This is a genomic window from Novosphingobium sp. BF6, assembly GCF_058273105.1.
Map to the genome: position 1 here is coordinate 3,022,159 of NZ_CM177775.1, position 53,578 is coordinate 3,075,736.

At 66.7% G+C, this 53,578-nt stretch carries 60 protein-coding genes, 1 tRNA gene and 1 riboswitch (1 of these 62 cut by a window edge); of the genes, 19 read left to right on the forward strand and 42 right to left on the reverse strand.

Going from position 1 to position 53,578, the window contains the following annotated elements; translation table 11 throughout:
- The 4 genes in view from AC4D6D_RS14675 to AC4D6D_RS14690 are tightly spaced (at most 16 nt apart) and all read right to left on the reverse strand, a layout consistent with a single transcriptional unit that may run on beyond the window.
- Positions 1-693, reverse strand: the 5' portion of a protein-coding gene (locus AC4D6D_RS14675; RefSeq protein WP_491325868.1) for a peptidoglycan-binding protein. Its footprint begins 363 nt before the window's first position; the window shows 693 of its 1,056 coding nt (coding positions 1-693); it begins with the start codon at positions 691-693; its stop codon lies beyond the left edge, outside the window.
- Positions 693-1,127, reverse strand: coding sequence for a hypothetical protein (locus AC4D6D_RS14680; RefSeq protein WP_491325869.1), 435 nt, complete (start codon positions 1,125-1,127; stop codon positions 693-695). Before AC4D6D_RS14680 ends, AC4D6D_RS14675 begins: the two co-directional genes overlap by 1 nt.
- Positions 1,111-2,448 carry a flagellar protein export ATPase FliI gene (fliI, locus tag AC4D6D_RS14685; protein ID WP_491325870.1) on the reverse strand — a complete coding sequence of 446 codons (1,338 nt, stop codon included), beginning with the start codon at positions 2,446-2,448 and terminating at the stop codon, positions 1,111-1,113. The genes AC4D6D_RS14680 and fliI overlap by 17 nt, the downstream gene beginning before the upstream one ends.
- A gap of 16 nt (positions 2,449-2,464) precedes the next feature.
- Positions 2,465-2,929, reverse strand: a complete 465-nt coding sequence (locus tag AC4D6D_RS14690) for a flagellar biosynthesis repressor FlbT (RefSeq protein WP_147219582.1) — start codon at positions 2,927-2,929, stop codon at positions 2,465-2,467.
- Between the two features lie 174 nt (positions 2,930-3,103).
- Here AC4D6D_RS14690 and flgE point away from each other — a divergent pair, with 174 nt between their 5' ends.
- The 3 genes from flgE (at position 3,104) to AC4D6D_RS14705 (ending at position 7,520) form a co-directional block, all read left to right on the forward strand.
- Positions 3,104-4,420, forward strand: coding sequence for a flagellar hook protein FlgE (gene flgE, locus AC4D6D_RS14695; protein ID WP_491325871.1), 1,317 nt, complete (start codon positions 3,104-3,106; stop codon positions 4,418-4,420).
- 132 nt (positions 4,421-4,552) lie between these two features.
- On the forward strand, positions 4,553-6,589 hold the full coding sequence (locus AC4D6D_RS14700; RefSeq protein ID WP_491325872.1) for a flagellar hook-associated protein FlgK: 2,037 nt from the start codon (positions 4,553-4,555) through the stop codon (positions 6,587-6,589).
- 22 nt (positions 6,590-6,611) lie between these two features.
- Positions 6,612-7,520 (forward strand): flagellin, encoded by a 909-nt coding sequence (locus AC4D6D_RS14705; protein WP_491325873.1) that lies wholly within the window; start codon positions 6,612-6,614, stop codon positions 7,518-7,520.
- Between the two features lie 87 nt (positions 7,521-7,607).
- On the opposite strand, the gene AC4D6D_RS14710 is transcribed toward AC4D6D_RS14705, so the two are convergent.
- Together AC4D6D_RS14710 and AC4D6D_RS14715 are read right to left on the reverse strand one after the other, a co-directional pair.
- A complete protein-coding gene (locus AC4D6D_RS14710; RefSeq protein WP_491325874.1) occupies positions 7,608-9,419 on the reverse strand; it encodes a hypothetical protein in 1,812 nt (603 codons plus the stop codon).
- Complete coding sequence (locus AC4D6D_RS14715; RefSeq protein WP_491325875.1) at positions 9,416-9,682, reverse strand: hypothetical protein; 267 nt, start codon at positions 9,680-9,682, stop codon at positions 9,416-9,418. Before AC4D6D_RS14715 ends, AC4D6D_RS14710 begins: the two co-directional genes overlap by 4 nt.
- An 87-nt stretch (positions 9,683-9,769) precedes the next feature.
- Between AC4D6D_RS14715 and AC4D6D_RS14720 the strand changes: the two genes are divergently transcribed.
- Complete coding sequence (locus tag AC4D6D_RS14720; RefSeq protein ID WP_147219578.1) at positions 9,770-10,225, forward strand: flagellar basal body-associated FliL family protein; 456 nt, start codon at positions 9,770-9,772, stop codon at positions 10,223-10,225.
- A gap of 80 nt (positions 10,226-10,305) precedes the next feature.
- Here AC4D6D_RS14720 and AC4D6D_RS14725 read toward each other — a convergent pair whose 3' ends face one another.
- The 4 genes from AC4D6D_RS14725 to AC4D6D_RS14740 are packed head-to-tail and all read right to left on the reverse strand — an operon-like array spanning position 10,306 to position 13,095.
- Positions 10,306-11,004, reverse strand: a complete 699-nt coding sequence (locus AC4D6D_RS14725) for a MotE family protein (RefSeq protein ID WP_491325876.1) — start codon at positions 11,002-11,004, stop codon at positions 10,306-10,308.
- Positions 11,001-11,573, reverse strand: coding sequence for a DUF6468 domain-containing protein (locus tag AC4D6D_RS14730; protein ID WP_147219576.1), 573 nt, complete (start codon positions 11,571-11,573; stop codon positions 11,001-11,003). The genes AC4D6D_RS14725 and AC4D6D_RS14730 overlap by 4 nt, the downstream gene beginning before the upstream one ends.
- On the reverse strand, positions 11,570-12,589 hold the full coding sequence (fliM, locus tag AC4D6D_RS14735; RefSeq protein ID WP_147219575.1) for a flagellar motor switch protein FliM: 1,020 nt from the start codon (positions 12,587-12,589) through the stop codon (positions 11,570-11,572). Before fliM ends, AC4D6D_RS14730 begins: the two co-directional genes overlap by 4 nt.
- A complete protein-coding gene (locus tag AC4D6D_RS14740; RefSeq protein ID WP_491325877.1) occupies positions 12,586-13,095 on the reverse strand; it encodes a flagellar basal body-associated FliL family protein in 510 nt (169 codons plus the stop codon). The genes fliM and AC4D6D_RS14740 overlap by 4 nt, the downstream gene beginning before the upstream one ends.
- Before the next feature lie 142 nt (positions 13,096-13,237).
- Between AC4D6D_RS14740 and AC4D6D_RS14745 the strand changes: the two genes are divergently transcribed.
- From AC4D6D_RS14745 to AC4D6D_RS14770, 6 genes are all read left to right on the forward strand, one after another.
- Positions 13,238-13,981, forward strand: coding sequence for a flagellar hook-basal body complex protein (locus AC4D6D_RS14745; protein WP_147219573.1), 744 nt, complete (start codon positions 13,238-13,240; stop codon positions 13,979-13,981).
- A 40-nt stretch (positions 13,982-14,021) separates the two neighbouring features.
- Complete coding sequence (gene flgG, locus AC4D6D_RS14750) at positions 14,022-14,807, forward strand: flagellar basal-body rod protein FlgG (RefSeq protein ID WP_491325878.1); 786 nt, start codon at positions 14,022-14,024, stop codon at positions 14,805-14,807.
- A 4-nt stretch (positions 14,808-14,811) separates the two neighbouring features.
- Complete coding sequence (gene flgA / locus AC4D6D_RS14755) at positions 14,812-15,249, forward strand: flagellar basal body P-ring formation chaperone FlgA (protein WP_147219571.1); 438 nt, start codon at positions 14,812-14,814, stop codon at positions 15,247-15,249.
- Positions 15,250-15,261: 12 nt separating this feature from the next.
- Positions 15,262-16,035, forward strand: a complete 774-nt coding sequence (gene flgH, locus AC4D6D_RS14760; protein ID WP_491325879.1) for a flagellar basal body L-ring protein FlgH — start codon at positions 15,262-15,264, stop codon at positions 16,033-16,035.
- Between the two features lie 347 nt (positions 16,036-16,382).
- Positions 16,383-17,270: a flagellin gene (locus tag AC4D6D_RS14765; protein ID WP_491325880.1), complete on the forward strand. Its 888-nt coding sequence runs from the start codon at positions 16,383-16,385 to the stop codon at positions 17,268-17,270.
- A gap of 300 nt (positions 17,271-17,570) precedes the next feature.
- Positions 17,571-19,439 (forward strand): methyl-accepting chemotaxis protein, encoded by a 1,869-nt coding sequence (locus tag AC4D6D_RS14770; protein WP_491325881.1) that lies wholly within the window; start codon positions 17,571-17,573, stop codon positions 19,437-19,439.
- 61 nt (positions 19,440-19,500) lie between these two features.
- On the opposite strand, the gene cobU is transcribed toward AC4D6D_RS14770, so the two are convergent.
- The 8 genes from cobU to AC4D6D_RS14810 are packed head-to-tail and all read right to left on the reverse strand — an operon-like array spanning position 19,501 to position 26,069.
- On the reverse strand, positions 19,501-20,007 hold the full coding sequence (gene cobU, locus AC4D6D_RS14775; protein ID WP_491325882.1) for a bifunctional adenosylcobinamide kinase/adenosylcobinamide-phosphate guanylyltransferase: 507 nt from the start codon (positions 20,005-20,007) through the stop codon (positions 19,501-19,503).
- Positions 20,004-21,458 (reverse strand): cobyric acid synthase, encoded by a 1,455-nt coding sequence (locus AC4D6D_RS14780; protein ID WP_491325883.1) that lies wholly within the window; start codon positions 21,456-21,458, stop codon positions 20,004-20,006. Before AC4D6D_RS14780 ends, cobU begins: the two co-directional genes overlap by 4 nt.
- A complete protein-coding gene (gene cbiB / locus AC4D6D_RS14785; protein ID WP_491325884.1) occupies positions 21,446-22,384 on the reverse strand; it encodes an adenosylcobinamide-phosphate synthase CbiB in 939 nt (312 codons plus the stop codon). The genes AC4D6D_RS14780 and cbiB overlap by 13 nt, the downstream gene beginning before the upstream one ends.
- A complete protein-coding gene (locus tag AC4D6D_RS14790; RefSeq protein WP_491325885.1) occupies positions 22,381-23,364 on the reverse strand; it encodes a threonine-phosphate decarboxylase in 984 nt (327 codons plus the stop codon). Before AC4D6D_RS14790 ends, cbiB begins: the two co-directional genes overlap by 4 nt.
- Positions 23,361-24,074, reverse strand: coding sequence for an adenosylcobinamide-GDP ribazoletransferase (gene cobS / locus AC4D6D_RS14795; protein WP_491325886.1), 714 nt, complete (start codon positions 24,072-24,074; stop codon positions 23,361-23,363). The genes AC4D6D_RS14790 and cobS overlap by 4 nt, the downstream gene beginning before the upstream one ends.
- Positions 24,071-24,652, reverse strand: a complete 582-nt coding sequence (locus tag AC4D6D_RS14800; RefSeq protein ID WP_491325887.1) for a histidine phosphatase family protein — start codon at positions 24,650-24,652, stop codon at positions 24,071-24,073. The genes cobS and AC4D6D_RS14800 overlap by 4 nt, the downstream gene beginning before the upstream one ends.
- Entirely contained in the window at positions 24,649-25,665 is a 1,017-nt protein-coding gene (gene cobT / locus AC4D6D_RS14805) for a nicotinate-nucleotide--dimethylbenzimidazole phosphoribosyltransferase (protein ID WP_491325888.1), read from the reverse strand. The genes AC4D6D_RS14800 and cobT overlap by 4 nt, the downstream gene beginning before the upstream one ends.
- Positions 25,662-26,069, reverse strand: coding sequence for a DUF1636 domain-containing protein (locus AC4D6D_RS14810; RefSeq protein WP_491325889.1), 408 nt, complete (start codon positions 26,067-26,069; stop codon positions 25,662-25,664). The genes cobT and AC4D6D_RS14810 overlap by 4 nt, the downstream gene beginning before the upstream one ends.
- Before the next feature lie 224 nt (positions 26,070-26,293).
- Positions 26,294-26,485: riboswitch (cobalamin riboswitch) on the reverse strand.
- 73 nt (positions 26,486-26,558) lie between these two features.
- On the opposite strand from AC4D6D_RS14810, the gene AC4D6D_RS14815 reads away from it, so the two are divergent.
- Positions 26,559-27,839 carry a cobyrinic acid a,c-diamide synthase CobB gene (locus AC4D6D_RS14815; RefSeq protein WP_491325890.1) on the forward strand — a complete coding sequence of 427 codons (1,281 nt, stop codon included), beginning with the start codon at positions 26,559-26,561 and terminating at the stop codon, positions 27,837-27,839.
- Here AC4D6D_RS14815 and paoC read toward each other — a convergent pair.
- The 5 genes from paoC to AC4D6D_RS14840 form a co-directional block, all read right to left on the reverse strand.
- Positions 27,836-30,034: an aldehyde oxidoreductase molybdenum-binding subunit PaoC gene (paoC, locus tag AC4D6D_RS14820; protein WP_491325891.1), complete on the reverse strand. Its 2,199-nt coding sequence runs from the start codon at positions 30,032-30,034 to the stop codon at positions 27,836-27,838. The genes AC4D6D_RS14815 and paoC overlap by 4 nt on opposite strands.
- Positions 30,031-30,981: an FAD binding domain-containing protein gene (locus AC4D6D_RS14825; protein WP_491325892.1), complete on the reverse strand. Its 951-nt coding sequence runs from the start codon at positions 30,979-30,981 to the stop codon at positions 30,031-30,033. Before AC4D6D_RS14825 ends, paoC begins: the two co-directional genes overlap by 4 nt.
- Entirely contained in the window at positions 30,978-31,667 is a 690-nt protein-coding gene (paoA, locus tag AC4D6D_RS14830) for an aldehyde dehydrogenase iron-sulfur subunit PaoA (RefSeq protein ID WP_491325893.1), read from the reverse strand. Before paoA ends, AC4D6D_RS14825 begins: the two co-directional genes overlap by 4 nt.
- 130 nt (positions 31,668-31,797) lie before the next feature.
- Positions 31,798-33,507: a sensor domain-containing diguanylate cyclase gene (locus tag AC4D6D_RS14835; protein ID WP_491325894.1), complete on the reverse strand. Its 1,710-nt coding sequence runs from the start codon at positions 33,505-33,507 to the stop codon at positions 31,798-31,800.
- A gap of 197 nt (positions 33,508-33,704) precedes the next feature.
- Positions 33,705-33,795, reverse strand: a tRNA-Ser gene (locus AC4D6D_RS14840).
- A gap of 78 nt (positions 33,796-33,873) precedes the next feature.
- Between AC4D6D_RS14840 and AC4D6D_RS14845 the strand changes: the two genes are divergently transcribed.
- Complete coding sequence (locus tag AC4D6D_RS14845; protein WP_491325895.1) at positions 33,874-34,941, forward strand: peptidylprolyl isomerase; 1,068 nt, start codon at positions 33,874-33,876, stop codon at positions 34,939-34,941.
- Positions 34,938-35,285, forward strand: coding sequence for a DUF1905 domain-containing protein (locus AC4D6D_RS14850; protein WP_147219553.1), 348 nt, complete (start codon positions 34,938-34,940; stop codon positions 35,283-35,285). The genes AC4D6D_RS14845 and AC4D6D_RS14850 overlap by 4 nt, the downstream gene beginning before the upstream one ends.
- Before the next feature lie 11 nt (positions 35,286-35,296).
- On the opposite strand, the gene AC4D6D_RS14855 is transcribed toward AC4D6D_RS14850, so the two are convergent.
- A complete protein-coding gene (locus AC4D6D_RS14855; RefSeq protein WP_491325896.1) occupies positions 35,297-37,393 on the reverse strand; it encodes a RelA/SpoT family protein in 2,097 nt (698 codons plus the stop codon).
- Positions 37,394-37,592: 199 nt separating this feature from the next.
- On the opposite strand from AC4D6D_RS14855, the gene AC4D6D_RS14860 reads away from it, so the two are divergent.
- Positions 37,593-38,087: a hypothetical protein gene (locus AC4D6D_RS14860; RefSeq protein WP_491325897.1), complete on the forward strand. Its 495-nt coding sequence runs from the start codon at positions 37,593-37,595 to the stop codon at positions 38,085-38,087.
- A 16-nt stretch (positions 38,088-38,103) separates the two neighbouring features.
- Here the strand turns inward: AC4D6D_RS14860 and AC4D6D_RS14865 are convergent, their stop codons facing one another.
- Entirely contained in the window at positions 38,104-38,889 is a 786-nt protein-coding gene (locus AC4D6D_RS14865; protein WP_491325898.1) for an SDR family NAD(P)-dependent oxidoreductase, read from the reverse strand.
- Positions 38,890-39,025: 136 nt separating this feature from the next.
- On the reverse strand, positions 39,026-39,892 hold the full coding sequence (gene hemF, locus AC4D6D_RS14870) for an oxygen-dependent coproporphyrinogen oxidase (RefSeq protein ID WP_491325899.1): 867 nt from the start codon (positions 39,890-39,892) through the stop codon (positions 39,026-39,028).
- A gap of 59 nt (positions 39,893-39,951) precedes the next feature.
- Between hemF and pdeM the strand changes: the two genes are divergently transcribed.
- Both pdeM and infC read left to right on the forward strand, forming a co-directional pair.
- Entirely contained in the window at positions 39,952-40,656 is a 705-nt protein-coding gene (gene pdeM, locus AC4D6D_RS14875; RefSeq protein WP_491325900.1) for a ligase-associated DNA damage response endonuclease PdeM, read from the forward strand.
- A gap of 163 nt (positions 40,657-40,819) precedes the next feature.
- Positions 40,820-41,341 (forward strand): translation initiation factor IF-3, encoded by a 522-nt coding sequence (gene infC, locus AC4D6D_RS14880; RefSeq protein ID WP_147219547.1) that lies wholly within the window; start codon positions 40,820-40,822, stop codon positions 41,339-41,341.
- 95 nt (positions 41,342-41,436) lie between these two features.
- On the opposite strand, the gene AC4D6D_RS14885 is transcribed toward infC, so the two are convergent.
- The 16 genes from AC4D6D_RS14885 to hisB form a co-directional block, all read right to left on the reverse strand.
- Positions 41,437-41,970 (reverse strand): J domain-containing protein, encoded by a 534-nt coding sequence (locus tag AC4D6D_RS14885; protein ID WP_491325901.1) that lies wholly within the window; start codon positions 41,968-41,970, stop codon positions 41,437-41,439.
- 108 nt (positions 41,971-42,078) lie between these two features.
- Positions 42,079-42,567, reverse strand: coding sequence for a peptidoglycan-associated lipoprotein Pal (pal, locus tag AC4D6D_RS14890; RefSeq protein WP_491327257.1), 489 nt, complete (start codon positions 42,565-42,567; stop codon positions 42,079-42,081).
- A gap of 173 nt (positions 42,568-42,740) precedes the next feature.
- Positions 42,741-44,147: a Tol-Pal system beta propeller repeat protein TolB gene (gene tolB, locus AC4D6D_RS14895; protein WP_147219545.1), complete on the reverse strand. Its 1,407-nt coding sequence runs from the start codon at positions 44,145-44,147 to the stop codon at positions 42,741-42,743.
- Entirely contained in the window at positions 44,144-45,097 is a 954-nt protein-coding gene (locus AC4D6D_RS14900) for a UCP034077 family protein (RefSeq protein WP_491325902.1), read from the reverse strand. Before AC4D6D_RS14900 ends, tolB begins: the two co-directional genes overlap by 4 nt.
- 14 nt (positions 45,098-45,111) lie before the next feature.
- Positions 45,112-45,570 (reverse strand): ExbD/TolR family protein, encoded by a 459-nt coding sequence (locus AC4D6D_RS14905; RefSeq protein ID WP_491325903.1) that lies wholly within the window; start codon positions 45,568-45,570, stop codon positions 45,112-45,114.
- A complete protein-coding gene (gene tolQ / locus AC4D6D_RS14910; protein WP_147219542.1) occupies positions 45,570-46,280 on the reverse strand; it encodes a protein TolQ in 711 nt (236 codons plus the stop codon). Before tolQ ends, AC4D6D_RS14905 begins: the two co-directional genes overlap by 1 nt.
- On the reverse strand, positions 46,277-46,741 hold the full coding sequence (locus AC4D6D_RS14915; RefSeq protein WP_334184391.1) for a YbgC/FadM family acyl-CoA thioesterase: 465 nt from the start codon (positions 46,739-46,741) through the stop codon (positions 46,277-46,279). The genes tolQ and AC4D6D_RS14915 overlap by 4 nt, the downstream gene beginning before the upstream one ends.
- Positions 46,742-47,060: 319 nt before the next feature.
- Positions 47,061-47,438, reverse strand: coding sequence for a histidine triad nucleotide-binding protein (locus AC4D6D_RS14920; RefSeq protein WP_147219540.1), 378 nt, complete (start codon positions 47,436-47,438; stop codon positions 47,061-47,063).
- Positions 47,439-47,461: 23 nt separating this feature from the next.
- The gene (locus AC4D6D_RS14925) at positions 47,462-47,788 is read right to left on the reverse strand and encodes a phosphoribosyl-ATP diphosphatase (protein WP_491325904.1); all 327 of its coding nucleotides are present in this window, start codon (positions 47,786-47,788) and stop codon (positions 47,462-47,464) included.
- A gap of 47 nt (positions 47,789-47,835) precedes the next feature.
- Positions 47,836-48,006: a PEP-CTERM sorting domain-containing protein gene (locus AC4D6D_RS14930; RefSeq protein ID WP_147219538.1), complete on the reverse strand. Its 171-nt coding sequence runs from the start codon at positions 48,004-48,006 to the stop codon at positions 47,836-47,838.
- 129 nt (positions 48,007-48,135) lie between these two features.
- Positions 48,136-48,897, reverse strand: coding sequence for an imidazole glycerol phosphate synthase subunit HisF (gene hisF / locus AC4D6D_RS14935; RefSeq protein ID WP_491325905.1), 762 nt, complete (start codon positions 48,895-48,897; stop codon positions 48,136-48,138).
- Positions 48,898-48,901: 4 nt separating this feature from the next.
- A complete protein-coding gene (locus AC4D6D_RS14940; RefSeq protein WP_147219536.1) occupies positions 48,902-49,147 on the reverse strand; it encodes a hypothetical protein in 246 nt (81 codons plus the stop codon).
- On the reverse strand, positions 49,144-49,872 hold the full coding sequence (gene hisA, locus AC4D6D_RS14945; protein ID WP_491325906.1) for a 1-(5-phosphoribosyl)-5-[(5-phosphoribosylamino)methylideneamino]imidazole-4-carboxamide isomerase: 729 nt from the start codon (positions 49,870-49,872) through the stop codon (positions 49,144-49,146). Before hisA ends, AC4D6D_RS14940 begins: the two co-directional genes overlap by 4 nt.
- A 153-nt stretch (positions 49,873-50,025) precedes the next feature.
- Entirely contained in the window at positions 50,026-50,649 is a 624-nt protein-coding gene (gene hisH, locus AC4D6D_RS14950; protein WP_491325907.1) for an imidazole glycerol phosphate synthase subunit HisH, read from the reverse strand.
- A complete protein-coding gene (locus AC4D6D_RS14955; protein WP_147219533.1) occupies positions 50,646-50,939 on the reverse strand; it encodes a YciI family protein in 294 nt (97 codons plus the stop codon). The genes hisH and AC4D6D_RS14955 overlap by 4 nt, the downstream gene beginning before the upstream one ends.
- Entirely contained in the window at positions 50,939-51,541 is a 603-nt protein-coding gene (hisB, locus tag AC4D6D_RS14960; protein ID WP_147219532.1) for an imidazoleglycerol-phosphate dehydratase HisB, read from the reverse strand. The genes AC4D6D_RS14955 and hisB overlap by 1 nt, the downstream gene beginning before the upstream one ends.
- A gap of 187 nt (positions 51,542-51,728) precedes the next feature.
- Between hisB and AC4D6D_RS14965 the strand changes: the two genes are divergently transcribed.
- The 3 genes from AC4D6D_RS14965 (at position 51,729) to gmk (ending at position 53,469) form a co-directional block, all read left to right on the forward strand.
- Complete coding sequence (locus AC4D6D_RS14965) at positions 51,729-52,229, forward strand: SspB family protein (protein WP_491325908.1); 501 nt, start codon at positions 51,729-51,731, stop codon at positions 52,227-52,229.
- Between the two features lie 33 nt (positions 52,230-52,262).
- Positions 52,263-52,754: a hypothetical protein gene (locus AC4D6D_RS14970; RefSeq protein WP_491325909.1), complete on the forward strand. Its 492-nt coding sequence runs from the start codon at positions 52,263-52,265 to the stop codon at positions 52,752-52,754.
- A 61-nt stretch (positions 52,755-52,815) separates the two neighbouring features.
- The gene (gmk, locus tag AC4D6D_RS14975; RefSeq protein ID WP_147219529.1) at positions 52,816-53,469 is read left to right on the forward strand and encodes a guanylate kinase; all 654 of its coding nucleotides are present in this window, start codon (positions 52,816-52,818) and stop codon (positions 53,467-53,469) included.
- Positions 53,470-53,578 lie beyond the last annotated feature (109 nt).

The window sequence follows — 53,578 nt, forward strand, 5'->3', positions numbered from 1 at the left end:
ACGCACCTGACCGCGCGCGTTGAGCCAGCCGTTCTGTTGCGCGAAAGCGTGGAGCCAGGTGCCCTCGCGCTCCGCCTGCCCTTCCCAGGTCTTGTTGAGAAACTGACCGATACCGGCGGCACTGGAACGCGGATTGCGCGAATAGGGCAGCCAGCGCCCGTCGGAGCCCTTGGCCGCTTCGGCATTGACGATCGTGGCGAGCGCCGCCGCCGGAATACCCGTACGCGACGCCGCCGCGCCGAGAACGCCTGCGTAGCGTGCATTGGGGCCGTCCTGCATCGACAGTGCGCCTGCCGAGCCGCCGCCCGAATTTCCGCCGCTGCCCTCGCCTTCCTGCTGCCGGGCAAAGCGCTCCCAGACACCTTCGCGGGATGTGCAGGACGGGTCGGCCTGCGGCTTCGGGACGGCCTGTTCGGCGACGGCAGGCTGCGCGGTGGCAGCTTTCGTCCGTTCGTCCAACAGCGCCAGCAGACCGTCGAGACCCAGGGGATCGGAACGCTTGTCGACCAGTCCCCCGGCCTGCTTCTCGTCCTCGCCGCCCAGCGCCGCGCGCCAGAGACGGCCCGAAAGTTCGCTGCGCGCCTGGGTATAGATCAGCTGCGCCTTCTGCGCCGGGGTCAGCCCCTGAAGGCCCCCCGCCTGAGCGCCAAGGCCCTGAGTACCTAGACTCTGCGCACTCGCACCCTCGATCATCACGAATCCTCACGGCGCATCGCGCGCCGGGCCTTGATGAAGGACATGGCCGCGAAATCGTCGATCCCCGCCTGCTCGGCATTGGCGATCACCCGCTCGGCGTCCTGCCGATAGCCGTCCGCCGCCGTCTCGATGGCGCGGAACGTGCCGTAGGCATCGACCGCCATGTCGCGCAATTCGTCGAGCCGCGCCTTCAACAGGACCTGACGGTTGGTTAGCTGGTGCCGCTCATGCCGCATGCGCTGAAGATAGGCGTGAGAGCAGACAGCAAGGTCACCCGCTGCAAGGTCCGCCTCGCGGGTGATCGACTTCGACACCCGGTCGCGCGCCTTCTCGACTTCGCCCAGGACGCCGGAATGCGTGCTGATCGCAGCGCTCATCTCGTCGATCTCGCGCTGCTGCACGCGCAGCGCGGCGTCATACGGCGTCTTCATCCGGAACCTCCATCAAGGCCGCCAGCGCCGCGAAGCTTTCCTCGGCGTAGCCGCGATCCTGCTTGCCCTGCTTGAGCAGCTCCTCGATGCGCGGCGCAAGCGCCACCGCGCGGTCGACTTCGGCGCTCGATCCGGCGCGATAGGCACCGAGCCGGACCATTTCCTCCATGTCCTTGTAGGTTGCCATCTCGCGCCGCGCCGCGAGGCGGACGTGGTTTTCCGCCTCGCCCAGACAGTGCGGCAGGGTGCGCGAGACGGACTTGAGCACGTCGATCGCCGGATAGCGACCGCGCTCGGCGATCTGGCGGGTGATGACGATATGGCCGTCGAGAATGCCGCGCACGGCGTCCGCCACCGGCTCGTTGTGATCGTCGCCGTCGACCAGCACAGTGAACAGGCCGGTGATCGCGCCCTGACCGGGAAGCCCCGGACCGGCGCGTTCCAGCAGGCGCGGCAGTTCCGCGAAGACGGTCGGCGTATAGCCCTTGGTCGCGGGCGGTTCGCCGCTGGCCAGGCCGATCTCGCGCTGCGCCATGGCGAAGCGGGTCACCGAATCCATCAGGCAGAGCACATTGAGACCCTGGTCGCGGAAATGCTCCGCAACAGTCAGTGTAGTCCAGGCGGCCTGGCGGCGCATCAGCGCAGGCTCGTCAGACGTGGCGACGACGACAACGCTGCGGGCGAGGCCCTCCACGCCGAGATCGTCCTGCACGAATTCCTGCACCTCGCGGCCACGCTCGCCGATCAGGCCGATCACGGCGACGTCGCACTCGGTCCAGCGCGCCAGCATCGACAGGAGCACCGACTTGCCGACGCCCGACCCCGCGAAGAGACCGAGGCGCTGGCCGCGGCACAGCGGCGCGAACAGGTCCAGCGCGCGAACGCCGGTGGAAAGCCGTCCGCCCACCCGCGCCCGCGCCGAGGCGGGCGGCGGCGAGGCCTTGATCTTGCGCAGCATCGCACCCTGTTCGAGCGGCCCCTTGCCATCAACCGGACGACCGAGTCCATCGACCATGCGGCCGAGCCAGCCGCTCGAAGGCCGGAGGGCGAACTGGCTGGCGGAAAGGTCCGCGCGCGATCCCGAGGCGATGCCCTGCGGCTCGCTGAACGGCATGCAATGGGCAATGCCCCGGTCCAGCCCGGTCACTTCGGCCTCTACCTGTCCGGTCGGCGAATTGAGCGTGACGCGTGAGCCTATCTGGGCGGCGCCCGAAAGTCCCTCGACCTCGATCAGCGCGCCGCGCACGGCCACGACCCGGCCATAGCGGCGGTCGGGCGCGAGCAGGCGAAGACCTGCGGCGGCGGCGGCGAGGCTGGCCATGAAACGCTCTTCCCGATCAGGCGACGGGCGCGATTTCGACTGCGATTTCGGCTGCCTGCGCCGGCGCCGAAACTTGCTGGGCAAACGGCTGCTCGAGGCGCGACAGCGCATCGGATTCGTAGCCGATCAGCCAGCGGCAGTCAGCCAGTGCATGATAGAACTGGCCGGTTGCCACTTTCTGCGCAAAGCGGATGCAGACGGCCTTGGCCTCCGCCGTTTCGAGCGCCGTCATCAGCAATTCCAGCCGCGCCAGCAGCACTTGCTGATGCCGCGAGAGATCGGCCGGATCGATATAGGCCATCATGCAGGCGAAATAGAGCTGGCGTGCCGGAGAAGTCGCTTCTTCCGGCTTCATTACGTCGCGTCCGCGCAGGATCGTGGCCTCGTTCTCGACCACCAGATCGGTGCGACCGACAGCGCGCAGAACCGCGCCGTTCACGATCACCGGTTCCCCATTGCGAAGCGAAATGCGAAGAGTCATGTCAATTGCCCCCGTGACATCTGCATCATTTATAGGATGACAGAGTCAAGTCCGTTGCGGTCCCCCAGAAATTTTATGCGGTCCGCGCCCGTGCCCGGCGCCATTCTTCCTACAATGCCTCTGTTCGGTGGCCGGTACGCCAACCTTGCCGGCCGACACGCACAGGAGAATGAAATGAGCCTTTATTCAGCTCTTTACGCCGGCGTTTCCGGTCTCGGCGCGCAGGCGAGCGCCATGGCGACGGTTGCGGACAACATCACCAACGTCAACACCATCGGCTACAAGGGCGTTTCCGCCCAGTTCAAGACGCTCGTCACCGACGGCAAGATGAAGAGCAGCTATTCGGCAGGCGGCGTCACCGCCGCGCCCAAGGCGCTCATTTCCAAGCAGGGACTGCTCCAGGCTTCCAGCAGCCTGACCGACATCGGCATCGACGGCGCCGGTTTCTTCGTCGTGCGCTCCAGCGCCGACACCAGCGGCCAGATCGCCTATACCCGCGCCGGTTCGTTCACGCCCGACGCCGACGGCTTCCTGCGCAACACCGCCGGCTACTACCTGACCGGCTGGCCGCTCGACGCCAGCGGCAACTACACCAACAACGGCAGCATGGATTCGCTTGTGCCGATCCGCCCGAACGCGCTGACCGGCGCCGCATTGCCGACCACCAAGATCGCGATGCGTGCCAACCTCGATTCCACCGCCACGCCGATCACCGGCCCCTATGTGCCAGGATCGATGGCGTCGGGCACCCTTTCGCCGCAGTTCTCGCGTTCGGTCGAGATCTACGACGCGCAAGGCACCGCCCACTCCCTGACCTTCAACTACGTCAAGACCGGCGCCAACGAATGGGTTGCGGAAATCTCGGGCAATCCCGCCCAGATCACCACCTCGAACGGTGCCGCCATCACCAATGGCGTGCTCGCCAGCGGCACGGTGAAGTTCAATGCCGACGGCAGCCTGAATCTCGCGGGTTCGGACCCGGCCCTGTTCGCCAACCTCGACATCGGTTGGGCCAATGGCGCCGGTTCGACGCCGATCACGCTCGGCCTCGGCACCAATGGCGGGCTTGACGGCCTGACCCAGTTCGGCAGCGCTTCCGCCCTGCTTTCGTCGAGCGTGGACGGCGGCGTGCTCGGGACCGTGGCCTCGGTAGAGATTTCGGACACCGGCATCGTCAGCGCCGTCTTCGACGACGGCACAACCCGCGCGATCTATCAGCTGCCGATCGCCACCTTCCAGAACCCCGACGGCCTCACCCGTACCAGCGGCAACGCCTATACCGCTTCGGCCACCTCGGGGAACGTCGCGATCAACCAGCCCGGCGCCCTCGGTGGCGGCTCGATCTCAGCCGGCGTTCTCGAAGCCTCGAACGTCGACCTGGCGTCGGAGTTCTCGAACATGATCCTCTTCCAGCGCGCCTACAGCGCCTCGTCAAAGATCATCACCACCGTCGACGACATGCTTCAGGAAGTCAGCAACCTGAAGCGCTGATAACGGCGCCGGTTCGGCGCCGTTTCCCAAGACCTTCCCTTTCCCGACGATATTTTCAGGAAGACCAGAACCGTGTCCCTCAACCAGATACTCAATTCCGCAATGTCCGGCCTTTCGGCCTCTCAGTCCGGAATGGCGACGGTTTCCAACAATATCGCGAACGTCAACACGGTGGGCTACGCCCGCCAGAAACCGACGATCACCACCGGGGTCGCGGGAGGGAAGGTCAACGGGGTCGTGGTCGGCGAGCCCTCGCGCGTGGCGGACAAGTTCCTGGAGAACGCCGTCTACCAGCGCGCGGGCAACGCCGGTCGCAGCGACGCGACCTCGAACTATCTCGACCGTCTGCAATCGTTGCTGGGCTCCACCGATTCCAAGTCGGGCATTGCCTCGCGGCTGACCGCCATTTCCACCTCCGTCTCGCAGATCGCCAGCCTTCAGGGATCGGCGCAATCGATCGCCCTGTTCACGGGCAACGTCGCGGATTCGATCGCGGGTATCAACCAGCTCCAGAAGGACGTTTCCAACCTGCAGGCCGATGTCGAGAGCGAAGTCTCCGACACCGTCGACCGCGCCAACGTCCTGCTCAAGAAGATTCACGACCTCAATAGCGAGGTCGCCCGCCTCCAGGGCCTGGGCAAGAGCGTCTCCGGCCCGGCCGACGAACGCATGTCCGCCCTTGAGGAACTGAGCGGGCTGATGGACGTGACCGTGCGCGAACAGAGCGACGGGCGCGTGACCATCGATTCCGCTTCGGGCCAGGTGCTGCTCGACAAGCGCCTGCGCCAGCTCAACTATCCCTCGGGCGCCGCCGCCTCGCAGGCGACCTACCCCGCGATCGACATCCGCTTCGCCTCGGACAACGGCGTCATGGGCGCCTCGACCGGTGAGAAAATCGATTCGACGGCGGTCGGCGGCAAACTCGGCGGCCTGCTCGACATCCGCGACCGCGCCCTGCCGAACTTCTCCGAGCAGCTCGGCCAGCTCTTCAGCGGCCTCGCCGAAACCCTGAACAAGGTCGCCAACGAGGGCACCACCATGCCCCCGCCCCAGGCCCTGACCGGCCAGGCGAACGGCCTCACCGGCTCCGATCGCCTGGGCTTCACCGGCAAGGCGACGTTCGCAATCGTCGCCAAGGACGGCACGCTGGTTTCCAAGACCACGATCGACTTCGATGCACTCGGCCCCACCGCGACCGTCGATGACGCGATCGCGGCGATCAACGCCGGACTTGCGCCTGACGGCAACGCGAGCTTCACCGACGGCGTTCTCTCGCTCAGTTCGACCTCCAGCGCCAACGGCGTTGCCATTGCCCAGGACCCGACTACGCCCAGCAAGCGCGCGGGCGTGGGCTTCTCGCAGTTCTTCGGCCTCAACAACCTGGTCCGTTCGGACACCAGCGCGCTGACGCCCCCAGGCTTCACCGCCAGCGACCCCCACGGCTTCGGCACCGGGGAAACCGCGCAGATCGTCTTGCGCGACCCCACCGGCAAGGTCCTGACCCAGTACACGCTCACGGGATCCACCGGATCGACCTGGGGCGATCTGGTCAGCGAACTCAACGCCAGCCCGCTGAGCGCCTACGGCAGCTTCAAGCTTGACGACAAGGGGCGCATCCAGTTCAACAGCAATACCGCCAGCGCAGGTTCGACGATCTCGATTCCCTCGGATTCGACCAATCGCTCCGGCACCGGCCTGTCCTTCTCCGCGCTTTCCGGCCTGACCGGCGCGGCCAGCGGCCTCTCCTCGGCCGAAGTGCCCGCCAACATCCTGGCCGATCCGACCAAACTGCCGCTGGCGCTGCTCCAGCTCAATGCCGCCGTGGGTGAGAAGGCGATCGGTTCGGGAGATATCCGCAATGTCTCGGGCTTCGTCGACGCACTGTCCGGCGCGGTCGATTTCGGCAAGGACGGCAACGCTTCCATCGGCACTTTCGCCAATCGCCTGCTCGGCAGCATCGGTTCCCAGGCCTCGCTGGCCAAGACCAACCATACCGACGCCTCCTCGCGGCTGAGCGACGCGCTCGACCGGCGCGATTCCTTCTCCGGCGTGAATGTCGACGAGGAACTCGCACAGATGGTCGTGCTCCAGAACAGCTATTCGGCCGCAGCCCGCGTAATGACCACGGCTTCCGACATGTACGACACCCTGCTCGGCATGATCCGCTAATTTCGAGAACGAGGACCAGACGATGACCCGCGTAGCGACGATCCCCCTCCAGCGCACGCTTGCCAGCGGCATCGCCCGCTCGCAGGAGAACCTCGCAACCAGCCAGCTCCAGCTGAATTCCGGCAAGAAGGCTACCGACTATGCCGGGCTCGGCCTCGATGCCGTGCGGACGCTTTCAGCCCGCTCGATGTTGGCCCAGCAGGAATCCTACAAGAGCAATGCCGGCCGCGTCTCGACCACGCTGTCGCTCTACAACGCCAATCTCGACCAGGTCGATACCTCGCTTTCGGACTTGAGCAAGCAGCTTCTCGACGCCATCGGAACCGGGGATTCGCCGGGTCTCCAGGCGGCGATAGAAAGCGCCTTCGGCGACGTGCGTACCGCGCTGAACTCCGCCGAGGGCGGCATTCCGCTCTTCGCCGGATCGCAGACCTCCAGCACGCCGTTCCTGCCCAAAACGCTTCAGGACACCGTCGGGCTGAATGCCGCCGATGCCTTTACCAACGACAGCGTGCGCCAGTCGACCCGCGTCGGCGAGAACATCGATCTTGAATACGGCATCGGTGCCAGCGAAGTCGCCAGCAATCTGGTCCCCGCCTTCCGCACGCTCGCCGAAGCGGGTCCGTTTGGCGAGAAGCTGACCGATGCGCAGAAGCAGGCCATCACCAATGCAATGGCCCAGCTCGACGTCGGCCTCAAGGACGTGCGCACGGTCAATGCCACCAACGGCCGCAACCAGAACAAGATCGATACCCTCAGCGACCGCGCGGACGACCGCATCGACCTGTTCAAGGAACTGATCGGCTCGGTGGAGGACGCCGATCTCGGCCAGGTCGCCATCGACATCACCCAGCGCAAGAGCATTCTCGAAGCGAGCTACTCGGTCTTCGCACAGCTCAATTCGATGTCGCTGGCCCAGTTCCTCAAGTAAGCCGGGTCGTCATCATGGCCTACGAAAAAGGGCGCCGGGATCGAAATCCCGGCGCCCTTTTTCTTTTTCCGCTCCGATGCAGGGTGATCAGCCTTTCGGTGCGACACTGCCCGGCGCACGCTCCAGCAGGTCGGCGAAATCGCCCGCCGGGCTGACCGAAGGCATGGCCGCCATGGCACGTGCCAGTTGCGGCCCGCTGGCCTGCGCCGGGCTACCCGCCAGCATCTCGAACACCGGCGCCGAGGGAAGCCCCTGGAAAGCGCCGGAATAGCGCGCATGGAGACTGCCAAGCGCGTCCTCGCGGCCCAGCATGGCCAGCGAGATGGCATGGCGCAGGACAACCGCCTGCCCCACCGCATCGAGCGCCCGTCCCTTGGGAAGGCCCGAGGCCGAAGCCTCGGCATAGCGCGCCCAGTCGCGCTGCTTCCACAGGATCTCGGCGCGCAGGGTGTCCGCCTCGGGCACGTCCTGAAGGACCGCCATGGCCTCGTCGATACGGCCGATCTGGCTGAGCGCCGCGGCCTCGACCCGCTTGCGCGCGGCGATCATCGCGTCCGGGAACGAGGGGTCGTCGGACTTGCGCAAGGTGTCCAGCGCCCGGTCCGGGCGTCCGGCCAGGATGAACAGCGTCGCCACCCGCGCCGAGAGCGGGCCGCGAGCGAGATCGCCCGCCCGCACGAATAGCTGGTAACTGAGAAGGTCCCCGGCCCGCTCGTAGAGGCCCGCCTGCTGGAGCCGCTCGGCCAGATGGCTGGCCATGAGGTCGCCCTCCGCCCCGCCCGGCGCGATGTCGCGGTAGTCCCAGTAAAGCCCTGCCGCCTTGTCCAGCGGCAACTTGCGCGCGGGGTCGAGGGCCTCGGTCAGCTTTGTGCGCAGCCCCGGCAGGAAGTCCGCTCCCTGCCGCGCGACATCGTGATAGCGGAACAGCGCCGCACCTGCCGCCAGCGCGCCGGAAAGGTCGCCGCGCGCATCGTAAAGCTTGTAGGTCAGCCGCAGCGCGCGTTCCTCGATGGCGTCGCCGCGCCAGGCGTAGCGGATCGCATCGAGTCGCTTGAGCGCGGCCTCCGGGCCGACGGTATGATGGGCCACTTCGGATTCGACCTCGCTGAGCCGGGCGTCCATGCGCTGCTCGATCGTGCCCGAGCGCTCGACCCGCGCGAATCGCAGGCGTGCCTGATCGACATGGCCCTGCGCGAGTTCGGCACGGCCGCGATAGAGATTGGCTGCCGGATCGCGGTCGGGCAGCGGCGCCAGCCACTGCATCGCCTTTTCAGGCGCTCCGCCTTCGATGGCCGCGCGGGCCGCCGCCAGCACGAACGCCTTGGGACGCGGCGTGCCCAGCGCCTGGCGCGCGCAGTCCAGCTGTTGCAGGGCCTGCTCGCCCATGGCGCTCTGTGCCAGAGCGCGAAGGCGCCAGGCGCAAGCCTCCGGATTGGCGTCGAGCCCCGCCGCGCCGAGCGACGCCAGGGCATCGGGATAGCGCCCGAGCAAGGTCAGTGCCGCACCCTGGGCCAGACGGTAGGTGTCCACCATCTCAAGATCGGGATCGTCCTGCCGCATGACTTCCAGCACGCCGAAAGCTTCCGCACCGCGCTCCTGGCCGATCAGGCTGCGGGCATAGTTCCAGCGCGCCTGCTGCCGTTCGGGACGCGGAACGCGGGCGAGGCGGGTCCAGGCATCGGCCTCGGAGAGCTTGGCCCAGGCCCCTGGTCCGACGATCGCCGGTTGCTGCGCGAGATCGGCGGCGAAACCGGGCAGACGGGAGGCGGGCGGCAGGTTCAAGGCGGAAGCGGGTTTCAAAGCGGCAGGCGGTGCTTCAGGCGCCGAAACGGTCGGCGCGGCAAGCAGCGCCGCACCGGGCACGAGAGCGGCGGAGGCCAGCAGGCGAGTCAGAATCACAGCAAGGCTCCGGGATGCAGGACCGAAATCGTGAACAGGACCCCACCGAGCGCGCAACCGATCAGGAACAGCAAGGCGCCAAGCACGATCCAGATCCGGCCGCCCGACTTGCCGCCTGCCGCCGCGTCGTTCGCGGCAAGCTGGGGGGCATCGGTGCGCCGTCTTCCGGGGTTCTGCTGGTCGGGGTTGGAAGTCTGGGAATTGGCATCCGGCGTTCCGGAGGAAAATACCCTGACTCTCGCCGGGCGCCGATCGTCACTCATCTTAACCTGACTCCTGGGGTTTCGTTCTATTATAGAAGGAGAAGCCGCCGGGCGGTCCTTGCCGGGCGGGTCGATCTGGAGTCTTCGATGCCGCGTTCCGCCTTTTCCCGCCGTGCCCAACGGTTCGCAGCACTGCTTGCCGCGAGCGTCGCGGCCATGGCGACGGCCGCGCCGACGCAGGCCGAAACAAAGAATGCCGAGGGCAAGAAGGCCGATCCGATCCCGCCGCCCGATCCCTCGTTCCTGGTTATGGAGCCGATCGACGCGCCGATCGTCGACAGCGGCCGCATCGACGGGGTGCTCCATCTCTCGCTCGCGGTGAAGATGAAGTCGGCGGAGAACGCCGCCGAACTCGCCAAGCGCATGCCCGAACTGCGTGCCGCCTCGCTGGCGGCGGCGATCGAGTTCGCGCGGCTCCATGCCTCGCCTTATGCGCCGGTCAACGTCGCCCGACTCTCGGCGATGATGGCGCCGCCGATCAAGCAGCTCGACACAGGGGTCGAGAAAGTCCTGATCGTGCAGGTGTCCGCCAACGAAGGGTGAAACCGAACCTTCGATAGGAAACACGAAAAAGCCCCCATCCGGATCGGACGGGGGCTTTTTCGTGTTCACCCTTAACCGGACTACTGGGCAGGTGCTGCAGCAGGTTGCCCCGGCTTTCCGGCCACGGGCTTCCCTGCGGCAGGATTCCCGGCAACGGCAAGGGCCTGCGGCTTGCCCCGCTTGGGCTGCGGCGCGGGAGCCGGCGGCGGCGCCTTGACGACCTTGCGGCCCGCCAGCGCCATCGACAGTTCGACGGCGGAACTGGGCGTCATATAGGCCATGATCTGCGCCGTCGCCCGCTCGCGCATGCGGCGCGCGACCTGGGTCTGCACCTCGATATCGAGCTTCTCGAAGATCGGCGCGGCGCGCTGGGGCTTCATCGTCTGATAGATGCGCGCAAGATTGTCGTAGGGCACTTCCGGCTCGGCGGCGTTCTTGCCAGCCGGCGGTGCGGCGGGATCGGCCTGGTTCTGCTGGGCCTGTCCCGCCAGACGCGCTTCGCTCGCCTTGACCGCCTGCTCGCGCATGTCGAGCTTGCGGCGCTCGGCAGCCATGGTGCGATCGCGCTGGGCGCTGGCGTCTTGGAGCGAGGCGCCGAGGCGACCGGAATCGCCCTTCACGGTGGTGACCGGCGGGGCCGCAAGCGCGATGGCATTGGCCACCGCCGCCACCCCGGCCACCCCCAGGATCAGCCGCGTCGGCGTCACCAGGTTGCGGAGCGGCGCCAGCACGGCACCGATGCGCCCGCCAGCTTGTGAAGGGGCCTCGGGGGTTATCATGCAACCGCGCTTTCACGCGAGGCGCGGGCGGCGGCAATGCTCACCACGCCACTGTCGGCACGCACGATGTCGTTGGTGGCAGCCGGAACCGCAACCTTGCGGCGCGAGCGGGTGCGGGCCGGAGCGGCCTTCTTCTCGGCTTCGAGAATGCCCGCGACGACGGTCTCGGCATCGGTGGACTTGGGCGCCGCTTTCGGCTTGGTCGTGCGCGGCTTGCGCACGGCGCGCTTCTTCGGTGCCTTTTCCTCGGCCTTGGGCGTCTGGGCGGCGGCTTCCATGATGCGATCGGCGACGGCATTGCCGATGCCCACCATCAGGGTCAGTTCGTCGCGGATTTCCTCGGCGGCGGCGATGGAGGTCTGCTGCGCGGCGCCGTCGGTCGCCAGCACGCGCTTGAGATCGCCGAGCACGACGCGGGCCTGGCCCGTCGCCCGTTCGATCTGGGCGACGCTGTCGGACAACTGGGTGTCGCGCAAGGTGCGCAGGCGGCGGCTCATCCGCGCGCTCTGCACGAGCACGGAGACGCAGAGCAGGATCAGCACGACATTGATCGTTGTGGCGAAGGTCATTTCGGATACCCCTTGGAAATGTCAGTGGCCATGCGGATGGCGATATTGCTCGAACGCTGGCCGATATGCGCGCGACCCAGCGGCACACCGCCGCACTGGACCTGAAGCGCATCGTTCGGGCTGTGGCTGAGGGCGATCGTCTGCCCGACCTTGAGAGTCATCACGTCGCGCAGGCTCATGAGCTTTTCGCCGAGCACGACATCCACGGTGACTTCGGTATTGGTGAGTTCACGGGCCATGTGCGCGGCCCAGATGCGGTCGCGGCCGAGCTTTTCGCCCATGAAGCGTTGCAGCAGCTTGTCGCGCACCGGCTCGATCGTCGCATAGGGCAGGAGGACGGAGAACTTGCCCCCGCGCCCTTCCATGTCGACGCGGAAGGTGGCGACCGCCGCGATATTGCTGGGACCGGCGATGGCGGCGAAGCGCGGACTCGATTCCATGCGCTCGACCACCATGGTCACCGGCTCGATCGCCTCGAAGGCGGCCGAAAGATCGTCGAGCGCAAGCTGCACCATCTTGGAGACGAGCATCGTCTCGATCGTGGTGAAGGCCCGGCCCTCGACCCGCATCGGGCGCGAACCCTTGCGGCCGCCGAGCAGGGCATCGACGACCGCATAGATCAGGCCGGAATCGACCGTGACGACGCCGTAGTTCTCCCACTCGGTAACCTGGAACACGCCGAACATCGCCGGCAGTGCCACACGGTTCATGAACTCGCCGAAGCGGGTCGAGTTGATCTCTTCCAGTGTGACGTCGATCGCGTCCGAGGTGAGGTTGCGCATGCTGGTGGCGAAGGAGCGCACCATGCGTTCGCAGACCACTTCCAGCATGGGCAGCCGCTCGTGGCTGATCACGTTGGACTCGATCATCGCCTTCAGCCCGCTCTTGGGCTGGATCGGCATGTCGCTGTCGAACCCGAACAGCGCATCGATGCTGTCCTGGTCGAACATGTCGTCGTTGATCGCGCCCATCTTGGGCGGATCGGGGAGGATGAAGTCGTCGAAATCGTCGCTCATTGCTGGACGAGGTCCTGGATCAGCACGTCCTTGACCATGCCCGCGCCCAGCGCCTGGGTCGCGCGCGTCATCATCTCTTCCTTGATGCGGAACACCGCCGCCGATCCGTTGAGATCGTCGGGCCGCAGTTCGCGCAGGAAGGGTTGGAGCGCGTCGAGGACGACCGGCAGCTTGTCCTTGACCTTGTCGGCCTTGCCGTTCGCCGCGACGATGATGAAGCGCAGCTTCAGGAAGCGCGCCTGGCTGTCGCCGCCGCGCAAATTCACGATCATCGCCGGAACTTCGATATAGGATGATTTGTCACCACCCTCGGCCCCACCCTCGGCTGCCCCTTCGGCCACGGCCTCATGCTCGCCGCCGCTCATGAACCACCAGGCCCCGCCGCCGCCCGCGAGCAGCGCCAGGACCGCGGCCCCACCGATAACCAGCATTTTCTTGCCGGGCTTCTTGGGCTCCGGAACATCGACCGCCGTAATGTCGATCACGTCGTCGCTGGACACTTTCATCCCCTTGGCTCGTGGGATGCACCCCCTTCATGGAAAAGGTACCGGCGCATCCGCTTTCGCGATTTCGCCTCTATTATAGGAAAGCTGAGCGGCAAAATCTGCCTAGCGCCGAATATCTGGAACTTTTTCGCAAGGTGCCCGAATGGACGTCTCTTCCTTCGTACTGCTGAGCCACGAACAGGCCCTGCGCCGTCAGCTCGACATCACCGCCAACAACATGGCGAACACCAGTACCGTGGGGTACAAGCGCGAGCAGGCGCTGTTCCACGAATATGTCGAGACGGTGAAGGACGCGCCCGTGGAGGATGCCCGCAAGACATCCTTCGTGCTGGACTTCGGCGCCGTGCACGATGCCTCGCAGGGCGCCTTCCAGTCGACCGGCAATGCGCTCGACGTGATGATCGACGGCCCCGGCTACCTCAATGTCGAGACGCCCGAGGGCGGCGTCGCCTATACGCGCGCGGGCTTCGTGAAGATCCTGAGCACCGGCGAACTGGCCACGTCCGGCGGCCAGCGCCTGCTCGACCCGAACGGCCAGCCGATTACCATTCCTACCGACCTCAAGAATCGGGTTTCCATCACCGAGGACGGCACGATCATGGCCGGTGACGGACCGGTCGGCCGCCTCGCGGTAACCGACTTCGCCGACGAGAACATGCTGGAGCCGCGCGGCGATGGGATGCTGACCGGCACCAATGGCCGCATGCTCGGCCAGGCGCAGACCAAGCTCAAGACCGGCGGGGTCGAGGCCTCCAACGTCGAGCCGATCACCGAGACCACCCACATGGTCGAGATCCTGCGCTCCTACCAGACCAGCCAGCGCCTTTCATCCGACCTCAACGACATGCGCAAACGCGCGATCGACCGGCTGAGCAAGCTGGGCTGATCGCTTTTCGTCTCTCCTCCATTCTCAAGAAGGAACCGCTATGCGTTCGCTCTCCATCGCCTCGACGGGCATGCTTGCCCAGCAGACCAATGTCGATGTCATCTCGAACAACATCGCCAACATGAACACCACCGCGTTCAAGCGCCAGCGCGCGGAATTCCAGGACCTGCTCTACCAGCAGGTCTCGCGTCCCGGCGCCAACACCAGCGACAACGGCACCAAGGTCCCGACCGGCATCCAGATCGGCGCTGGTGTCCGCACCGGCGGCGTCTATCGGATCACCGAACAGGGCGCGCTGACCAATACCGGCAATACCTATGACATGGCGATCGACGGCCCCGGCTACTTCCAGATCACCATGCCTACCGGCGACATCGCCTATACCCGCGCCGGTTCGTTCCAGCTTTCGGACCAGGGCGAACTCGTCACTACCGACGGTTACCTCGTCCAGCCCAACATCACGATCCCGCAGGGCGCGCTGGACGTCACCATCTCGAAGTCCGGCGAAGTCCAGGTGAAGACCGCCGGTCAGGCCGAGATGCAGACCGTCGGCCAGCTCGAACTCGCCACGTTCGTCAACGAAGCGGGTCTCGAAGCGATCGGCTCGAACCTGTTCCTCGAAACCGGCGCCTCGGGCCAGCCCACCGTCTCGACGCCGGGCCAGCCCGCGTTCGGCACGCTGAGCCAGGGCTTTGTCGAGGCCTCGAACGTCAATCCCGTCTCGGAAATCACCTCGCTCATCACCGCCCAGCGCGCCTACGAGATGAACAGCCGCGTGCTCAAGACGGCGGACGAGATGCTCCAGACCTCGACGCAGATCAGCTAAGGCCATGCTCACCGCACTCCTTCTCGCCCCTGCGCTCGCAGCCGCCCCGGCCATGCCGTCCGGCGAGCCTGCGCCGGTTCTCGCCCGCACCGTCGAACGCGGCGAAGTCCTCACCCAGTCGGACTTCGTCACCGCGCCGGTCTTCCCGGCGATCGCGCGCAATGCGCTGAGCCCGGCCGAGGCGGCGGGACAGGAGGCGGTGCGCCGCCTCAATGCGGGCGCCCCCGTGCGCTCGACCGACCTCGCCCCGCCCCGCCTCGTGCGGCGCGGCGAGGCGGTAACGATCTCGCTGATCTCCGGCGCGCTCAAGATCACCTCGGCCGGACGCGCGCTCAGCGACGGCGGCAAGGGACAGCAGGTGCGGGTGCTCAATCTCGCCACCAACCGCACGCTCGATGCCGTGGCCATGGGCTCGGGAGACGTGCGGATCACCGCACAGTAGGGAGAACCGGCCGTGACCAACCGTTTCGCACCTTTCGTTTCCGTGCTCCTCGCCGCCAGCCTGCTCTCGGGCTGCGGCGCGGTCGGCCGGCTCAAGAACGTCGGCAAGCCGCCGAAGATGTCCGTGGCGGAAGACCCGGTCGCGCCGCGGCTCGAACCCTCGCTCGGCAACCACTCGGTGGATGATCGGGCGCTCGCCGGCGGCGGCAGGACTCCGGAGGAAGGGCGCGGCGCCTCGCTGTTCCGCACCGGCGGCGGCGCCTTCTTCCGCGATCAGCGCGCCTCGCGCGTCGGCGATATCGTGACGATCCGCATCAACATCGCCGACAATGCCCAGGTCGCCAACTCGACCACCCGCACCCGCAACGGCAGCGAGAGCGGCGGCATTGCCGCCCTGCTGGGCCTGGAAAGCCAGATCCCCAAGATCCTGCCGGGCAGCCCCGATCCGGGCAACCTCGTCAGCACCGATTCCAAGTCGAGCGCGACGGGCGTGGGCAACACCACCCGCAGCGAACAGATCAACATGACGGTCGCCGCCACGGTCATCGGCGTGCTACCCAACGGCAATCTCCAGATCCGCGGCAAGCAGGAAGTGCGCGTCAACTACGAGCTGCGCGAACTCGTCGTCACCGGCGTGATCCGGCCCGAGGATATCGCCCGCGACAACTCGATCAAGCACTCCCAGATCGCCGAGGCACGGATCAGCTACGGCGGACGCGGCCAGCTTACCGACGCTCAGCAAGCACGGTGGGGACAACAGATCTACGACGCCCTCTTCCCGTTCTGACCGGGCGTCATCGCGAAATAAATGCACCTCTCCGGCAATTGTCGGAGGGGTGTTTCGCGTATCCTGAAGTCTACCTCTTCCTTCACAACCAAACTTTCGCCCTTGCGAGCGTAGCGAAGCAATCCATAGTCCGGCCTGCGACGCTCCGGATTGCTTCGCTACGCTCGCAATGACGAAGTCTTGTCCCGGGCAGATGGAGGATGATAAATTTTTTCTCCAAGAAAATCCGGAGACTTCTTCCCTCTTCCTAGAATGAACATGCAGCCGGAAGAACCCGCTGTGCGCATGGCGGCGCTCTCGCCATCTGGCCGCAGAACTTGGCCGGTAATCATAGAAGGAAGACGAAAATGGCGTTTTCGGTTAACACCAATGCTGGTGCAATGGCGGCTCTCCAGAGCCTGAACGCGACCAACAAGTCGATGAGCACTGTCCAGAGCCGCATCAACACCGGTCTGAACGTCGCTTCGACCAAGGACGATTCGGCGAAGTACACGGTTGCTCAGACGCTTCGCGGCGACCTCGGCAAGCTGAGCGCGGTCACTTCCTCGCTCAACAACGCCAAGAGCGTCACGGACGTCGCCGTCGCCGGTGCCGAACAGATCTCCGACATCGTCAACCAGATGAAGTCGAAGACTCTCGAAGCCACCGATGCCGGTCTCGACAAGGAAAGCCGCAAGGCGATCACCAAGGACCTCTCTGCTCTGAAGAAGCAGATCGGGACGATCATCGACGGTTCGGACTTCAACGGCACGAACCTGCTGAAGGACACCGCCACTGCCACTGTCGACGGCAAGGTCAGCGCCCTGCAGTCGATCACGAGCGGTGCGGCCACCCTGTCGGTTGCCAACCAGGGCTTCACCGCCAAGGCAACCACGGCGTTCGGCGCATGGAGCGGTACCCCCGATGATGCCCTGATCACCGCCATCGACGGTGCAGATGCCGATACTTCGGTGACCGCTGCCAAGACGTTCGCCACCGGTCTCGACACCTTCTTCGGCCAGGTCAAGGACAGCCTGAGCGAAATGGGTGCGGCTTCGCGCCAGATCGACGGCCAGCTGTCGTTCAACAGCAAGCTGACCGACGTGGTCACCAGCGGCGTGGGCAACCTCGTCGACGCTGACCTCGCCAAGGAATCGGCGAAGCTTCAGGCCCTTCAGGTCCAGCAGCAGCTGGGCGTGCAGGCTCTGTCGATCGCCAACCAGGCGCCGCAGACGATCCTGTCGCTCTTCCGTTAATCGGAAGATCGATGGTCTCCCGGTTCACCGGGAGACAGGTCGTCTGGAAGGCCGGGATGGTTCGCCATCCCGGCCTTCTGTCGTTTGGCAGACCATAAAAACGGGGTGGGGCCGAAAGCGCGAAGGACCAGCCTTCCTGAAATCGGCAGAAGCGACGCGGGCGCAGCCGCACGGTGCGCGGCAGGGCGTCGAAACGCCCGTATTTACGGGCATTCGAGACCGGCGATTCACCGTCCGAACTATAATGAAAATGGCGCGCCCATGGCGGGGCCGACCCCCCAAGCAGGAACTGGAATACAAATGCTTGATTTTCTGAATAATTGGCGGTTGCCCAAGAAATTATGGGCGGCCTTTTCGATCATCAACGTGATGATTTTCGTCGTCGGGCTCAACGGCTTCCTGTCCACGCAGGAACTGAAGTCGGTTGCCGAGGCGCATGTGTCGCGCGGAATGGCGGGAATGTCCGGGCTCACCGACGTCATCAGCAACGTCAAGGAGCTGCGGATCATCGTCTACAGCTACTACAATGCCGCCAGCCCCGGCGACGCCCAGAGCCTGCGCGAGCGCCTCAAAACCGGCGACGATGACCTGCTCAAGTCGGTGGACGCCTACAAGGTGATCGGTGACGAGGCCTTCGGCCCGGAAGTCGCCGAACTGCGGACCCGCGCCGTCGCCCTGACCCAGGTGAACGACCGCATCTTCGCACTGCGCACCGCAGGCGATTTCGACGGCGCCATGGCGATGATCAAGAGCGAGGGCAAGAAAGCCTCGCACGACATGATCGAGCAGACCGACAAGCTGATCGAACTGACCCGCCAGCGCGTTGCCGCCAAGGCCGATGACGGCGCAGCAGCAGCCCGCATCGCCACGATTCTCTGCGTGACGCTGGCGCTCGGCGCCATGGCGCTGATCGTGTTCATCTGGCTGCTCATCAACCGCTCGGTCGCTGCGCCGATGAGCCGCATCGCCCATGTCACCACGGATCTGGCCGAAGGCGGCAAGGTGGACGTGCCCTACCGCGAGCGCGGCGACGAGATCGGCGAGATCGCCCAGGCCGTCGAGCAGTTCCGCGTCGCCGCCGCCGCCCGCGCCGAGATCGATGCCCGCCATGCGCGTGAACAGGAAGTCGTCACCGCGACCCTGCGCACCAGCCTTCAGGCGATCAGCGAGGGCGACCTCACCCAGAACATCACCGCCGAGTTCCCGCCTGCCTACGGCGAACTCAAGAGCAACTTCAACATGGCGGTCGGCGCCCTGCGCGACCTGATCGGTGCGGTCGCCGAAAGCGCCGTCGCCATCCGCACCGGCTCCAGCGAGATCGCCCAGGCTTCCGAAGACCTTGCCCGCCGTACCGAAAGCAATGCCGCCAGCCTCGAAGAGACTTCGGCCGCGATCACCCAGATGGACGAGCGCCTGCGCGTCACCGCCGCCGCCGCCGGTCGCACCGTGCAGCGCGCCGACGGCGCGATGACCGTGGTCGGTTCGGGCCGCGAGATCGCCGACGAGGCGGTCCAGGCCATGGGCCGCGTCTCCGAGAGCGCCAAGGGCATCGACTCGGTGATCGAAGGCCTCGACAAGATCGCCTTCCAGACCCGCGTCCTCGCGATGAACGCCGCCGTCGAGGCGGGCCGGGCCGGCGATGCCGGTCGCGGTTTCGCGGTCGTCGCCGATCTCGTCTCGGCGCTGGCCATGCGCTCCGAGGAAGAGGCCAAGCGCGCCCGCGAGCAGCTCACCGCCACCCAGACCGACATCGGTACGGCAGTGGAAGCCGTGCAGCGCGTCGACGGCGCCTTGCAGAACATCTCGGGCGACGTGACCGAAGTGCACACGCTGCTCCGCGATATCGCGGGCGACAACCAGGCCCAGTCCTCGACGATCACCGAGATCAGCGCGACGATCGGCACGATGGATCAGGCGACCCAGCAGAACGCCGCGATGGTCGAGGAAACCTCGGCCGCCGCACGCAACCTCAACAGCGAAGTGACCGCCCTGTCCGACCGCGCCGCCATGTTCCGCACCGGCAACGAAGGCCTGCGCGGTTCGATCTCACGTCCTGCCCCGCGTCCGGCTTCAGTTCCCGCTGCCGCCGCGTTCGCCCCGGCGGAACCGGCCCCGGTCCGCAAGCCGATGAAGGCACTCACCACCGCCGACGACTGGATGGACTTCTAAGTCCTTCCGCCAAGGCCAGACGGAAAAGCCGCCCTGCCCCGGGCGGCTTTTTCTTTGCCGCCTACTTCAGCGTCAGCGGCAATCCCGCCGCCACGAACACCGCGTGCTCCACCGTAGCCGCGACCTGCTGGTTGAGCCGCCCCGCCTCGTCGCGGAAGCGCCGCCCCAGCGGTGTGTCCGGCACGATCCCCAGTCCCACTTCGTTGGCCACCAGCACCAGCGGCCGAGGACAATCCGCGATCGCCCGGCACAGACCGTCGAACTGCGGTTGCAGGACCGCATCCGCCAGCATCAGGTTGGACAGCCAGAGCGTCAGGCAATCGACCAGCACGGCGTCCGCCTCGCGCGCGGCGCGCTCGATTCCTCCCACAAGGTCCACAGGCGCTTCCAGCGTCGACCAGCGCGGCCCGCGATCTTCGCGATGGCGAGCGATCCGCACTTCCATCTCGTCGTCGAGCGCCTTGGCGGTGGCGATATAGACCAGCCGCCCCGGATGGGCTTCGATGAGTGCCTGGGCATGGCGGCTCTTGCCGGAACGGGCGCCGCCCAGCACGAGGGTAGAGGTCATGCGCGGTACTCCGTGAGGGCCAACAGGCCGTCGATGTCGATATGCCGCTCCATCTCGGCGGCGAGTTCGTCGAGCGCGGCATCGACCCCGACGTGATGATCCAGCCCGTCGCTCTCCCCGCCGAGCCGCGCCATGAGTTCGGCGCGCAAGCCCGTCGAGGCCAGCAGGCCATGGCAATAGGTCCCCATGACCCGCCCCGAACCATCGATAGCGCCATCGGGGCGCTCGCCGCCGAGCAGGGCAAAAGGCTTCGCCTGCCCCCGCTCGGTCACGCCCATGTGCATTTCGTAGCCGGTCAGGTCCGCGCCCAGCGCCCGGCCCGAAACCTCGCGCAGGGCCTTGCGGTCGCCCAGCACCGTCGTCACATCGAGCAGGCCCAGCCCGGCGATCTCGCCCGGCGGCCCCTCGATGCCGAGCGGGTCCGCGATCGAATGTCCCAGCATCTGATACCCCCCGCAGATACCGAGGATCATGCCGCCGCGTCGATGATGCGCGAGCACGTCGATGTCCCAGCCCTCGGCACGCAGAAAGGCCATGTCGGCCATCGTCGCCTTGGAGCCGGGCAGCACGATGAGCCCCGCCTCGGCCGGGATCGGCGTGCCGGGCGGGATCATTGCCACCTCCACGCCGGACTCCTGCCGCAGCGGATCGAGATCGTCGAAATTGGCGATGCGCGGCAGGATCGGGCAGGCGACGAGCAGCTTGCCGCTCCCCCCGCCCAGCCCGCGTTCCAGCACCACGGCATCCTCGCTCGGCAGGCGCCCGACCGCACGCGCCCAGGGCATGACGCCGTAGCCGCGCCAGCCGGACAGCCGCTCGATCGCCGCATAGCCGTCGGCGAAGAGCGCCGGATCGCCCCGGAACTTGTTGATGAGGAACCCCCGGATCATCGCCGCGTCCTCGGGATCGATCACCGCCCGCGTTCCGGCGACCGCTGCGATCACCCCGCCCCGGTCGATATCGCCGACGAGCACCACCGGCACCCCGGCCTCGCGCGCGAAGCCCATGTTGGCAATGTCCCCGGCGCGCAAGTTGATCTCCGCCGGAGAGCCCGCGCCTTCCACCACCACGAGATCGCAGCGCGCCTCAAGACGGCGATAACTGGCCAGCACTTCGGGCAGCAGGGTGCGGCGCGCCTCGCGGAAATTCGCGCTGCCGAGCGTGCCGCGGACTTGCCCATGGACCACGAGCTGCGAGGTCCGGTCGGCCTGCGGCTTGAGCAGCACCGGGTTCATGTCGACATGAAGCGGCACCCGTGCGGCAAGGGCCTGAAGCGCTTGCGCCCGGCCGATCTCGCCGCCTTCCGGGGTGACGGCGGCGTTGTTCGACATGTTCTGCGGCTTGAACGGCAGGACTTTCAGCCCGCGATTGGCAAGTGCGCGGCACAGCCCCGCCACCAGCACGGACTTGCCGACATCCGAGCCGGTCCCCTGCAACATCAAACCAGCCATGCGACTCCCAATGCAATAAAAGCGAGCAGGACGCAGGCCCGGCGATAGATCGCCAGTGCCCGCCGCAAGTCCGCCGCGCCTGCCGTGCGGCCCTCCTCCCCGATCCACGGCTTGGGGGCAAGGACTCCGTCGTAGACGATCGGTCCCGCCAGCCGCACGCCGAGCGCCCCCGCCATCGCCGCCTCGGGCCAACCGGCATTGGGCGAGGCGTGCCGCGCATGGTCGCGCAGCATGACCCGCCAGCCGCCCAGTCCGGCGACGCAGAGCAGCAGGCCCGCCAGCCGCGCGGGAAGGAGGTTCGCCAGATCGTCGATCCGCGCCGCCGCCCAGCCATAGGCACGCAGCGGTTCCTCGGGATGGCCGATCAGGCTGTCCGCGGTGTTGATCGCCTTGTAGGCCCAGGCCCCCGGCACACCGCCGAGCAGCAGCCAGAACAGCGGCGCCGCCACGCCGTCGCAGAAGCTCTCGGCAAGGCTCTCGATGGCGGCGCGCACGACGCCCGCCTCGTCGAGACCCGCCGTATCGCGGCCGACGATCATGCCGACGGCATGGCGTGCCTCGGCCAGATCACCCGCTTCCAGCGCGGCAAGCACCGGGCGGACATGATCGTCGAGACTACGCGCCGCAAGCGCAGGCCATGCGAGCAGCGCGAGCGGCAGCCATGCCCATTCTCCGGCCCAGCCGCGCACCAACCAGACCACCAGCCCCATGCCGAGCAGCACTGCCGCGATCAGCCCCAGCATCGCGCCAAGACCGGCGAGCCGCCGCGCCATGTCGGACCAGTCCGCGCGGTTGAGCCTGCGCTCCGAGCCGGAAATGACTTTCGCAAACAGCCCGACCGGATGACCGATCAGGCCATAGAGCCGCCCCGGCCAACCGAGCGCGCCTTCCAGCGCCATGGCGGCAAAGGCGACCGGCTCGATCATCGCGCGATCCCGGAAAGGGCCTCGTCGAGACGGGCAAGCGCCTCGGTATCGGCGGGGACGCCGAAGCGCACCCAGCCCGGATGTTCGGCGAAGGGCCGCACGAGGATGCGCGCGGATGCCAATCGCGCAAACAGCGCCTGTCCCTCGCAGCCGGTGACAAGCCGGAACAGCGGGCATTCGCCCTCCGGCTCAAGCCCGTGACGGCGCAGTACGGCATCGAGCGCATCCGCACGAGCGGGGAGTTCCTCGCGCGTCCGGGCGATCCATGCATGGTCGGCATAGGCCGCCGTCCCCAGCGAGAGCGCCGCCGCGTGGACCGGCCAGCTGCCCAGCATCTGCCGCAGCAGCATCATGAGCGCGGGCGGCCCCAGCACGAAGCCCAGCCGCAGCCCCGCAAGGCCGAAGAATTTCCCGAACGAGCGCAGGACGATCATCCGGAACCCCGGCGCGACGGCACGGGCGACGCTGGCTTCGGGGTGGCAGTCGGCGAAGGCCTCGTCGACGATCAGGAAGCCGCCGCTTTCGTCGATCCGCTCGGCCCATTCGATCACCGCCTCGGGCGCGCGCAGCACCCCGTCGGGGTTGTTGGGATTGGCGAGGACGAAGACTTCCTTCGCCTTCGGTTGCTCGCCGAACTGCGCCGGGCGGGAGGGGAAGAACGCCTCGCGGTGGGTGCGATAGGCGGGGACCAACGCGCGCCCCGGCAGGTCGAGCGCCTTGGCGAGCAGGCGCAGCGCGGTCTCGCTGCCCGGCACTGCGCAGCACAGACCCGGCGCTACACCGAAATGGCGCGCAGCCTCGGCTTCGAGGCGGGCGAGCGCGTCGGGATCGGGCAAGGCGGTCCAGTCGGTGATCTGCGTCACCGGCCATGGCCGGGGGTTGAGGCCGGTCGAAAGATCCAGCCAGTCCTCCGGCGCGCCGCCATAGGCCCGCGCCGCCTCGCTCACGCGGCCGCCGTGGAAGACGAAGGCCCCGCTCACCGGATCGCCACCAGCGCAAGCAGCAGCAGGGTCTCGACCACCTCGATCCCGGCGCCATGGCCGTCGCCGGAAATGCCGCCGATCCGGCGTTTTAGCCAGTAGCCCCAGAGCGGAACGGCAAGGAACAACGCCAGCAAGGGCGGTGCGACGAGCAGAATGAGGATCGCCGCAATCAGGCCCCAGAAACCGACGTGCCACCACGTCACCGCGCTGCGGAACCGGCTACCCAGCCCTTCGTGCAGCGGCGGCAGCGCCAGCGCCCAGACGAGCGGCGCGATCCGCGCGAGCGGGGCGACGAGCAGCAAGGCCCAGACCGCTCCCGGCGCGAGGGCATGAAGCAGCACCAGCTTCGCGAGCAGTTGCAGGACGATCGCCACGACCGCAAAGCTTCCGACATGCGGATCGGCCATGACCGCCGACAGCCGCGCGCGGTCCTTGTGCGCCGCACCCGCGCCGTCCGCCACGTCGCCCAGCCCGTCGAGGTGCAGCGCGCCGGTAATGCCGATCCAGGCCGCCAGTCCCAACAGGGCTGCAAGCCACGAATCGCCCAGACGGCTTCCCAGCCACCAGGCTCCCGCCACGGGGCCGCCCACGGCCAGTCCCGCCAGCGGAAACCAGCGCATCGATTTCGCGAAGTCCTCGGCATCGGCCCGCACTGGCGGAAGCGGCAGGCGCGTCAGGAACTGGAGCGCGAGGACGAGCCGCCTCATGCCGTCTTCCCGCTATCCAGCGTGAGGATCTGCGCGGCGGGCAGGCCCTCGCCCGGCCAGAGGCGCAGGCTGACCAGCGCGCCGTAAGGCAGTTCGAAGGCCCAGACCTGCCGGTGATCGAAGCCGAACAGCACCGAAAGCGCCGCGCGCATGGCGCCGCCATGGGTGAGGATCAGGCTGGCGCGGTCGATCTCAGTGAGCGCCTCGCCGATGCGGGTGCAAAGCTGCGACCAGCGCTCGCCGCCGGGCGGGGCATGGGTCTCGGGATCGTCCCAGAACCGGGCCTGCACGGCCGGATCGAGTTGCTGCGGGGCAAGACCGTCCCAGTCGCCGAAGTCGATTTCACGCCAGCGCAGGTCGAGGTCATGCCGCCGCCGACGCAGGGCCGCGATCTGCGCGGCGGGAATGCTCGACCTTTGCAGGTCGGACGAAACCACCCGCTCGAACGTCAGGCCCGCCGCCCGCGTCACGCAGTGTGCTACCCCGGCAGGCGTCGACGGATCGTCGCGGTGGCCGAGCAGCAGCCCCGGTTTTACCGGCGCGCCGTGGCGCATGAGGTGGACGAGCACGCCGTTCATGCAGCCCCTGCGACCGCCGCCTCGGCAAAAGTCGCCATGCCGTCATGCGCGGCCAGCGCCGAGCGCACGATCTGCGCCGCCACCGCCGCGCCCGAACCTTCGCCCAGCCTCATGCCGAGGTGCAGCAACGGGTCCAGCCCAAAGCGTTCGAGCAGACGCACGTGTCCCGCCTCGGCCGAGCAATGCGCGGCAAGGCAGTGGCCGAGAAAAGCGGCATTGTCCGCCAGCAGCGGCGCAAGGGCCGCGCAGGCGATGAACCCGTCGAGCAGGACCGGCACCCGCAAATGCCGCGCCGCCAGCACCGCCCCCGCCATGGCCGCGATCTCCCGCCCGCCGAGCCGGCGCAAAGTCTCGAAAGCGTCGGTGCAATCGGCCCCGTGCAGCGCAAGGGCCGCCGCGACCGCCTCGGCCTTCCGCGCGAGGCCCGCATCGTCGAGGCCGGTGCCGCGCCCGATCCATTCCGCTGCCTCGCCGCCGAAGACTTGCGCGGCCAGCGCGGCGGCGGGCGTCGTATTGCCAATGCCCATCTCGCCCACGAAGAACAGGTCGCTATCCGCCATGACCGCAGCCGCCCCGGCATTGAGGGCCGCCAGACACTCCGCCTCGCTCATCGCCGGTTCGCGGGTGATGTCCCCGGTCGGGCACGCGAGATCGAGCGGGACGACCGCCAGCTGCGCACCGCAGGCCGCCGTCAGCGCATTGATCGCCGCGCCGCCCGCCTTGAAATTGGTGACCATCTGCACGGTGACTTCCGGCGGATAGGCACTGACCCCGCGCGCGGCGACGCCATGGTTGCCTGCGAAGATCACCGCGCGGATGCGGTCGGCGCGGGGACGCGCGCGGCCCTGCCAGCCCGCCATGAACACCGCGATCTCCTCCAGCCGCCCGAGCGAGCCGAGCGGCTTTGTGAGCACCGCCTGACGCGCGCGCGCGGCTTCCAGCGCGGCGAGGTCGGGCTCGGGCAGGTCGGCGAGCGCGGCGGCGAAGGCGGCGCGGTTCTCGAACCGGATCATGTGCCGATGTACCCTTCGGGCGGGGTGCGGGTGATGAAGTGGCCCTTCACGCCCTGCGGCCATTCGCGGTAAGGCACCTGCCCGTGCTCGCTGGCGGCATGGCGCGAAGCATATTCGAGAATAGCGCGGGCCGCGTCCGCGTCCGGCGTGAAGTCGCCGAGCACATAGCCGAGCTTGCCCGGTGCGCGGATCGCCACGGTGCAGTGGCGCTGGCAGGCGAAGAGGCAGGGCATTTCCTGAACCGCCACGCCCTGAAGGTCCGGCTCGGCAGCCTGCACCGCGCGCATGGCCTCGGCCAGCACCGCGCCGCCGCGCTGCCCGTTTGCGTCCTCGCGCGTTTCGGCGGAGTGACGGCAGGTATTGCACACCACCACGGAAGGGCCGGGTTCGACGGGATGCAGCATCAGCAGCCGCTCCTCAGCCCGAGGCAGGGAGTTCCGGCAATGGAAATTCGGCAGTTCACGGCATGTCCTTCAAGCGAGCATCGAACCCGGCCGGGCCGACGTGCAGGCGAAGGACATGCGATCGCGGCAGGCGACGACAGGCCCTCTCGCGCCGCAAGACGGCACGGCAGTGGCTGTCGCTCTGCGAGGCATGACCCCGTTCGTCCGGCTCACCCTGTCCGGTCGAAGAACGACTGCGGCAGGCAGGTCTCCTGGCTCACGGGTCGGTGCCGGTTCGGCCGCCTTCTCAGGAGCTTACGCCCCCAATGGCGAAATGGCCGCACGGCTCGCCGCTTACAGTTGCAGGGGCAGCCGGGGCCTTGAACCCGCGTTCCCTTTTGATCCCCTTGCGGGGAACCTGTCGCAGGCGTGGCCCTATCGGGTGGCGGCCCGGCGTGCAAGAGCGCGCCGCTTGCGCGCCCCCGCGAAGTGCCATAGGTCCCGGCGCCGATGACCGCCTGTCCCGCCCTGCTCGTCACTGCGCCGTCTTCGGGACAGGGCAAGACCCTCGTCACCGCCGCCCTCGCCCGCCGCCATGTCCGCGCCGGACGCCGGGTGCGGGTGTTCAAGTGCGGGCCGGATTTCCTCGACCCGATGGTCCACGAAGTGGCCAGCGGCGCGCCGGTCCACCAGCTCGACCTGTTCATGTGCGGCGAGGACCAGTGCCGCGCCCTGCTGCACGAGGCGGCACGGGAGGCGGACCTGATCCTGATCGAAGGGGTCATGGGCCTGTTCGACGGCACCCCCTCCTCCGCCGACCTCGCCCGGCACTTCGGCCTGCCGGTCATGGCGGTGATGGATGGGTCCTCGATGGCCCAGACCTTCGGCGCGCTCGTCCACGGCCTCGCTACCTATCGGGACGGCGTGACCTTGGCCGCCGTGCTCGCCAATCGAGTCGGCAGCGAGCGCCATGCCGAACTGCTGGAACGAGGTATGCCGGACAGCGTGCAATGGCTCGGCGCGATGCGGCGCGACGAGGACATGGCCCTGCCCGAACGCCATCTCGGCCTCGTGCAGGCGGGCGAAGTCGCGGATATCGAAGCCCGTATCGACCGCGCCGCCGACCTGCTCCCCGAAAGCGCGCTCTGGCTGCCCGAGCCGGTGTCCTTCCCGGCCCCCCGCGCCGCCGCGCCGATCCCCGCTGCGCTGTCGGGCAGGCGCATCGCCATCGCCCGCGACGAGGCTTTCGGCTTCATCTACCGGGCAAACCTCGACTTTCTCGAACGGGCGGGCGCGCGGCTCTCGTTCTTCTCGCCCCTGCGCGATGAGGCCTTGCCGGACTGCGATGCGCTGTGGCTGCCGGGCGGCTACCCCGAGCTTCATCTCGCCGCGCTTTCCGCCAATCGGGCGATGATCGAGGCGATCCGGGAGCACTTCCGAGCCGGAAAACCGATCCTCGCCGAGTGCGGCGGCATGCTTTACGCCTGCGAAACGCTTGCGGACGCGGCAGGTCTCGGCGCGCCGATGCTGGGCCTGCTCCCCGCGAGCGCAACCATGCAGAAACGGCTGGTCGCGCTCGGCATGCAGGAAGCGGAACTGGCGGGCCATGCCGTGCGCGGCCACACCTTCCACTATTCGCGGCTGGAGACAGCCCTCGAACCCATCGCGCTCGCCCGGACGCCGGATGGGCGCAAGGGCGAGCGGATATTCCGGCAAGGCTCGCTCACCGCGAGCTACATGCACTTCTACTTCCCATCCGCGCCGGAGCTGATTGCGAACTTGCTGGGCTAAGCGATCGCAGGCAGCTTCGTGAGGTACTTGTCGAGCGTGATCGGATAGTCGCGCACGCGCACGCCGGTGGCATTGTAGACCGCATTGGCCACCGCCGCGCCGACCCCGCAGAGGCCGAGTTCGCCCACGCCCTTGGCCTTCATCGGCGAGACCTTGTCGTCCGCCTCGTCGAGGAACACCACCTCCTGATGCGGAATATCGGCATGGACCGGCACTTCGTACCCGGCGAGGTCGTGGTTGACGAAGAAGCCGAAGCGCTTGTCAACCGCCAGTTCCTCCATCAGCGCGCCGCCGACGCCCATGGTCATCGCCCCGATCACCTGGCTGCGCGCGGTCTTGGGATTGAGGATGCGCCCGGCAGCGCAGACCGCCAGCATGCGCCGCACCCGCGTCTCGCCGGTATAGGAATCGACCGCCACCTCGACGAAATGGGCGCCGAACGTCGATTGCTGGAACGTCTTGCCGAGATCGCCCCACTGCATCGTCTCTTCGGCGACGAGTTCGCCGGACTTCGCCGCTTCGGCCAGCGCCACCGAACGGTTGCCCGCGCGGACCTCGCCATCGACGAACTGCGCAGCGGCCGGATCCATGCCGAGCCGCTGCGCCGCCATGTCGCGCAGCTTCGCACAAGCCGCGTAGACGCCGGAGGTCGCGCTGTTGGCGCCCCACTGGCCGCCCGAACCCGCCGAGGCCGGGAACGACGAATCGCCCAGCTTCACGCGCACTTTCTCGACCGGCAGGCCCATCATTTCCGCCGCCGTCTGGGCGATGATCGTGTAGGAGCCGGTGCCGATATCGGTCATGTCGGTCTCGACGGTGACCATGCCGTCGCCCGCCAGCCGCACCCGCGCCGCCGAAGTCATGTTGATGTTGTTGCGGAACGCCGCCGCTACGCCCATGCCGATCAGCCAGCGCCCCTCGCGGACTTGTGCTGGCTTTGCACTGCGCCGGTTCCAGCCGAACCGCGCGGCCCCGTCTTCGAGACAGCGCACGAAGTTCCGCTGCGAGAACGGGCGCTTGGGGTTCTCGGGATCGACCTGCGTATCGTTCAGGACGCGGAACTTCACCGGGTCCATCGCCAGCTTCTCGGCCATCTCGTCGATGGCGATCTCCAGCGCCATCAGCCCCGGCGCCTCACCCGGAGCACGCATGGCATTGGCTTCGGGCAGGTCGAGTTCGGCCAGCCGCAGGGCGGTCAGGCGATTGGCTCCCGCATAAAGCAACTTCGTCTGCTGCGTCGCCGATTCCGGGCCGCCGCCGGGCAAGTCGCCTGACCAGCTTTCGTGGCCGATCGCGGTGAGCTTGCCGTCCTTCGTCGCGCCCAGACGAATGCGCTGGATCGTCGCCGGGCGGTGCGTCGCGTTGTTGAGCATGAGCGGGCGCGGCATCGCGATCTTGACCGGCCTGCCGCAGGCCTTGGCCCCCAGCGCCGCCATCACCGCGTCGGCGCGCAGGAACAGCTTGCCGCCGAATCCCCCGCCGATGAACGGCGAGCGGACGTGAACTTTCTCCGGCGGCATCTGGAGCGTCGTGGCCAGTTCGCGTTTGTTCCAGGCGATCATCTGGTTCGAGGTCCAGACCGACAGCGCGTCCCCCTCCCACCAGGCGATCGTGGCGAAAGGCTCCATCATCGCATGATTCTGGTCGGGCGTAGTGTAGGTCTGGTCCAACTGCACCGGAGCCGAGGCGAAGGCCCCTGCGAAATCGCCCGTATGCGTGTCAGCGTCATTGCCGGTCAGCGGCTGCGCGCCCGGCTTCGCCTTGGCAAGGTCGAACCGTCCCTGCCCGCGGTCATATGTGATCCGCACCGCATTGGCGGCGCTGCGCGCCTGTTCGAAGCTCTCCGCGACCACCACGGCTAGCGCCTGGTGATAGTGATCGACGTTCGGCCCGCCGAGCAGCTTGGCGGTGTTCATGTTGCCCTTGCCGAGCGGCTGCGCGTTCTCGGCCGAGACGATCGCCAGGACCCCCGGCATCCGCCGCGCTTCCTCGGCATGGAACGAGGCGATGCGCCCCTTGGCGATCCCGGCGCCGATCACGTAACCGTAGGCGGGCTTGGCCGGAACCTCGCCATGCTCGTAGGCGTAGGGGGCCTGTCCGGTGGTCTTGAGCTTGCCGTCCACGCGGTCGACGGCCTGGCCGATGACCTTCATCGCGTCGATGGGATTGGTGCCCGCAGGCGTGTCGAACTTCATGCCCGGTTCTCCGCGATAAGCGCCGCCAGCGTGCGTTCGGCCAGCGTGACCTTGAAGGCGTTTTCATGGGTGGGCCGCGCTTCGGCAAAGGCCGTCTTCGCAGTTGCCCCGGCGCCGTTTCGAAGCTGCGCATCCGCCGCCTCGACTCGCCAAGGCTTCGGCGCGACGCCGCCGAAAGCGACCCTCCCGCTGCCATCCTCGTTCAGAACCGCCGCCACCGAGACGAGCGCGAAGGCATAGGAGGCGCGGTCGCGAACCTTGTGGTAGAAATGGCGCCCGCCCAATGGCTTGGGCAGAGTCACGGCGGTAATCAGCTCGCCGGGCTGGAGCACGTTTTCCAGATGCGGGGTATCCCCCGGCAGGCGGTGGAAATCGCCGATCGGCACGCTGCGGGTCTTGCCCGAAGCATCGACGGTCTCGACCGCCGCATCCAGCACGCGCAGGGCGATCGCCATGTCGCTGGGATGGGTGGCGATGCAGGCATCGCTGGTGCCGATTACCCCGAGCGGACGGCTGAACCCGCCGATCGCCGCGCAGCCGGAGCCGGGCCTCCGCTTGTTGCAGGCCTGGTTGGTATCGTAGAAATAGGGGCAGCGGGTGCGCTGAAGCAGATTGCCGCCGGTCGTCGCCTTGTTGCGCAATTGCCCCGAGGCGCCCGCAACGATGGCGCGGGTAAGCACGCCGTAGTCCTTGCGCACCCGAGCGTCCGCCGCCAGCGCGGTATTGCTGACGAGCGTGCCGATGCGCAGGCCGCCTTGCTTCGTCTCCTCGATCCGGTCGAGTCCGAGGTCCTGCACATCGACCAGATGCGTCGGCGTCTCGATCTCCAGCTTCATCAGGTCGAGCAGGTTGGTGCCCCCGGCGATGAACTTGGCGCCCTTGTTCGCGGCGACAGCGGCAGCGGCGGCCGCAGGGGTCTTCGCGCGCTCATAGGTGAAGGACTTCATGCCCGAACCTCCGCATCATGGGTTTCCGCGATGCGGACACCGGCGACTTCCGCCATGGCCTCAGCGATGTTCGAATAGGCGCCGCAGCGGCAGAGATTGCCGCTCATCCGCTCGCGCATTTCCAGCACGGTCATCTCGGGCGCGCCGCCGACGTCGCCCTGGACATGGCTGGGAATACCAGCCTTGATCTCTTCCAGCACCGCCACCGCCGAGCAGATCTGCCCCGGCGTGCAATAGCCGCACTGGAAGCCGTCATGCTTGACGAAAGCCGCCTGCATCGGGTGCAGCTCTTCCGGCGTGCCGAGGCCTTCGATCGTCGTCACCGCATCGCCTTCATGCATCACCGCAAGGCTGAGGCAGGAATTGATGCGCGTGCCGTTCACCAGCACCGTGCAGGCCCCGCACTGGCCGTGGTCGCAGCCCTTCTTGGTGCCCATCAGGCCGATATGATCGCGCAGCGCATCGAGCAGCGTCGTGCGCGTATCCAGCATGAGCGCCTGCGCCTTGCCGTTGACCTTGAACGTAACCGCCATCGTCGGGGGCTGCTGTGCCATGGGTGCCGCTCCTTCCGCGACGGACGGGATGGCGGAAATCCCGACGCTGGCCACGCCGCCCGCCAGAACCGCACGCCTGGATACCTCGAAAAGCCCCGCCTCAAGCGAGGCCTCGCTCGACGTTTCGTTCATTGCCCGTCCTTTTCGCACCATTGGGACGGTTGGCCGTCCGTCAGGAACGATAACCCATGGGTGAGCAAAACGTCACTGCGCTAAATCGCATGCCGTCATGAACGCAGCTCATGATGAATGGCTCCCGGTCTCAGCCGGTCTGGCGCAGCAGATTACGGCCGTCGTGCTTGGCCTGGTAGAGCGCGCGATCCGCGCGTAGCATCAGTTCCTTGCAGTCGACATCGCCCAGGCTCGACGCCAGACCGATGCTGACCGTCACTGGCGGCAGGTCGAGCGGCTCCCAGTCGATGGTTTCCACGGCGCGGCGCACGCGCTCGGCCACGGCGAAAGCCATTTCCGCCTCGGTCGAAGGCAGGACGATCAGGAATTCCTCCCCGCCGATCCGACCGACAAGGTCTGCCCCCCGGATCGCCAGCGCACAGACTTGCGCCACCCGGCGGATCACCTGATCGCCCACGGCATGGCCGAAACGGTCGTTGATGAGCTTGAAACGGTCGATATCCAGCACCGCGATCGCGAGCGGCCCGCCAAGCATGGCCGCCTTGGCGATCTCGGTATCGAGACAGGCCATGACTTTGCGGCGATTGGCGATCTCGGTCAGCGCGTCGGTTTCGGCCAGATGGATTGCCTCGTCCGCGCGCGCCTCCGCCTTCGCCCGGGCGCTGGCCAGTTCCATCGCCGCGAGCACGCGGTTGGTCACGTCCTGGAAGATGCCGAAGATCGCCCCCGGCTTGCCGTCCTCGCGCAGTTCGACTTCGCTGCAACTGTAGACGTAGCGGATTTCGCCATCCGCGCGGATGATGCGTGCTTCGAACTCGATCGGACTCAGCGTTTCCAGGCTCTGCGCCAAAGTGCCTTCCACCAGCGTCCGGTCCTCCGGGTGATAGAAGTTCACCGCCATGTCCAGCGAGGGCAGGAGACCGGGTTCGAGGCCGTGAATGCGGAACACCTCGCCCGACCAGAACAGCCGCTGCTCCGCCAGTTCGAGCCGCCAGTGCCCGACTTTGGCGATGCCCTCGGACATTTCCAGCCAGCGCTTGCCGCGCTCCACTTCGGCGAAACTGCGGTCGCGCATGGCGATGAGCGCCGCCAGTGGAAGTGCCGAGACCAGCAGGGTGAAGAGATAGAACTGGAAGAACAGCACTTCCACCCGGGTGCCGCCATCCGTCAGGCTGATCGATCCCTGCCCCTGCCAGATCGCCACCGAACCGATCGCGGCGATTGTCAGGATACTGCACGTCGCCCCGGTCGCGCCGAGGAAGTAAGTAGCGAAGAGCACGCAAAGCAATGGCAGGAACAACAGCGGATAGGTCGATTGGGCGAAGACCGCAGCGGTGATTCCCGCCACCAGCGCCAGGACCAGCGCCGTGAGCCCGAAATGGCCCACGCCTCTGGCAGGTCCACTCGTGCCGGGATGCACGAAGTTCATGATCAGAGGCACGACGATCAGGATGCCTAGCGCCACGGTCGTCAGCCAGGACAGGAACATGTGGCCGAAGTTGTCTCCGGCGATGAGGCTGGCGACGGTCGCACTCGCCACCGAAGCGAAGATCGCGGCGAGACAGAACCGCAGGATCGCGGAAATGTGGAAGAACGAATCGTTGCGCCGCTGGATGTCGCGCATGACCCCGAAGGCGATCAGCGCCTCCAGCACATTGGCGCACGTCAACCCGAGCGCGAGGCCCGGCCGAGCGCTGAAAACGAGATTGCCCAGAAAGCTGGCGAATCCAAGCGCCAGCAATACCCATCGCCGCTGGCCCGGCTGCGCCAGCAGGAGCGCCGCCACGGCAACCCCGCTGGCCGGCCAGACGGTAGCGATGCCGTCAGCTCCGCGCGTCAATTGAAGAGCGATGATGGCCAGAGAAAAATAGAGACCGCCCGCCAGTGCCGCCGCTAGAATCGTCCGACGAAGATTACTGCTACCCACAGATCCGAGATAGCGGTCTGCTCGACCGATTTCGACATAATATCCATCGTCATGCGAAATTTCGGTGCGCCGATGCGGGACAGCCGGGCAACTTTTGCCCATTGAAGGCTTGGCGGAGCGGGAGGGATTCGAACCCTCGATACGCTTTTGGCGTATACTCACTTTCCAGGCGAGCGCCTTCGACCACTCGGCCACCGCTCCGCATGCACTGGTAAGGCGGGCGCCCTAGCCTGCGTTGAAAGGTTTCGCAAGCCGTCTCGACGTGCCATCACGCACTCGATGCGAAAATTCTTTTCCGCCTTCGTGGTTTCCGCCCTTTTGACCGCTCCCGTGCGGGCCGAGGATACGCCTGCGCCGCTTACGCCGAACGATATCGTCGCCGCCGCGCCCGCCGGGGACTGGAAGCGGATCGCGCCTTCCGATCTCCTGGTGATGGACCTTGCCCCCGATGCCGCGGGCAAGGCGCGGCGGGTGGTGATCCAGTTGATTCCCGCCCCGTTCTCTCAGGGCTGGGTCGGGAATATCCGCAAGCTGGTCGCCGCGCGCTGGTATGACGGGATCGCGGTGGTCCGGGTTCAGGACAATTACGTCGCGCAATGGGGCGATCCCGAGGGCGAGAATCCGCAGAAGGCCAAGCCGCTGCCCAAGGGGCTCTCCGTGGTCGGCGAGAACGACTACGTTTCCGCAATCGCAAGCACGATCATGCTCTCCGACAAGGAAGGCGATCCGAGCAAGATGCGCGCCAATCTGACTTTCAGGAGCGGCGAAAAGCTGTTCGCAAAGCTGATCTCGGCAGACAACGACCCTTACGCCGATACGATGATCGTCAATGGCTGGCCGGCAGGGATCGGACCTGCCGCGAAGGCCGCATCCACCAGCGCGACCAACGGCATCCCCACCCTCCTTCCCGAGCGGAAACCTCTGGCAGCAGCCTACGCCTGGCCTGTCCATTGCTACGGCTACGTCGGCGTGGGCCGGAACAATTCGCCCGACACCGGCACCGGCGCCGAACTCTATGCCGTGATCGGCCATGCCCCGCGTCAGCTCGACCGTAACGTGGCCATCGTCGGGCGCGTCGTTTCGGGGATCGAGAACCTCTCCGCCCTGCCGCGCGGCACCGGGGATATCGGCTTCTACAAGACGCCGGAGGAGCGCACGGCGATCCGCTCCATCCGCATGGGCAACGAAGTGACCGGCCTGCCCGTCTACGAGTATCTCTCCAGCGAAAGCCGCAGCTTCGCCGCCTATGTGGACAAGCGCGCCAACCGGCAGGACGATTTCTACATTCACCCCGCGGGCGGCGTGGACGTCTGCAACGTCCCCCTGCCGATCCGGGAGGTCAAGTGAGCAGCGAAGCCGGCAGCGAGCATCTATCCTACACCGGCCGCCTCTGGCGCTGGACGGGCGGCTCGGGCAGCGGCACCTGGCACTTCCTCACCATCGACGGCGCGGCGGGCGAGGCGCTTTCCGGCACGGCGTTGATGCGCAAGCTGGAAGGTTCCGCGCGCGGGTTCGGCTCGCTCAAGGTCAAGGCGCGGATCGGCGGCAGCGCTTTTGCGACTTCGGTATTTCCCAGCAAGTCCGATGACGGAGAACCGCAGCAGGTCTGGCTGCTGCCGGTGAAGGCCGCCGTCCGCCGCGCCGAAAGGCTGGCGGAAGGCGACGAAGTGGAGGTCAGCCTGGAATACTGACCTCCGCCAGGTCAGATGCGGGCCGCTTCCGCAACCGCCTCGCTGGCGCGCAAGGCGCTGACGATGCGGGTAAGGTGCGCAAGATCGTTGACTTCCAGATCCACCTCGTAAGTGCCGAAAGGCTCGTCACGGTGGACCATCTGCAGGTTGGTGACGTTCGCCCGGTTGGAAGCGAGTATCTGCGTCACTTCCGCCAGAGTGCCCGGCCGGTTGTAGAGCACGAGGCTGAGGCGGCCGACCGCGCCGGTCGTGCGCTCTCCCCAGGACAAGTCAAGCCAGTCGACATCGGCGCCGTTGGCCAGGGTGAAGCAGTCGATCGCATGGACTTCCACCTTGTGGTCGGGGCGCCGGATCCCGACGATGCGGTCGCCCGGGACCGGGTGGCAGCATTCGCCCAGTTCGAAACCGACACCCGGCGTCAGGCCGCGAATCGAGATCGCCCGCTCGGCATGGGCCCAGTCGCCGTCGTCGGGGAGTTCGGCCGTGCTGCCCGGCACCAGCGCTTCCATGACCTGGCGGTCGGTGAGCCGCGCCGAGCCGATGGCGAACATCAGGTCTTCCTCGTCGCGCATGTCGAGGCGCTGGATGGCCCCGTCGATCGCCTTCTTGCCGATCCGGCCCGGCAGGCGGCCCACGATCTCGTCGAGCAGCTTGGCGCCGATCTCGGCCACTTCCTGGCGCTCCTTGGCCCGCACCGCACGGCGGATCGAGGCGCGCGCCTTGCCGGTGACGACGAAGCCCAGCCAGGACAGCTGCGGCTCGGAAGTCGGGCTCTTGATGATCTCCACCACGTCGCCGTTGGCAAGCTGGGTGCGCAGCGGCATGTGGCGACCGTTGATCTTCGCGCCGACCGTGGCGTTGCCGAGATTGGTGTGGACCGCATAGGCGAAATCCACCGCGGTCGAGCCCTTGGGCAGCTGGAACAGCGCGCCCTTGGGGGTGAAGGCGAAGATGCGGTCCTGGTAGATCGCCATCTTGGTGTTTTCGAGGAGTTCCTCGGCATCGTGGCTGGCATCGACGATTTCGATCAGGTCGCGCAGCCAGCCGACCTGGCCGTCGGGACGGGTACCGCCGCCCTGCTTGTAGGCCCAGTGCGCGGCAAGGCCGAATTCGTTTGTGCGGTGCATCTCGCGCGTGCGGATCTGCACTTCCATGCGCATCGACCGCTCGAAGATCAGCGCCGTGTGCAGCGACTGGTAGCCGTTCGACTTGGGCGTCGAGATATAGTCCTTGAAACGTCCCGGAATCATCTGCCACGCCTGATGCAGCACGCCGAGCGCCTGATAGCATTCCTCCACGTTGTCAGTGAGAACGCGAAAGGCCATGATATCGGTGATCTGCTCGAAGGTCACATGGCGCTCGGCCATCTTGCGCCAGATCGAATAGGGATGCTTCTCGCGGCCCGAGACCTCGACGTTGAGACCGGCCTCGGCCAGCGCCTGCTTGATCGAGAGCGCGATCTCGTCGACCTGCCCGCCTTCCTCGCTGCGGATCTGCGCGAGGCGGCCGGTGATCGTGGCATAGCCTTCGGGTTCCAGCTGCTCGAAGGCGAGCATCTGCATCTCGCGCATGTATTCGTACATGCCCACGCGCTCGGCCAGCGGCGCGTAGATATCCATGGTCTCGCGGGCGATGCGGCGGCGCTTGTCCTCCTTCTTGATGTAATGGAGGGTGCGCATGTTGTGCAGGCGATCGGCCAGCTTGACGAGCAGAACGCGCAAGTCCTCGCTCATCGCCAGCAGGAACTTGCGCAGGTTTTCCGCCGCGCGCTCGTTCTCGGTCATCACGTCGATCTTGGAGAGCTTGGTGACGCCGTCCACCAGACGCGCGACGTCGGGGCCGAACAGCTTCTCGATCTCGTCGATCGTCGCCAGCGTGTCTTCCACGGTATCGTGGAGCAGCGCGGTGATGATGGTCTGCTGGTCGAGCTTCAGCTCGGTCATCAGACCCGCGACTTCGACCGGATGGCTGAAATAGGGGTCGCCGGAAGCCCGCTTCTGGGTGCCGTGCTTCTGTACGGTATAGACGTAGGCACGGTTGAGCAGGGCCTCATCGGCCTGGGGCGCGTATTCCTTCACGCGTTCGACAAGTTCGTATTGGCGCAGCATTCCCAGGCTTCATGTCAGGATTTTTCGCGGCGCGGCAAGAGGCCGAGTCTTCACGTGCAGATTATGCAACGAAACTGTGACATCTGCACCACCTATAGGCGATGAAATCGTTTGCTGAGGGATTTTCCGGGATCGGTGCTTAAACCGCGAAAAACCTGCGCCGCAGCACGATGCCGCGTGACCGCAAAGGGAGGCATGAATGGGCATCGACGGCGATATCGGCAGAAAAATGGCAATCTATGCCGCGCTCCTCGGAATGACCGATTCGCAGCTCGTGGACCCGGCCCTGCGCCCCGACCGCGGACTCCAGCCTCGTGCCCCACGGAGGCGCACGCTCATCAGTGCAACCTTGCTGCGCGCACCGGCTGAAGCGTCAGGAACGGCATGTCCACAGCAGGACATCATCGTGCGCAACATCTCGGAGCATGGGATGTGCCTTGCCTCCCGCGCTGCATCACAGCGCGGCCTGCCGGTCGCGGACGAGATCGTTTGCATCCGCCTGCCCGAGAATGGGGAATATCTCGCTCAGGTCCGCTGGGTGGAAGAGCGGACCTTCGGCGTGGAACTGTTCGGCACTCTCGACATAGAAGCGCTCGGTGCCGCCAATCGCAAACGCAACGACCGCTTCCTCAGGCTGCTCGATACCCCAGTCCCCGAGCCGGTCTTCGCGGGAAGCGAAGGCGCGCCGGCGTAAAGCCGGCGCCCTCCCGTCAGCCGATCGTCGGCAGGATCCCACCCTCTGCGCGGATTGCCGCGCCATTCGTCACCGCCGCGAGCGGGCTGGCGAGGAAGGCGACCATCGCGGCGACTTCGTCGGCCTCGATCAGGCGGCGGATCAGCGAGAGCGGGCGCAACTTGCTGAAGAACTCGGTTTCGCGCTCGGCTTCCGAGGCATCCTTGTTCTCGACCACCGAGCGGATGAACTCGACGATGCCTTCCGAGCGTGTCGGCCCCGGCAGCACCGAGTTCACCGTGACCTGCGTGCCGCGCGTGGCGTCGGCCATGCCGCGCGCAACCGCGAGCTGCGCAGTCTTGGTCATGCCATAGTGGACCATCTCACCCGGCGTCATCAGGCCGCTTTCGCTGGAGATGAAGATCACCCGGCCCCAGTCGCGCTCCAGCATGCCGGGGAAGTAATGGCGCGAGAGGCGGACGCCGCTGAGCACATTGACCTCGAAGAAATTGCGCCATTCCGCATCGGTGATCTCGACGAAGGGCCGCGCCTCGTAGATGCCGAGGTTGTTGACGAGAATATCGACTTGCGGAACCGCCTCGATCAGCGCCTTCGCGCCTTCCTCGGTGACGGGATCGGCCAGCACCGCGCGCACTTTGCCGAGCTGCCCGACCGTCTGCGCGGCGGCATCGAGCTTGGCCTGGTTGCGGCCGGTCACGACGACTTCGGCGCCCTCGTCCGCGAGCTTCGCGGCAATGGCCAGGCCGATGCCTGCGGTCGATCCGGTCACGAGCGCAGTCTTGCCGGCGAGCTTGAGATCCATGGGAGAATTCCTTCCTAATCTTGCAATCGAAGCGCAAGATAGGCGCGGAACTCCGCAGGGATTAGGCGGTTCCCAAGCTTTTCAGCTTTGTCTCAGGCGCACAAGTACGAAGGCGATTTCCCTTTTCAACACACGATCAGGACCAGGTCGCCTCGGGCGGCAGGCTCATCAGGATAGCATCGATATTGCCGCCGGTCTTGAGGCCGAACAGCGTGCCGCGATCGTAAACGAGGTTGAACTCCGCATAGCGGCCGCGCCATTCCAGCTGCCGGGCCTTGTCCCCGGAGGTGAATTCCATGCCCATCCGCTTGCGCACGAGGCGAGGGAACACCGCCAGGAAAGCCTCGCCCACCGCCTGAGTATAGGCGAAGTTCGCCTCCCAGGCCGCTTCGTCGGCGCATTCGAGGTGGTCGTAGAAGATACCGCCGACACCGCGATGGACCTTGCGGTGGGGAATATAGAAATAGTCGTCCGCCCAGGCCTTGTAGCGCTCGTAATAGTCTGCACCGTGGGCATCGCAGGCGGCCTTGAGTTCGGCATGGAACGCGGCCGTGTCCTCGTCATAGGGGATCGGCGGATTGAGGTCGGCGCCGCCGCCGAACCAAGCCTTGGTCGTGGTAAGGAAACGGGTATTCATGTGCACGGCGGGCACATGCGGGTTGGCCATATGCGCGACGAGGCTGATCCCGGTGGCCGAGAACGCGTTCTGCTCGGCCGAGGCGCCATTGATCGTGCCGGCGAAGTCCTTCGACAGCGAACCGACCACGGTGGACACGTTGACGCCGACCTTTTCGAAGACCTGCCCCTTCATCAACCCGCGCGTGCCGCCGCCGGTCTCGCCTTCCGCACCGCCCTCAACCGCCGCGCGCGTCCACGGTGTATATTCGAAGGCCGCCGAAGACCCCGCCTCGCGTTCGATCGCCTCGAATTCGGCGCAGATGCGATTCCGCAGCGTCTCGAACCAGTCGCGAGCAAGGGCAGTTTGGGCAGTCCAGTCGGTCATTGCGTTTCCTCTTCCGCCGGGCGCTTGCCAAATCGCACGCCCTGCGGCAAGGGAAAGCCATGGTTCCCTTTTCGTTCTGCGCACAGGAATTGCAGCTCGTGCCGGCCCCGGAAGGCGCGCCGAGCGGAAGGGGCGCGGCACTCTACTGGCCGCGCGAGCAGGCGCTGCTGGTGGCGGACCTCCACCTCGAAAAAGCGAGCTTCTATGCGCGCGGCGGGCAGATGCTGCCGCCCTACGACAGCCGCGAGACGCTGGAACGCCTCGCCCTCGCAGTGCGGCAGACCGGCGCGCGGCGGGTCTACGCGCTGGGCGACAACTTCCACGACAGCAAGGGCACCGAGCGGCTCGAACCCCATGCCGCCGGAATGCTCGGCGCCCTCACCCGCGCGCTCGACTGGGTGTGGATCACCGGCAACCACGACCCGCATCTCAGCAGCGAGGCCGGCGGCACGCGGGTCGAAGAGATCGTGGTGGACGGCATCGCGCTGCGTCACGAGGCCCAGCCCGGCACCACGGAACCCGAGCTTTCCGGCCATTTCCATCCCCGTCTGATCGTTCATGCGCGGGGCCGCCGGATCGCCCGGCCCTGCGTGGTGCACAGCGGCAATCGCCTGATCCTGCCCGCTTTCGGCGCGCTTACCGGGGGCATGGACGCAGCCGATCCGGCGATCCTCAAGGCGCTGCAACCGGCCAGCCAGATCGACGCCCTGTTGGCCGCGAAGGACCAGTTGCTGCGCTACCCCCTCTGGCGATCCGCGGCCTGATCGCCTATATACAGTCACGGCCATTTCATATGGTCGGGGCGCCCTGTAGAATTTACGCGAAATCGTGCTTTGCGTGCGGACGCGATTCGCATTAATGACGCCCCCACTCGCCTAGCGACAGCAACGATTCAGGAGAACGCTTATAGCACCCCCACCACGGCGTATGATGACGCCACCGGTCAAGAGCGGACCGCGCTACAATAACATGATCCAGTCGGACAAGGTCCGCGTGATCGATCAGGACGGCGAGAATATCGGCGTCATGTACACGCGTCAGGCCATCGAGCAGGCGGCCGAAGTCGGTCTCGACCTGGTCGAAGTCTCGCCGAACGCGGATCCGCCGGTGTGCAAGTTCCTCGATGTGGGCAAGTACCGGTATGAGGCCCAGAAAAAGGCCAATGCCGCGCGCAAGACCCAGAAGACGCAGGAGATCAAGGAGATCAAGATGCGTCCGAACATCGACGACCACGACTACGACACCAAGATGCGTAACGTGGTTCGTTTCATCGGCGACGGTGACAAGGTGAAGGTGACGCTGCGCTTCCGCGGTCGTGAGCTTTCGCACCAGCAGCTGGGCATGAACCTGCTCCGCCGCGTGCAGGAAGACGTGGCCGACATCGCCAAGATCGAAGCCTATCCGCGCATGGAAGGCCGCCAGATGCTGATGGTCCTGTCGCCGAAGTAAGCGCCGGATTCAGCACCTGACCAACACGAAGGGCGTGCCGCAAGGCGCGCCCTTTGTTTTTCGAGGTCAGCGATATCGTAAGGCTGGAAGTGCCGTCAGCCCCTCCACTCGCGGCGTTCTTCCGCCGCGCGCAGGACTTCGTAAGCGAGCTGATAGGTCTGGAACGCCTTCGCCGCTTCCGGGTCGTTCGGCTTCACGTCCGGGTGCACTTCCTTGGCCCTGGTGCGCCAGGCCTTGCGGACGGCGTCGAAGCTGGCGTCGGGATCGAGGCCGAGTGCTTCCAGTGCGCGCAGCTCATCGCGGCTGCGGCTGCCGTCGCCCGAGCCGGTCCAGCCGTAGTGCGCCGATTCCTTGTAGCCCGAACTCTCGGTCCGCTCCTCGGCCTCGCGCCGGGCGGCTTCCTCGGCATCGAGGCCCGCGAAATAGTCCCAGCCCGCATTGTATTCGGCGGCATGCTTCTGGCAGAAATACCAGCGATCCGGGCTGTTCGGGCTCTTGGGCGCGGGGCAATTGCCCGGCTCGGTGCAGCCGTGCCGATCGCACAAGCGCACTTGTGCCGCCTCGCGCGAGCTGCCGTAGCTGCGCCAGCGCGGGAAACCCCAGTCCATCGATCGACCTGCGCGACTCATCCGACGGGCGATACCTGCCCTTTCGAAGCCAATGCAAGCACCGATCCATGCAAAAAGGCCCGGCTCGCATGCGCGAACCGGGCCTTCATAACATTCGCAGCAGCGAAATCAGTCGATCGTGACGGTCACCGCGCGGCGGTTCTGCGCCCACGAAGCCTCGTCCGAACCGAGCGCGATCGGGCGTTCCTTGCCGTAGCTCACGGTGTTCAGGCGCGAGGGATCGATGCCCAGGCTGACAAGGTAGTTCTTGGCCGCATTGGCGCGGCGCTCGCCCAGCGCGAGGTTGTATTCGCGGGTGCCGCGTTCGTCGGCATGGCCTTCGATCGTGGCGCGCTTGCTGGGGTACTGCTGCAGCCACTGGGCCTGCTTCGACAGCGCGGCCTGGTCGGTGGCGTCCACGGTGTCTTCGTTCAGCTGGAAGTAGATGGTGTCCGAACCCATCATGCGCGCGACGAAGTCGGCCTGGCTACCCGGCTGCGGGCCGCTCGGCGGCGGGGTGGTCTGGGTGGTGGTTGCCGGGCCCGGCTCGGGCGGCAGTTCCTTCGGCGCCTTCGACGCGCACGCCGACATGGCAAGCGCCCCGGCGATGAGGAGCATTGTCGATCCGGTCTTCACATGACGGCGGTACATGAGGGCAGGCATGAGGCAATCTCCTAAGGTGCGCAGCCAATTATGAATGGCCTGCGATTGTTGAAGTTTCGTGTAATTTTCGAAGCTGTCAACCTGAACGAGCCCCTCCCTTCGCGGAGGGAGCCCGGTTCAGGAAAGCGTCAGGGGCGCACGGGGCCCCAGGCCGGGTCCGAGGCGCCTACCGGGGTCGGCAGGCGGCGCTCGTTGCGGCCGGTCAGGTCGACCTGCCAGATCGAAGCCGTACCCGCACCCTTGGCGGTGCGGAAGAACTGGATGATGCGGCCGTTCGGCGACCAGGTGGGCGCCTCGTCCTGCCACGAATCCGTCAGATGACGCAGGCCGCCGCCGCTGGGGTTCATCACCGCGATGCGCAAGTTGCCCGCCACGTGGGTGAAGGCGATCTGGTCGCCGCGCGGGCTCCATTCCGGGGTTGCCGAGCGGCCACCGAAGAAGCTGATGCGGTGCTGGTTGGAGCCGTCCGCGTTCATCACGTAGATCTGCTGGTTGCCCGAGCGGTCGCTTTCGAACACGATCTGGCTGCCGTCTGGCGAGTAGGACCCACCGATCGAGATGCCCGGCGTGTTGGTCAGGCGCTGCGGGGTGCCGCCACCGGCCGAGGAGATGCGGTAGATGTCGGTATTGCCGCCCGAGGCCATCGAATAGAGCACCCACTTGCCGTCCGGCGACCAGCGCGGCGCCATCGTCGGGTTGCCGGTGCGGGCGATCAGCTTCTGCGTGTTGCTGGCAAGATCGTAGACGTAGATGCTCGGCTGGCCGTTGAGATAGGACAGATAGAGGATCTTCGAATAGTCCGGCGAATAGCGCGGGGTCAGCGCGGTCGACTGGCCGCTGGTCAGGTAGCGGTGGTTGGCGCCGTCCGAATCCATGATCGCCAGCCGCTTCATGCGGTGGTCCTTGGGACCGGTCTCGGCGATATAGGCGATCTTGGAATCGAAGAACGGGCTTTCGCCCGAGAGGCGCGAATAGACCATGTCGGCGCACTTGTGCGCGGCGCGGCGCCAGTCGGACGGCGGAACTTGCCAGCCGCCCTTCACCAGCTGCTGCTTGAGCGCGACGTCGTAGAGATAGCAGCCGACCGTGATCTGGCCGCCCGCGCCCGCACGCACATAGCCCTGCACCAGCATGTTCGCGGCGCGCGCCGACCAGGTCGGGAAGTCCGGCGACTGGATCTGCGCATAGGCAGGCTGCGGCAGTCCGTCCGGACCCGAGGGCTTGAACAGGCCGTTGTTCTTGAGGTCGGCGGCGACCACTTGCGACAGCGCGCGGCCGAGCGCGGCGGTGGAACCGGCATTGGTGCCGGTCGGCACGTCGGCGTCGGTCGCGAACGTGGTGATGGCGATGCCGAGGTCCTGCCAGTCGCTGTCGTCCGAAACGGTGACCTGAAGTCCGCCGTCTTCGTCGGCAGGCGCCTGCTGGCCGGTCGGGACCGGCTGCGGAGCGGGAACCGGCGGCGCACTCTGCGCGAAGGCCGCCACGGAACCGGAAAGCAACAGGCCGAAAGCAGCGATGTGGATGATCTTTTTCATTGCGATAGCCTTCTGTCGAAGTTGGTCGTGATGACCTTCCAGCCGTTGTAGAGGTCTTCCGGCAGATTGAACGGAGCGGCAAGCTTCACGGCGCGGATCGCCTGTTCCTGGTGGCGCTTGACCTGGGCCGAGTTGGTCGCGGTCTGGCCGGTCGTGCGCAGCACCTGCGGTTCCCCGTCGAGGCTGCCGTCCTTGTTCAGGCGGAAGCGCACCGTGGTCACCAGAAGTTCCGCGTCGGCTCCCTGTGGCGCGGCCCAGTGCGGCTTGAGCTGGCGGCTGATCGCGCCGTTGAGCGCGGAAACCGCCGCCGGGCCGAGCGCTGCGGCGGGAGCGCCCTTGCCCTGGGTCGACGTCGCGCCCGAAACGCCCGAGAGAAAGTCGGCGCCGACGCGGCTGCCGCCCGCCTTCTTTGGCGGGGTGGTCGCCTTGCTCGATGCCGAGCCAGACTTGCCGACGATCTTGTCGATCGCGCTGCTGTCACGGCTGGGCGCGGGCTTCGCCGGAGTCTTCTGCGGCGCGGGCTTGGGCGGCGCGGGCTTCGGAGGTGCAGGCTTGGGCGGGGCCGGTTTCGGCGGCGCAGGCCTGGGGGCCGGAACCGGCTTCGGTTGCGGCTTGGGAGGCTGCGGGCGCGGCTGCGGCGCAGGTGCCGGAGGCGGCGGCACGGGCACCGGCTGCGGCGCAGGTTGTGGTTCCGGCTCGGGCGCCGGGGCCGGAGGCGGTGCGGCCTCGCCGATTTCAGGCGCGATATCGGGGGCGGCCTGACTGAAGGGGTCGGGCGAAGTCGAGGTCATGCCGACCTGATCGCTCAGCGTCACCTCGATGCGCTGCGGCGGCTTCACGACCTCGCTCCGGTCGGGGCGCAGCACCATGATCGCCAGCACCGCAACGTGCAGCGCGACCGCCAGCGTGAGCCCCAGCCCCTCGTCCTTGCGCAATCCCAGCATTGCCATCGTGCCAGCCTAACTCAGCCGCCTGAACCGCTGCTGACACCCGTCACCAGCGAGATCGAGGTGAAACCGGCATGGTTCAGCTCGCCCATCACGTCGATCACCCGGCCGTAGTCGAGCGCCTTGTCGGCGCGCAGCGTGACTTGCGGCTTGCGGCCATCGGCACCCTCCGGAACGGAAGCGAGGCGCTCGGCCAGTTCGCCGGGGGCGAGCGCTTCGGTCTCGTAGTAGATCGTGCCGTCGCGCTGGACCGTGATCGTGACCTGGTCCTGCTCCTCGTTCATCGCCTTGGCGCGGCTGTCGGGCAGCTCGATCGGCACCGCCGCCTTGAGCAGCGGCGCGGTGACCATGAAGATGATCAGCAGCACCAGCATGACGTCGACCAGCGGCGTCACGTTGATCTCGGCCATGGGGGTACGTCCCCCGCCGCTGCGCCGGCTACCTCGCCTGCCGCCGCCGGAAACGCCCATGCCCATCAGCGCTGCTCCAGCTCACGCGTGAGCGCTGAGTGCAGGCGGTCGGCAAAGCGCTGGAGGCGCGATTCGAACAGGTTCACGCGGTGCGAGAAGCGGTTGTAGGCGATGACCGCCGGAATCGCCGCGAAAAGGCCGATGGCCGTGGCGAACAGCGCTTCCGAAATGCCGGGTGCGACCACCGCCAGCGAGGAGTTCTGCTGCTGGCCGATCTGGAAGAAGCTGTTCATGATGCCCCAGACAGTGCCGAACAGGCCCACGAACGGTGCCACCGAACCCACGGTCGCCAGGAAGTTCAGGCGGTTGGAGATGCGGTCGCTCTCCTCGCCGACCGAGGAGGTCATGGCCAGGGCGATGCGCTCGCGCGCGCCGTCAGGGTCGAACTTGGGCATGGCGGCATTGCGGCGCCATTCGGCGAGACCGGCGCCCGCGACCTTGCCCATCGGCACGTCGCCGCGGCGGCGTTCCTTCTGGTAGGCCTCGAAGTTCTGGGCTTCCCAGAAGCCTTCCTCATAGTCCGCGCACTTGCGGTTGAGGCTGCCGATGCGCAGCATGAAGCTGATGATGATGGCCCAGACCCAGACGCTCGCCAGGATCAGCCCCGCCATGATCGACTGCACGACGATATCGGCGTGGAGGAACAGCTTTACCGGGTTGAGGTGGTCGGAATCGCTGCCGATGGTGACGGCAGAGGCGAGCAGTTCAAAAGTCATTCTGGTCCTCTCGGATGCTCTTGCATGAGCGAGGCGAAAGCATGTTGCCAGGCGGCGGGCTGTTTGCGCGGTCGTCCTTCAGGACTGATGAACCCCACCTTTACCGTGGCTTCGGCAAGGCGGATTTCTCCGCGCCGCGCCACTTGCCGGAGGGTGCAGCTGACCCGCCCGACCTGCAACGCATGAGTATCGATCACGACCGCATCGCCGAGGCGCGCGGGCGAGAGGTAGCGGATGTTCACTTCCGCGACGGTGTAGAGCCCTTCCCCGGATTCCAGCGCCGCGCGCTGGTCGATACCGAGAAGGTCGAGCAGGTCGGAACGGGCGCGTTCAAACCAGCGGATGTAATTGGCATGATAGACCACCCCGCCCGCGTCGGTGTCCTCGTAGAACACCCGAAGCGCATAGCGATGAAGCGGGCCGTCGAGGACGCCGCTGGGGGGAAGTGGGTCGCTGCTCATGCTGCCCGGTTGTGTAGCGCGAGGCGGGCGCAGTGCAATCCACTCGTCGCACTTATCCCGCGCGCGCGGGCGAACGGACGGTTAATTGCGTCGTAATTGTCGTATTTGTTGGAATTTGGGGCTTGTGATAGCTGCAAGCCGTTCGCCCAAGTCCGCGCAGAAATCCATCTGTTCCGTTAAGAAACCGAACTCCTCCCGCTCAGGCTGAGCTTGTCGAAGCCCCCGAGACACAGCGCGGTGCTATGCCTCCCATCCTTCGACAGGCTCAGGATGAGCGGGGGGCGATCGGCGGGAGTTGGGTTCGGAAGTTTATCTCGCCCTATTCCGCGATCATCTGGAAGAACTGGCGCCCGCCGAAGATGTGGACGTGCAGATGCGGCACTTCCTGATGGCCGTTGGTGCCCATGTTGACCATCAGGCGATAGCCCGGCCCGTCCATTTCGAGCTGACGCGTCACATGGCCCACCGCGCGCATGAAACCGGCGATTTCCACATCGTCCGCCTTGGCGGTGAAGTCGTCCCACGAAACATAGGCCGCCTTGGGGATCACCAGCACATGGACCGGCGCCTGCGGGCGGATGTCGTTGAAGGCCAGCGCGAAGTCGTCCTCGTAGACCTTGCTGCACGGCAGTTCGCCGCGCAGGATTTTCGCGAAGACGTTGTTGTCGTCATAGGGCAGCTTGGGGTCGATCGGCATCGGCTTCTCCCGGAGAATGGTAATCAGGCCTGGGGACGGGCAGCCTTCTCGGCAATGCCCGAAACGCCTTCGCGGCGGTCGAGTTCGGCCAGCACCGCCGCGAACGGCACCTCGCGCGCGCCGAGCAGGACCATGAGATGGAAGATCAGGTCCGAAGCCTCGCCCACCAGCGCCTTGTCGTCCTCGGTCAGGGCGGCGATCACGGTTTCGGTGGCTTCTTCGCCCAGCTTCTGCGCGATCTTGCCCAGACCTTTGGCATGGAGCTTCGCGACGTAGCTGGTGTCGGGATCGGCGGCGCGGCGCGCGGCGATCGTGGCTTCGAGGCGGGCGAGAGTGTCGGGGCTGCTCATGCCATGCCCATGCGGTGCAAGCGCGGGCCGGTCAAGCAAAAGGCCCGTCAGTCCGAGCGCTTGCGCGAAAAACGGCGCCCTATCACCACGCCGGCCACGCCCATCGCGAGCAGGAACAGCCCGCTCGGCTCCGGCAGGCGCGTGGCTTCCGCCGCGAAAGCGGGCATCGGGGCGAGAAATGCCGCCATGACGGCGGGCAGGGAGCGATAGCGATGCACGGGGGGCTCCTGCGGGGGGACTGCTGCGCGACCCATGGCAGGTTGCACGAAAACGGCAAGCGATGATCGGCGCCCGTCCCGATCCGGGGCGGTCGGGAGGGTGAAAGTTTGCCCTCCCGAAACGGCCACTTAGCCCCGTGCCGGAAGCCCCGCCGCGCGCAGCGCCGCATGGGCCTCTGCAATCGAGTGCTTGCCGAAATGGAAGATCGAGGCGGCCAGCACCGCGCTGGCCTTGCCCTCGGTCACGCCGGCCACGAGATGGTCGAGATTGCCCACCCCGCCGCTGGCGATCACCGGCACGGAGACGCTCTCGGCGATCAGCCGCGTGAGTTCGAGGTCGTAGCCGTTCTGGGTGCCGTCCCCGTCCATCGAGGTGACCAGCAGTTCGCCCGCGCCATAATCGGCCAGCTTCACCGCGTGCTCCAGCGCATCGATCCCGGTCGCCTTGCGGCCGCCGTGGGTGAAGATTTCCCACTTGCCCGGCGCCACCTTGCGCGCGTCGACCGAGGCGACGATGCACTGCGAGCCGAATTTCTCGGCGATGTCCGCCACCACTTCCGGGCGCGAGACGGCGGCGGAATTGACCGCCACCTTGTCGGCGCCAGCCAGCAGCAGCGCGCGGGCATCCTCGACCGCGCGCACGCCGCCGCCGACGGTCAGCGGCATGAAGCAGACTTCGGCAGTGCGCTGCACCACGTCGAGCAGGGTGCCGCGCCCTTCGTGGCTGGCGGAAATGTCGAGGAAGCAGAGTTCGTCGGCCCCGGCGGCGTCATAGGCGCGCGCCTGCTCGACGGGATCGCCGGCATCGACGAGATCGACGAAGTTCACGCCCTTGACCACGCGCCCGTTGGCAACGTCGAGGCAGGGGATGACGCGGATACGCACGGTCATTGTGTCACTCCACCGGCTTGAAGAACAGCAGCACGCAGAACACCCCGACCGTCAGGCTGACGACAAGATTGAACGCCGTGTAGCCCCAGAACTTGCGCGGGTTCTCTGCGAGCGTGGCCTCCACTTTCGAACGCGCGCGGCTGAACAGCATCAGCCGCGCCCGGCCCTTGCGAAAATCGCGCAAGGCGAAGAGCACGCCCGGCACGAAAATGGCCAGCGCCAGGACCGCGACGAGGCGGTTCTCGTTCACGCCTTCTCCGCCATCTGGATCGCGGCGGCAAGGTCGAGGCGGCCATCGTAGAGCGCGCGGCCGGTGATGACGCCCTCGATGCCGTCATTGGCATGAAGCGCCAGCAGGCGAATGTCGTCGAGGCCCTTGACGCCGCCCGAGGCGATCACCGGCAGGTCGGTGCGGCGCGCAAGATCGACGGTGGCATCGATGTTCACGCCCTTGAGCAGGCCGTCGCGGCCGATGTCGGTGAAGAGCAGCGAGGCCACGCCTGCATCTTCGAAGCGGCGGGCCATGTCGACGATCGAGACGTCGGAGACTTCCGCCCAGCCCTCGGTCGCGACCATGCCGTCACGTGCATCCACCGCGACAACGATGCCGCCGGGGTATTCCTTCGCCATGTCCTTGACGAACTGCGGGTCCTTCAGCGCCGCCGTGCCCATGACCACGCGCGACACGCCAAGGTCGAACCAGCCCGCCACCGCCTCGGGCGTGCGAATGCCGCCGCCGAGCTGGACGTGGCCGGGGAACACCTCAAGGATGGCCTCCACGGCTTCCCTGTTCTCGGCGCGGCCCGCGAAGGAGCCGTCGAGATCGACGACATGGAGATACTGCGAACCCGCTTCGGCGAAACGCATGGCCTGCGCGGCGGGATTGTCGCCATAGACGGTGGCGCGGTCCATATCGCCTTCGGCGAGACGCACGACCTGACCCTGCTTGAGGTCGATGGCGGGAAATACGATCATGACTTGGCGTTCCTGAGGTCCTGAGGGCTGCGCATGGGCTTCGACAAGCTCAGCCTGAGCGGGCTTTGTATTGTTAACGCAAGATATCAACCCGCTCAGGCTGAGCTTGTCGAAGCCCCGCGCGGCTTGGCGGGGACTTGCCTGCCAGTTTACTCACGGCTTCCATTCGAGGAAACGGGAAAGCAGCGCGAGACCGTAGGCCTGGCTCTTTTCGGGGTGGAACTGCACGCCCACGACATTGTCCTTGGCCACGGCCGCGACGAGGCCGCCGCCGTGGTCGGTCATCGCCGCCACATGCGCGCCTTCGTCGGGCTGGAAGTGGTACGAGTGCAGGAAATAGGCTTCGCCCGGTTCGATCAGGCCCTGCGCCGGGTCCTTGCGGCCGAGCGAGACGTCGTTCCAGCCCATGTGCGGGATCTTGATGGCCGGATCGGTGCGCTCGATGATCTGCACCTGCCCGCCGATCCAGTCGAGACCCTTGGTCACGCCATGTTCCAGCCCGCGCGTGGCGAGCAGCTGCATGCCCACGCAGATGCCGAGGAACGGCGCACCGCCGACATGGACACGCTCGGTCATGGCCTCGACCATGCCGCGAATGCCCCAGAGCCCTTCGGCGCAGGCCCGGAACGAGCCGACGCCCGGCAGGACGATGCGGTCCGCTGCCCGGACTACGTCCGGATTGGCAGTGATCGTCACGTCTGCGGCCCCGGCCGCCCGCAGCGCATTGGCGACCGAATAGAGGTTGCCCGCGCCGTAGTCGATCAGCGCGAGCGTCATCCGGCTAGACCGGAAATGCTGTCGTCAAGGAAACCGTGCGCCCACTCGATCACTTCGACTTCAGCGACACCGCCCGCCACGAAAGGATCGCTGGCCGCGAGGATTTCCACCTCGTTGCGGTTCTCGCCGAGCGCCAGAATGAGCCCACCCTCGCGCGGGACCTTGCGGCCCCAGCCCAGAAAGCGGCCTTCGGCATGGTTCGCCCGGAGCCAGGCAACATGATCGGCGAGCAGGCCGTCCACTTCCTCGATGGGAGCGGTGTAACGAAGCGAGAGAATGAAGCTGGCCATTACAACGACTCCTGTCCGAGAATGCCCTTGGTCGAAGGGATCGCCCCGCCCTTGCGCGGGTCGAGTTCCACCGCAGTGCGCATGGCACGGGCGAAGCCCTTGAAGATGCCTTCGCAGATATGGTGATTGTTGGTGCCGTAGAGAAGCTCGATATGCAGGGTGATGCCCACCGCCTGCGCGATCGAGTGGAACCAGTGTTCGACCATCTCGGTGTCGAATTCGCCCAGCTTGTCCTGGGTGAAGCCGGCCTTCCAGACGAGCCAGGGACGGCCCGAGATGTCGAGGGACACGCGGCTGAGCGCCTCGTCCATCGGCGAATGAACGTCGCCGTAGCGGCCGATCCCCGCGCGGTCGCCCAGCGCCTGGCTGATCGCCTGGCCGATGGCGATGGCGCTGTCCTCGGTCGTGTGGTGCTGGTCGACGTGGAGGTCGCCCTTGATCCGGCAGGTAATGTCGATCAGCGAATGGCGGCTGAACTGCTCGATCATATGGTCGAGGAAGCCGATCCCGGTGGAGACCTGATAGGCTCCCGTGCCGTCGAGATTCACCTCCACGGCGATGTCGGTCTCGTGAGTCTTGCGGATGATCGAGGCTGTACGCATGGCAGCGCCTATAGCCCCCTACGCACGGGAATCAATTCCGCCCGGCACCAAGTGTGCGCGAAAAGCGTTCTTGGGGTAATCTTCGGTCGCACGCATCATAAACGACCTAGGGAAAACCGGCCGGAACGTGTTATTTTCCACTTTAACCCGCTTGACCGGAAATGGAACGATGAGCACGTAAGGCGCGATGAACGATACGACACCAGACAGCCTGATCCCCTACGACGAAATCGTCCAGGAGGCCCTGCGCGCCGTTGTCGGCCGCGTGCTCGGCCAGGTCGAGGACGCGGGCGGCGTCCTGCCCGGCGCCCACCACTTCTACATCACCTTCAAGACCGGCGCGCCCGGCGTGACGGTTCCCCCCGAACTGCGCGCCCGCTTCCCGGACGAGATGACGATCGTTCTCCAGAACAAGTTCTGGGACCTTGCGGTGCGTGAGGACGGCTTCACCGTCAGCCTCAGCTTCAACCAGATGCCCTCCAAGCTGGTGATTCCCTTCTCGGCGATCACCGCCTTCGTTGATCCGGCAGTGGACTTCGGCCTTCAGTTCCAGGCCGTGGAGGATGACGAGGACGAAGACGATATCGCCGCCCCGGAGAACGATTCGGAACGCGATGTGGCCTCGCGCATTACTCCCAGCGAAGACGGCTCGAACGTCGTGTCGGTCGATTTCGGCAAGAAGAAGTAAGACGGGCTGGCGAGGCCCGAGAAGGCAAGCTTCATGGGCGTCGTTTCCGTTCCTAGAAAAGTCGGCCAGAGCGTCGGCAACAGCGTCGGCAGGGGCGTGAGCAAGGCCGGAACGGCGGTTCGGAACACCGCCGGGAAGGCGCTGGACAAGGCCAGCACGCTCAGCGGCCCCAGCCCGAACACCGCCACCAACCTCGCCATTGCCGACATCGCCCTGCGCGGCGGCACCTTCCTGGCCCGGCGCGCGATGGAACATGCGCTGCTGGGCAAGCGCTATACCCCGGAAACGGCGGCGCAGATCCTGCGCGGGCGCTCGTTCAGCCAGGCGATGCTCCATACCGCCATCGCCCGCGTCGCGCTTGGTTCCGGTCCCGGCGCCGCGCTGGTCATCGGCGGCCTCGCCGCCAAGACGCTCTACGAACGCAGCCGCGCCCGCAAGGAGAAGCTGCGCGGCGAAAAGCAGATCCGGGCCATGGCCGAGGACGGTGAGGGCGAAACCGACCTCGTGCCGAAGATCGACAGATAGGCGCGTTTACTCCCCGGATTTGCCCTCTTGATTTACCGGCCGGGCCTCGGCATCGGGGCACATGGTCAACTCTCCGGAAAATCCTGCCGATACGCTCGCCCGCCGCGGGCTGATGCTCATTCTGTCCTCGCCCTCGGGCGCGGGAAAGACGACGATCGCGCGCATGTTGCTCGAACACGATCCGCACATTCGCAACTCGGTCTCCTGCACGACCCGCGCGCCGCGTCCCGGCGAAGTGGACGGCAAGGACTATCACTTTGTCAGCCAGGCCGAATTCGATCGCATGGCGGACGAGGGCGAATTCCTCGAATGGGCAACGGTGTTCGGCCATTCCTACGCCACGCCCAAGGCCCAGGTGAAGGCCGGTCTGAAGGACGGGCAGGACTACCTGTTCGACATCGACTGGCAGGGCACCCAGCAGCTCTACCAGAAGCTGGAGCGCGACGTCGTGCGCGTGTTCCTGCTGCCGCCGAGCATCGACGAACTGCGCCGCCGCCTGACCGGACGCGGCACCGACAGCATGGACGTGATCGCCGCCCGCATGGAGCGTGCCCGCTCCGAGATCAGCCACTGGGACGGCTACGACTACGTGGTGGTCAACGACGACATCGCCGCGTGCTTCGACAAGGTGCAGCAGATCCTCTACGCCGAACGCATGCGCCGCGCCCGCCAGACCGGGCTGATCGGCTTCGTTCGCGAACTGATGGTTCCCTGAGCGCTGGTTTGAAAAATCCGCCATAGGCGGATTTTGGCGGCACCAGCCCACGCGCCCACCCGACCTCCCACTCAAGTATACTGCCGATGGGAGGTCGGGTGGGGGCGTG

Excerpts from the sequence above, each read along its gene's own strand:
- AC4D6D_RS14965 (WP_491325908.1), top strand. The coding sequence starts at position 51,729 with ATGAACGATACGACACCAGACAGCCTGATCCCCTACGACGAAATCGTC.
- infC (WP_147219547.1), top strand. The coding sequence starts at position 40,820 with ATGATGACGCCACCGGTCAAGAGCGGACCGCGCTACAATAACATGATC.
- AC4D6D_RS14825 (WP_491325892.1), bottom strand. The coding sequence starts at position 30,981 with ATGAAGTCCTTCACCTATGAGCGCGCGAAGACCCCTGCGGCCGCCGCT.
- AC4D6D_RS14690 (WP_147219582.1), bottom strand. The coding sequence starts at position 2,929 with ATGACTCTTCGCATTTCGCTTCGCAATGGGGAACCGGTGATCGTGAAC.
- AC4D6D_RS14955 (WP_147219533.1), bottom strand. The coding sequence starts at position 50,939 with ATGGCCAGCTTCATTCTCTCGCTTCGTTACACCGCTCCCATCGAGGAA.
- AC4D6D_RS14915 (WP_334184391.1), bottom strand. The coding sequence starts at position 46,741 with ATGAGCAGCGACCCACTTCCCCCCAGCGGCGTCCTCGACGGCCCGCTT.
- tolQ (WP_147219542.1), bottom strand. The coding sequence starts at position 46,280 with ATGACTTTTGAACTGCTCGCCTCTGCCGTCACCATCGGCAGCGATTCC.
- pal (WP_491327257.1), bottom strand. The coding sequence starts at position 42,567 with ATGCTCCTCATCGCCGGGGCGCTTGCCATGTCGGCGTGCGCGTCGAAG.
- AC4D6D_RS14780 (WP_491325883.1), bottom strand. The coding sequence starts at position 21,458 with ATGGCTGGTTTGATGTTGCAGGGGACCGGCTCGGATGTCGGCAAGTCC.
- cobU (WP_491325882.1), bottom strand. The coding sequence starts at position 20,007 with ATGACCTCTACCCTCGTGCTGGGCGGCGCCCGTTCCGGCAAGAGCCGC.
- AC4D6D_RS14720 (WP_147219578.1), top strand. The coding sequence starts at position 9,770 with ATGCCGCGTTCCGCCTTTTCCCGCCGTGCCCAACGGTTCGCAGCACTG.
- AC4D6D_RS14810 (WP_491325889.1), bottom strand. The coding sequence starts at position 26,069 with ATGCTGCATCCCGTCGAACCCGGCCCTTCCGTGGTGGTGTGCAATACC.
- AC4D6D_RS14705 (WP_491325873.1), top strand. The coding sequence starts at position 6,612 with ATGACCCGCGTAGCGACGATCCCCCTCCAGCGCACGCTTGCCAGCGGC.
- cobS (WP_491325886.1), bottom strand. The coding sequence starts at position 24,074 with ATGAGGCGGCTCGTCCTCGCGCTCCAGTTCCTGACGCGCCTGCCGCTT.
- hemF (WP_491325899.1), bottom strand. The coding sequence starts at position 39,892 with ATGACCGACTGGACTGCCCAAACTGCCCTTGCTCGCGACTGGTTCGAG.
- AC4D6D_RS14860 (WP_491325897.1), top strand. The coding sequence starts at position 37,593 with ATGGGCATCGACGGCGATATCGGCAGAAAAATGGCAATCTATGCCGCG.
- hisA (WP_491325906.1), bottom strand. The coding sequence starts at position 49,872 with ATGATCGTATTTCCCGCCATCGACCTCAAGCAGGGTCAGGTCGTGCGT.
- AC4D6D_RS14900 (WP_491325902.1), bottom strand. The coding sequence starts at position 45,097 with ATGGCAATGCTGGGATTGCGCAAGGACGAGGGGCTGGGGCTCACGCTG.
- hisH (WP_491325907.1), bottom strand. The coding sequence starts at position 50,649 with ATGACGCTCGCGCTGATCGACTACGGCGCGGGCAACCTCTATTCGGTC.
- AC4D6D_RS14770 (WP_491325881.1), top strand. The coding sequence starts at position 17,571 with ATGCTTGATTTTCTGAATAATTGGCGGTTGCCCAAGAAATTATGGGCG.
- pdeM (WP_491325900.1), top strand. The coding sequence starts at position 39,952 with ATGGTTCCCTTTTCGTTCTGCGCACAGGAATTGCAGCTCGTGCCGGCC.
- AC4D6D_RS14700 (WP_491325872.1), top strand. The coding sequence starts at position 4,553 with ATGGCGACGGTTTCCAACAATATCGCGAACGTCAACACGGTGGGCTAC.
- AC4D6D_RS14745 (WP_147219573.1), top strand. The coding sequence starts at position 13,238 with ATGGACGTCTCTTCCTTCGTACTGCTGAGCCACGAACAGGCCCTGCGC.
- hisB (WP_147219532.1), bottom strand. The coding sequence starts at position 51,541 with ATGCGTACAGCCTCGATCATCCGCAAGACTCACGAGACCGACATCGCC.
- paoA (WP_491325893.1), bottom strand. The coding sequence starts at position 31,667 with ATGAACGAAACGTCGAGCGAGGCCTCGCTTGAGGCGGGGCTTTTCGAG.
- AC4D6D_RS14920 (WP_147219540.1), bottom strand. The coding sequence starts at position 47,438 with ATGCCGATCGACCCCAAGCTGCCCTATGACGACAACAACGTCTTCGCG.
- fliI (WP_491325870.1), bottom strand. The coding sequence starts at position 2,448 with ATGGCCAGCCTCGCCGCCGCCGCCGCAGGTCTTCGCCTGCTCGCGCCC.
- AC4D6D_RS14765 (WP_491325880.1), top strand. The coding sequence starts at position 16,383 with ATGGCGTTTTCGGTTAACACCAATGCTGGTGCAATGGCGGCTCTCCAG.
- flgA (WP_147219571.1), top strand. The coding sequence starts at position 14,812 with ATGCTCACCGCACTCCTTCTCGCCCCTGCGCTCGCAGCCGCCCCGGCC.
- AC4D6D_RS14855 (WP_491325896.1), bottom strand. The coding sequence starts at position 37,393 with ATGCTGCGCCAATACGAACTTGTCGAACGCGTGAAGGAATACGCGCCC.
- AC4D6D_RS14865 (WP_491325898.1), bottom strand. The coding sequence starts at position 38,889 with ATGGATCTCAAGCTCGCCGGCAAGACTGCGCTCGTGACCGGATCGACC.
- AC4D6D_RS14740 (WP_491325877.1), bottom strand. The coding sequence starts at position 13,095 with ATGAAAGTGTCCAGCGACGACGTGATCGACATTACGGCGGTCGATGTT.
- paoC (WP_491325891.1), bottom strand. The coding sequence starts at position 30,034 with ATGAAGTTCGACACGCCTGCGGGCACCAATCCCATCGACGCGATGAAG.
- fliM (WP_147219575.1), bottom strand. The coding sequence starts at position 12,589 with ATGAGCGACGATTTCGACGACTTCATCCTCCCCGATCCGCCCAAGATG.
- AC4D6D_RS14725 (WP_491325876.1), bottom strand. The coding sequence starts at position 11,004 with ATGATAACCCCCGAGGCCCCTTCACAAGCTGGCGGGCGCATCGGTGCC.
- AC4D6D_RS14800 (WP_491325887.1), bottom strand. The coding sequence starts at position 24,652 with ATGAACGGCGTGCTCGTCCACCTCATGCGCCACGGCGCGCCGGTAAAA.
- AC4D6D_RS14815 (WP_491325890.1), top strand. The coding sequence starts at position 26,559 with ATGACCGCCTGTCCCGCCCTGCTCGTCACTGCGCCGTCTTCGGGACAG.
- gmk (WP_147219529.1), top strand. The coding sequence starts at position 52,816 with ATGGTCAACTCTCCGGAAAATCCTGCCGATACGCTCGCCCGCCGCGGG.
- hisF (WP_491325905.1), bottom strand. The coding sequence starts at position 48,897 with ATGACCGTGCGTATCCGCGTCATCCCCTGCCTCGACGTTGCCAACGGG.
- AC4D6D_RS14885 (WP_491325901.1), bottom strand. The coding sequence starts at position 41,970 with ATGAGTCGCGCAGGTCGATCGATGGACTGGGGTTTCCCGCGCTGGCGC.
- AC4D6D_RS14925 (WP_491325904.1), bottom strand. The coding sequence starts at position 47,788 with ATGAGCAGCCCCGACACTCTCGCCCGCCTCGAAGCCACGATCGCCGCG.
- AC4D6D_RS14845 (WP_491325895.1), top strand. The coding sequence starts at position 33,874 with ATGCGAAAATTCTTTTCCGCCTTCGTGGTTTCCGCCCTTTTGACCGCT.
- AC4D6D_RS14680 (WP_491325869.1), bottom strand. The coding sequence starts at position 1,127 with ATGAAGACGCCGTATGACGCCGCGCTGCGCGTGCAGCAGCGCGAGATC.
- flgE (WP_491325871.1), top strand. The coding sequence starts at position 3,104 with ATGAGCCTTTATTCAGCTCTTTACGCCGGCGTTTCCGGTCTCGGCGCG.
- AC4D6D_RS14730 (WP_147219576.1), bottom strand. The coding sequence starts at position 11,573 with ATGACCTTCGCCACAACGATCAATGTCGTGCTGATCCTGCTCTGCGTC.
- AC4D6D_RS14715 (WP_491325875.1), bottom strand. The coding sequence starts at position 9,682 with ATGAGTGACGATCGGCGCCCGGCGAGAGTCAGGGTATTTTCCTCCGGA.
- cobT (WP_491325888.1), bottom strand. The coding sequence starts at position 25,665 with ATGATCCGGTTCGAGAACCGCGCCGCCTTCGCCGCCGCGCTCGCCGAC.
- cbiB (WP_491325884.1), bottom strand. The coding sequence starts at position 22,384 with ATGATCGAGCCGGTCGCCTTTGCCGCCATGGCGCTGGAAGGCGCGCTC.
- flgG (WP_491325878.1), top strand. The coding sequence starts at position 14,022 with ATGCGTTCGCTCTCCATCGCCTCGACGGGCATGCTTGCCCAGCAGACC.
- AC4D6D_RS14970 (WP_491325909.1), top strand. The coding sequence starts at position 52,263 with ATGGGCGTCGTTTCCGTTCCTAGAAAAGTCGGCCAGAGCGTCGGCAAC.
- tolB (WP_147219545.1), bottom strand. The coding sequence starts at position 44,147 with ATGAAAAAGATCATCCACATCGCTGCTTTCGGCCTGTTGCTTTCCGGT.
- AC4D6D_RS14905 (WP_491325903.1), bottom strand. The coding sequence starts at position 45,570 with ATGGGCATGGGCGTTTCCGGCGGCGGCAGGCGAGGTAGCCGGCGCAGC.